Origin of the sequence: Paenarthrobacter sp. YJN-D (genome assembly GCF_015040335.1) — a bacterium.
GTDB lineage: Bacteria > Actinomycetota > Actinomycetes > Actinomycetales > Micrococcaceae > Arthrobacter > Arthrobacter nicotinovorans.
This window is the reverse complement of sequence record NZ_CP053549.1, coordinates 1-56,816: the sequence shown is the minus strand read 5'-3', so window position 1 is coordinate 56,816 and position 56,816 is coordinate 1. Positions and strand designations below refer to the sequence as shown.

Here is a 56,816-nt window from a genome sequence, read left to right as displayed (position 1 = left end):
CGCCCAGGACAACAGCGGGCATCCCGGCTTCGTAGACGGCGTTCATGTAGTTCGCGCCGATCGGGTTGTCGCTGGGTTCCAGCAGCAGCCCGGTTGCATTGTTGTCCGCTCCGGGATTCTTGATAATGAAGAGGTTGTACTCGGGCATGGCCATCAGGGTCTCAAACCCCAGCGTCTCCGTGTAGAACGTGTGAGCTGCTGCCGGGTCCTTGACGTGGATGCTGCACATTTTCAGTCTCATGGTGCCAAGGCTACGCCGGGGGTACGACAGATGACCCCTCGCGTCCACTCACGCGCTGGCGCATACTGAATCAATAGCAGCGAAGTCGCCTGGAGGTGTCCGATGCCCGCCATGATGCTCCTGTGGGGCGTTGCCCTGGTTCTTGCAACTGCGGCAACCACGTACGTCTTGCATAAGAAACTCACGCATGGACGTGGCTCGGAGCCGGACGGGCTTTTTTGGGACGTGTTCGCCGGGCTCGTGGTCATAATGCCCGCTGTTTTGGTGCCGTCAGTGCAGTGGCCGCCAGCCGGGGTCATCATGGTTTTCGTGTGCTTTGCAACCGCTGCGACCACCTTCGCCGGCGCCCGCAAAGTGGAGCGGATCCACGCAGCTGAGCCCCGCCGTCGTGCCGGGTTTGCTGACGATGCCGCCCTCCATGCCCACATCCTTGCCCAGTGGCGCCGCTACGAACTGGACCCCGCGCAGGCCATCGATTTTCCGGCCATGACGGACGTTCGGACTGCGGAAACGGCGGCACTCACCAGGGCCATGCGGGAAGCCGAGTACTGCCGGGTGACTGCCGGCACCGACTATCGCGCCGCCGTCGAGCGCCTGGCCGAAGCCCTCGCCGCCGCCGAACTCGCCGCGGGCGTTGCCGCGGCTGGTTCACCCGCGCCCAGGTGACATCCAATAGCAATCCCACCCAACAACACGGACACTGAATACCAACTCCGCACGAGACATATGCGAATCATTCTCATTTAAGATAGTGTCGGTGCGTGATTGGACACCTCCATGACCGCTGACCTCGAACGCCCAGTCAGTGGCAACCGCCCCGCCCCAGCAGCCAGCCCCGCCCGCCCACGCAGGTCAGCGCTTGAACGATTGCTGACACCCCTGCTGGTACTCGGAATCGTGGTGCTCCTGGTGGTCTCGGGCAGCACCGGGCCACTGCAAACAACGTTCCTTGAATCGCTGCAGATCATGGCCGGACACCTGATCCCTGGCCTGCCATGGATGTCCGACGGCTCACTCACCGTGTCCCAGGACCAGGCCGTGTGGAGCTTCCGGCTCCCCCGCGCGCTCCTGGCCGGCATTGCCGGAGCCAGCCTGGCGCTGGCCGGGGCCCTCCTCCAGGCGAACGTCCGCAACCCACTTGCCGAGCCCTACATCCTGGGCGTTTCAGCCGGGGCGGGAGTGGGGGCCGTTCTGGCCATCGTGGCAGGCTCGACGGCGGTTGGCGGGCTTGGCTTGAATGCGTCGGCTTTCGCGGGAGCTGCGGCCGCGACGGCCCTGGTGTACTTGCTCGCGAAACAGGACGGGGTGATTGCACCCTCCCGGCTCATCCTGGCGGGCGTGGCGTTGGGCTCACTCCTTTCCGCAATTACCAACTTCCTGACCATCACCACCGATGCCCAGAACGTCTACAGTGTGCTGTTTTTCCTGTTGGGCAGCGTTTCCGCAGCCACCTATCCGCAACTGCTGCCGCCGGGCGTGGCACTCGTGGCCATCAGCGTCTTCGCCATGCTCCGATCCCGCGCGCTCAACGCCTTCCTGGCCGGTGACGAAACAGCCACGGCCCTGGGCGTCAATGTGGAATCGCTGCGTCGGACACTCTTGCTGGCCACGGCGTTGCTGACTGCAACTACGGTTGCCGTCTGCGGCGGCATCGGATTTGTTGGCTTGGTGGTGCCGCACGCAGCGCGCATGCTGGTGGGCTCAGATCACCGCCGCATGCTGCCCGTCACCATCTTTGGCGGGGCCCTTTTCCTCATGCTCACTGACCTGCTGGCCCGCACGGTGGCGCAACCGGCCGAGATTCCCTTGGGCATCCTCACCGCTACCGTCGGAGCACCCTTCTTCCTGTGGCTCATGCGTGGCAACGGCGCCGTACGGGGTGGCATCAAGCGATGAAAGTGGAATTCCTCAACGTCAGCATCGCCCTTGGCGGCACCCCCGTGGTTCACGACGTCACTTTTACTGCACCCAGCGGCTCCGTGGTTGGCATTCTGGGCCCCAACGGATGCGGCAAATCCACACTTCTGCGTGCCCTGTACCGGGTGAACAAACCAACCTCGGGGACCGTCACCGTAGGCGGCCAGGATGTCCGCGCCCTCAACTCCCGGCAGGCTGCGCTCCGCGTGGCCGTGATGGCCCAGGAAACCAGCCAGGACTTTCCCATGACAGCCCGCGAGGTTGTGATGCTGGGCCGAGCCCCGCATCAGCGCGGATTCGGTGCCGATTCGGACCGGGACCACCACCTCGTCCACCAAGCAATGCTCGACGTCGGAGCCTCCTCCCTGACCGACCGCTACTTTGCGGGGTTGTCCGGCGGGGAAAAGCAGCGGGTCCTCCTGGCGCGGGCACTTGTTCAGGAAGCACCGGTCCTGGTCCTGGATGAACCTACCAACCACCTCGATGTCGCCTTCCAATTGGAGCTGATGCATCTGGTCACTTCGCGGGGAAGGACTGTGCTTGCGGCCCTGCATGACATGAACCTCGCGGCGGAATTCTGTGACCAGGTGGCAGTGCTGCAGTCCGGGCGGCTGCAGGCTTTCGGGCCGCCGTCAACACTGCTGGACCCTCAACTGATCCGCGGCTGCTTCGGTGTTGAATCCCGGACGTTGGAGCATCCTTTGACCGGGCGGGCGCTGATCGCCATCGCAGCGAAGACGCCGGAACAGGCGCCCCCACCCAGCCAGGACGCGGAGTTCTCCACCGCCCGCCATTGAACCTACCCATCACCCGCTACAACCAACTGGAGGAACACCCATGAAGAAATCCACCCTGCCCAAAACCACTGCAGTCCTGAGCGTGATGACACTCAGCGGAATGCTGTTGTCCGGCTGCGGTCAAGCAGTCAGCCAAACACCCGCCAAGGAAAACGCCGGTGTCGCTGCGCAGCCCGCCGGATCAATCGAGAACTGCGGCCGCACTCTGACCTTCACCTCTGTTCCCCAGCGGGTGGTGGCCATGACTCCCGGACAGTCCGAGCTCTTGGTGAAGCTGGGCGCCGCGGACAAGGTAGTGGCCGAGGCACAGACCAAAGGCAGCGAGCTGCTGCCGGAACTGAAGGAGCGCGGTAACGTGCAGCAGCTGAGCGATCAGATGCCGCCGTCGCGCGAAGTCCTGCTGGGCGCCAACCCCGATTTCGTGTACTCCCCCACAGCATATGAATTCACTGCCGAGCAGGGCTTTGCGAGCATCGAACAACTCAAAGCCGCAGGGGCTGAGTCCTACATAGCAACAGCGGGCTGCATGGAACGACGGAGCAAGGCCGAGGTCAAGGACATTCTCACGGATATCGAGAACATCGGCGCTGTAGTTGGCGCGGGTGAGCGTACGTCAGCCGTTAGGACGGAAGCAGCTGAGGTGCTGGCTTCGGTTGAGTCAAAGGTGGAAGGCAAGGAGAAGCCCACCGTGGTGGAGCTGTTTGTTGAAGGGAACTCCATTGCGGCCATCGGGGCAGGGATCGAGTACGACATGATCAAGACTGCCGGTGGCGAGAACCTCTTCAGCCCGTCCGATGAAGCCTTCGCCAAGTTCTTCTCTGCCATGATCTCCCCTGAGACGCTGGTGCAGAAGAACCCCGAGGTCATCGTATTCACCACCTTGGACAAGGCCCACGAGGACGCCACCCGCACCTTCCTTCAGGAGAAATTCCCTGAGGTAGACGCCGTGAAGAACCAGCGATTGGTGGCCATCGATTCCGCTGACGTCATGCCCGGAACCTGGGGCAACCTCCGCGCCGTAGAGCAGATCGCCAAGGGCCTCCACCCCGACGCGTTCTAAACCCTCCAAAACCCCCGCCCGAGAGGACGGGCGGGGGAAGAGGGACGCTAGCCCAGCTGCACCCGTCGGTGACATGCGGCCAGGGTTGACTCCCTGTGGGACACCGTGATCACCGTGGTGTCGCCGGCGATCGCAGCAACAGCCTCCACCAGGGCACGCTCCGAGGCAGGATCCAGGCTGGCTGTGGTTTCATCCAGCACCAGGATCCTGGGCTTGATCAGCAGGGCCCTCGCCAAGCAGAAGCGGGCACGCTCACCCCCGGACAGGCTCACCCCTTGCTCGCCGATCACGGTATCCACGCCATCCGCCCATCGTTCGCCGGTGAGCGGAAGCCCGGCCAGGTCCAAGGCTGACAGGACGTCGGCTTCAGTTGCCGCGGGGCGGGCCAAGCGCATGTTGTCCATGACAGAACCGTGGAAAACCGGGGCGTCCTGCTCCACCAAGGTGACCATGCGCCGGAACGACGCCTCGTCCACCGCCCAAGCGTCCACGGACTCCCCGCTGGGCGACACCAAGGCGATCCTCCCCGCATCCGGCACCCACAGGCGCAACATCAGCCGGGCCAGTGTGGTCTTTCCTGCACCGGAGGGGCCACTGATCCCCACATGCTCGCCGGGCGCCACCGACAGGGACGTCGAGCGCAAAGCCGGCGCGCCGTCGTCGTAGGTGAACTGCAGGTTCCGGACCTCCAGACCCAGCGGCCCCTTGGGGTTGAAGTCAACGATGGGGCCCGAAACCATTGCGGCCGAGGGCAGGCTGATGCCCTCCCCAACGCGCCGGGCACTGGCACGGTGCGGCTGGAGCTGGGTTACGGTGGCAACGCCCTCGGCCACCGGAGCCAGGAGGGTCAAAGTGCCGGCCACCAAGGCGGGCAGCCACACAGGATCCAGCCCGGGTTGTGAGATGGCAGCAAGGAAGACCGCCACCACGGTGCCCAGGACACACAACTCGCGCAAGGACGCTGCCATCGTAAGGAAAGAGTTGAGCCTGCGCTGGCCGGCATCCACTGCCAGGCTCTGGTCCTCCAGTTGGCGTTGCGCGTGCTCCCGCAGTCCGAATCCCAGGATCTCGCGGGTGCCGGCCAGCAGGTCCACGGCGAGTACCGACACCCCGGACCTGGCCTCCTGCACCCTCACACCCAGCTCGGCGCCCCGGCGCAATCCCGGCAGTGTCACCGCTACCAGCGCCACGAACCCCAGCAGCAAGGCCCCGGCCAGGCCCGGCCCCAGCGGCCACACCACAGCTACCCCGGCCACGAACAGCACTGCGGAGCCAGCCAGCTGGGCAACCGTGTGGGCGTAGAAGAACTCCAGCTTTTCAACATCGCCCATGGCCGTGGCGGCGAGTTTTCCAGTGTGCTGGTCCGGCTTGCGGGAAGGGACACCGCGCGCGAAACCGTCAAAGAGTGCCATGCGCAGCGCGGCCAGGATCCGGTACGCAATGCTGTGCGAGATATCCATCTCATGCCACGTCAGCACCGCCCTGAGCACCACGGCCACCACCCCGGCAACCCACCATTCGGCGGCTGCGGACTCCTGCCTCATCACAGCCAGCGCCACAACGTAGGAACCCACAACCGCCAGGACAATCAGCGCCAGATTGTTCAGGACGCCCACAACGGCGGTCCAGACTATCCCTGCCCACTCGCCGGACATGTGCGGAACCAGGCCCAGGAGCGGGTTGCGGGGTGTGCGTGTGGTGAGGCTCATGACGTGGCTGCTTCCTGTTGCTGTGTTTGGAGTTGGCCTTGTGCCAGGCGGAGTACGGTGTCAGCGGCAGCGAGGGCTTCGGGCCGGTGGGCGATCATGAGCACAATCCGGCGTCCGGCTTCGCGGCGAAGCCCCTCCAACACCCGCCCAGCGAGCTCGGTGTTGAGGGCGGACGTTGGCTCGTCCAGCAGGAGAACCGGCCTGTCCACCAGGAGTGCCCGTGCAATCGAAAGCCGCTGGAGCTGGCCTCCCGAGACGGATCCGCCCCCTTCGGACAGCACAGTGTCCAGGCCTTGGGGCCACTGCCATAGTTCTTCCGCCAGGCCGGCAATCTCCACGACGCGCTGGATTTCCTCCTCCGTGGCAGCAGGCGCCACCACCCGGAAGTTCTCCCGGATGGTCCCGGGAAAGAGGTAGCTGCGTTGTGAGACCACGCTGACGTCACTGGGCCTGAGTGGTTGACCGTCCAGACGAATATGTCCGTCCCCCGCTGGGAGGAACCCCAGCAGAAGGTCGAACAACGTGCTCTTCCCCGCCCCTGACACCCCCGCCAGCGCGGTGAGGCCGCCGGGCTGGATCTCCGCCGACGCATCCCGCAGAACCCAGGGGTCCGCAGCTGAGTATCGGAAGCTCACGTTGTGCAGCGTGAGACCACCGGGAGGCACGACGCCGGGACGCACCCCAGGCGCGGAAAGGGAACCAAGCGCGGAAAGGGAACCAGGCGCGAAACGCACCTGGGCTTCGCCCGCCGGCGTACGGCCACAGCGGGTGTCCGCGCCTCCCGCTGCGTCAATGCTCCCCAGAGCCGAGAGCCCCAGATACCCGGCATGCCATTGGCGTGCCAGATCCCGCACAGGCCTGAAGACTTCCGACGAGAGCATCAGCAGGAAATACGTGGTCGCCGCACTCTCCGGTCCGGGCAGTGGCCCCTGCCCCAGCGCTGCGAATGTGGCTAGCGCGGCGGCGGCCAGCATCCCTGCCTGGATCCCGAAGTCCGCCAACGCTGTGTCCACCAGGGACGTGCGCATGGTGGAGACGGTTGCCCGGTGGAGCTCCTGCGACCTCTGATGGAGCCGCGCTCTTGTCCGGGGAACGGCGTGGAGGATCTTGAGGGTCCGCATCCCTTGAAGGGCCTCCAGGAAGTCGGCGCCAAGGGCCTCGTAACTGTCCCAGTGCTGCTGTCCGCGTTTCGCCAGGGTCTTACCCCAGAGCCTCGGCGCACCAACAGCCACGGCCACGGCAGTGGCCAGCGCAAGAGCCAACAAGGGATTCAGCCCCGCGATCCAGACAAGAAGCGTTGGCACCACTACCTGCAGTTGGAAAGCGTGGGGAATGTACTGGCTGATGTAGCTGTCCACTCCGTCCACACCTTCGCTCAGGGCCAGCCGCCGGGCTCCACCACGGTCCGAGGTATCCCTGAGCCGTTCGGGCTGGAGCAGGCTGTCGGCCAACTTTCGGCGTACCTGCAACCGCACCCCGGAGCCCAAGGAACCGGCCAGCCGGGCGTGGAACTGCTGGAGTACAAGGCGCCCCAGGCCACACGCGAGAACCCCTGCAAGGTACGGAACCAGCGGCCCGTACCTGCCGCCGTCGGGGTTTCCGGGAACCCGCACCAGAACCACCAGGGCCGCCAGGGCCTGGGCCAGGAACCACGCCTGCAACCAGTAGCTCGCCGTGGTGATGCAGAGCAGGGCTGTTACCCCAGCCAGTCGGCCGCGGTGCCCGGCCGTCATTTGGAAGAGCCTCTTATTGACCAGCATGCGCGGCCCTTTCGTGGTTTGCGGTGAGTGGTTTCCGGATTGCCATTCCCAGTCCATGGAGCGTTGTCCAGCCGCTGTGGGAGCCGGTCCAGCCACCTACCGGCCGAAATTCCAGGGGCAGGTCCGCCCCCAACGCGGTATAGAGGATGTGGGCGGCCAACGTGGCGGCCCACCACATGGCGGCCGGGGTTGGCGTTCCCGGGGTCTCGAAAACCACCAGGGCATCAAGGTTTCCTATCCAGCGCTGCCCGGCACATCGATCGGCCAGCTCCGGATCGCGGAGCGGCTCCGCGGACAGGATGCGGGCGCTGCAGGACGGAGGGGTTGGCTCCGGGAAGGAAAGGAGGGAACGCTCCAGGAGGTCCTCAGCCACCCGGCCCGCGCCGGCGGCCGGGCGGGCACGCAAACGGGAGAACTCACAGCTCCTGCGGGCAGCCAGCTGCACTTGCGAAACCCCGGCGATCCGGTCATGACGGCGCTGCAGGCACCTCTCCGCAGACACCCCCAGAGACACCGTGGCCAGCGCGAACTCCGGGACAGAGCCAGGCCAACGGACCGGTGCAACAACATCCCACCGGGCGTCCACACCTTGGGCGGCGGCATGGTGAACCAGGGCCACCGCCGCATAGGCAGCGTCCGCGATCAGCAGCGGACCCGCACGGTGGTAATACTTCGCCAGGGTGCGTTGCGGCAGCACGGTGAGCACGACGACGGCGCCCCGCGCGGGTGCCTGCGGACCCCCTTGAGGTGGGGTACCGTCGTCGTGGTTCCGCAGGCGAAGCAGGTCACCGCCGGTGCCACTAAAGCCGGAGCCGTTAAACACGTATGTTCCGGGAGGCACGTCGCAGCCTTCCCCGCAGAGGACCCGCAGTTGCACCGGGTAGCACCCGCCGGCCGACGGCACTGGGCGTTTGCGCACTTTGCCGGGCAGTCCCGTGGCGGGATTGGGGTGGAAGTCCTCGCTCCACCAGATGGCCCGGAGCATGGCGGACACTGGCAGCCCATCCTGCCTCAGGTGCTCAACCGTGCCGGGTACCGGGGCGCCTTGGGGACCGGGCGGCTGCTGGGGACCGGGAACCTCGTGGCTCCAGGCGCGGGCAAATCCAGAGGGAAGGAGCACGTGGGGTACGTCCATTACATGTGGGGAGGTGGGGTGAGGGTGAAGTCCTCCGGCAGTGCCGGCGCCGTTTCACGCCACCCGCGCTTCAAGGCCGCCGTGGTGAACCTGGGGCAGCCGAGATAGGCGAAAGCGGCCGGGGCGTTGGGAACCAGTCCTCCCACCACAGCGCGGACAACACTCAGGCCGGTCACCGCGACGTCGGGGGTGGTCAGTTCGCGGGTATATACGGTATGGCCGGCCGCTTCCAACCGCCTGTAGAGCTCCGGCATGGACACGTCATCCACGGCGGCAACGTCCACCAGCCCACCCGCAGGCTGGGTGAAGCGTTCCGCGAGGACGTGTGTCCGGGGATCAAGCCATACCTGTACATGCGCACCGAGGTCGCGGACTGCACCGAATCCGGGCCCCACGTCGTCCAGGTATTGACGGTCTTCGCGGTGTTCCAGGTACAGCCCCTTGGCCATGAGCCCTGCCTCGACTGCCTGGAAAACCCAACCATCGGCATCAGTGGCACCCTGGGAGTAGATCCAGGTGTGGACAGCCTCCAGGACTGCCTTGCGTGCCGCTTCAGCGGGATCGTTCTTGCAGGAGAACCCGGCAGCGTACAGCCCAGTGTCCGGGTCGAACACCAAGGCAGCCATGCAGGGGGCGAACTCACTGGGCATTTCCACCACCCAGTACTGCAACCGGCAACCGGCCATGTCGTCCACCAAACCGGGAACACTCTCTGGCCTGATGCCGCGGGTGGGACCGTCCAAATGCCACCACAGTTCCAGGGCGTCGCGTTCGATGGTTTCCAGCACCGCCCTGTCCGTGGCATCAGCGCGGCCCTGGCCGGTGGCGATCCCCGCGTAGTTCAGATGATGGATCCGGGGAAGGTCACGGAAGCGCCGTTGCCGCCAGTTCAGGAGGGTGAGGCTCGCCGGAAGCCACACCTCAGAGCCGTCCGATTCCCGCCTGCACGCCGTCCATAGTGCTGGAGTGTCGGCGTCGAGGTTCCGGTAGGGAAATGCCGCCCCCTCCAGCTGCCAGTCCGCGAATCGCGGCAGTTGTTCAAGCCCGACGGCGGCCCGGCCTGACGCCGTCAGCTCACGGGCCGTCCCGGTGAAGTAGTGGTGGTCCGGGAGATCTGCGGGGATGAAGTTGCCGCAGTACCTTTCCATGCCTTCGGCGACGGCCGCGATCCAGGCTTGCCGGCTGTCGCCGAAGGTGGTGCCCAGTGAGACGCGGTCGGCGGGCCAGTCACCCAGCCAGCGCGCGTTCGATACCTCCGCGGTCATGGACGTGTAGGCGGGTGGGGCGTTCTCCGGGGTGAGAACAGGACGGACCCTGCGGATGATGCCGGTCTGTTCGTCCACCAAGGTGTGCATGGGAAGCAGGCCCAGGGCTTCGGCTGTTGTGGTCATGATTCTCCGTGGTTGTTCAGGTGGTGCGGCAGCGTCCCGGGGGCGGCGGGCGCCCAGCGCCATGTGTGTGGTCGGTCGCCGGGTTCCCACTGCAGGACTGGCGGCCGCGGGTTTCCAAGGGGCTCGGGCCGGGCGCCGGGTGGATCCCAGTCGTTGGCAGCACCCAGAAAGTCCTTGATCCGGGCCATCAGGCCGCCCTGTTCGCGGAGTGCTGCGGCGGCTCCGGCGCCGAGGTCGTGGCCGAGTCGGTGTCCCCATGGTCCCCAAAGGGTTTCCACCAAGGTCCGCGGTGCTGCGCTGCCCCAGGCCCTCACCAGGTCCGCAGCTTCGGCAACAAAGAAGTCCCGTTGTCCCGAAATCATCAGGAGCGGCGTGTTCAGCTGGCCATAAAGGGCGTGGAGATCGGCTGGTGAGGCGTCCCAGAGCCGCTTCCAACCAGCGGTGGACCCCGGACCATACGTGGCGTCGTCGATGAGGTTGTGAATCGTCCAGTCCATCCCGCGTTCCTCAGCCTGCCGGTATATCCTCCGGAGCTCTGCGGCGGGTAACGGGTGGCCGGACTCCTTGCCGAAACCGTGCTGGTGCCACCAGCCAATCCTGTCCTGAAGGCGCGGTGTGCCATCGGGTTCCCTGGCCGTTTCATAGAGGCCAAGCGCCGGCACCATCGCCACCACGGCCAATGGCTTGGGTCCCGCTGCCTCCGGACGCCGTATTTCCTCCGGAACCTGCGCCGCCTCCAAGACCCGGGCCGCTTCAACTGCACAGTGCGCGTCGTAGGAGGCTCCAGCCAAAATGAGGGGCCCGTTGAGCAATCCGTTGCCGGCGAGGTACTTGGCGGTTGCAGCCCCGTCAGGGCCCTCCTTGTCATAGGGATTCCATGTGCCGGCGGACCCGTAGCGCCCACGGACGTCCTGGACCACTACGTCGTACCCGGCGCGACACCATGCGTGGGCTTGATTCGCGTACTGGGTCCGTCCATAGGGTGTCCGGATCAGGACCGTCCCTTCGACTTCCCCCTCCATTGGTGTGCGGTAGTGGTCTGCGGTAAGCCGAACGCCGTCGTCAGCGGTGATGTCCAGGTGCTCCAGCGCGGTGGCGGGTCTCATCGCAGCGGAGCCCGCAAGCCTTCGCCCAGGCTCGCGGGTTCCGGGAAGGGCAGAACGGGGTGTTCACTGTTTGCCAACGTCAGGGTGTCCAGCCGCCAGAGCGTGCGCCGGTGAGCGGCAAGTGACGGTGAATTCCTTTGCCAGGCGGTGATGATGGTGAGCAGCCTGGCCGTAAGCAGGTCCATGGCCATGCCCTGGAGAGCGAAGTCCGCGGCAGCAGCGGGGGTATCCAGCCAGGCCCGCAGTTCGGCGGCGGCCGGTGAGGCCGCGAGCCTGCGCCGGAGTACCTGCCACCCTGTTGGGTCTGCCGGTTCAAGAGACAGCGGATCTACGAAGACCAGGTCGCCTTCTCCGTAGAAGCGGAGCACGGCCGCACGGCCCGGCAGTGCGTCAAAGCGGTTCCGCTCGGCGGGCATGGTTGCCAGGTGGAGGAGGAGTCCTACGGAGCCGGGCTCCCGGTCGTCACCCACCGCCAGGTCCACCCCGGCCTCGCGGAACACGGGCAGGAGTGCGGCAGCAACGGGTTCGGGGGCTACCAGCCCGATGAGCTCCCTTCCGGGGAGGGGAAGCGCGCCAGCCTGGCGGCGTTGCAGCAGTTCATCGCTGACGCCTGTCGCCAGGTGTTGGCCACCTCCTGCCGAGGGCGGGAGATGGAAGAAGGCGCCGTCACCGCTGCGGATGGTTGATCTTCCCGCGACGTCAAAGCTGTCTATTGCGGTGCCCATGGTTCCTTCCGAAAGTTGCGGGGTGGAGCTAAGGGGGCGGGTGCGCCGGCGCACCCGCCCCCTGGCTTAGCGACTAGTCGAACGGGTTCTCGACCAGTGCATTCGAGTGCGTTGCCGACAGGTGTGCCAGCTGCTCGGTCTCTTCAACTTCAACCAGAACCGTGGTCTTTTCCATGGTTGGTCTCCTTTCGGTGGTGGTGGTTGCCTCCGCTGTTGCGGCGACAACGTCACACTATAGTTAATGAGAACCATTCTCAAATTAAGTGAAAGGGAGAGCCAATGACCTCCGAAGTTTTGGTTGTAGCCGACCAAAAAGCGGGCAATGTACAGTTCCTGAATCCAGTCACCGGGGCAGTCCAGCACCGTTTGGACTCCGTGGTCTTGGCGGAGCACGCCGGGTTCCTGCCGCTGGGAGACGGACGATGCGCGTTCATTGATGACGCCGGAGGTGCCTTGGTCATTGCCGATGCATTCACCGACACCCCGCCCTGCACCATTCCCGTAGCCATTCCGGGTGAGCACCTGGCCTGCGACCCTTCGGGTCGCTTCGTTGCCGTCACCACGGGGCTTGGTGTCTCGTGGGAACCTTGGAGCGATCTCCTCACGGTTGTGGACTTGGAGTCCGACGGCGGACCCACCTCACGCCGCATCCGCACCAGGGCGGGGGAGCCTGGCGTTGTGGTGGGCGAAACGCCGGAGGGGCCCGCCGCCGTCGTCCGTCACCGTGAACCCGGCTGCATCGAATCCTTCAGCGTGGAGCGGATCCTGTCCGAGGGAGTGCACTGCCCGCCCCTGCAAGGGCTGCGGGCCGAGGCCTCGCCCGACGGTCACGGCGACGCCTTGGATCCCGTCACGGGCACCATGTTCGTGGCCACGGGCCGGGGCCTGGAACGCTTCGATGTCCGCAAGCCGCAGCCGGAGGCCCTTGACGTTATCGCTTGGGATGCACCCGGCCGCGCCTACTTCCTGCGCTTCTGCCCGCGGCGCCGTGTCCTGGTGGCTATCCTTCGCGACGGCGGCGGTGAGCCCAGAGGATGGGCCCAGTGGGCCAACACTTTGTGGGTGCACCACGTGGATACCGGGCTGACGCGGACCACGCCGCTGGGCCATGGGTTGGTCTTCCGCTTCGCACTGACTGCCAATGGCATCGCGACCGCCCGGGTCCATCCGGACGGCGACGAGCTTTCGGTGCACCACCTTGGACCATTGGAGGCAGGCCCGCCGGTGCTGCGGGGCACATGGCACCTCCCCCGCATGGACGGCGCCCCACGGCCCGGCCATGAACCCTGGGACAACGCCGAACGACGAGCCATTGCCGCTTCGCCGGCCTCGGAACTCGTCGCCGTGACCCGCGGTGGGCACGGCGAACTGCACGTCGTCGACACCTCAGCGGCCGGTAGCCCTCTGCGCACCATCAACTTGGGCAGCCCCTTGCACGACGGCGGCCACCTCGCCTGGGTCTCTGCTGTGGACACGGTGCCGGGCGACACGGTAGGACGGTGAGCAGCATCGAGGAGGCCGTTCCGGGCATGGGGCTTCGGCCGCACTTCCGTTCCCTTCTGGAACGCTGGGACTCCACACCCCGCCAAGGGCTCCCACAGTTCGCCGGCGGACAGGCTGCTTTTCTTTGGCGCGGGCCAGACGAAGCGTTTGCGTCCTTGTACCTGGCAGCCGAGGCCGGGCTTCGGGATGCTTGGAATGTTCGCCGGGCGCATCTGGAGGTGGCCGCGCCGCCCGGTGTCCGACTCCCCACACCACCGGGCACCATCGTCCGCGGATTCACCATCTCCCCTGACGGAACGCGCGTCGCAGCCTTGCTGAGCGCCTCCGCCAGTGAACTAGCGGAGCCCTGGATACTCGCTGCCGGGACCCAGCCCGTCCACATCCCAGGGCCGACGGCCTGGTACGCTGCGCCGGTTTGGGAGCCGGACGGGGGCGGGATCTGGGTCCTGACCGGCAAACCACCCTGCCAGCAGATCATCCGCTGCCCGCTCGGCTCAGGGCAGATGCAGCAGCTCCCGCTTCCGGCGGAACTTGGCAACACCGCGGGCAGCCGTCTCGCGCTGGCACGCGTCGGAGAGCACCTTCGGCTCGCGGCGAAGAACCCAAGGACCGGCACCAAAGAGTGGGAGTTGAAATCCGGGGCCTGGCATACCGTGGCTCCGGCCGCACAAGCCGGTCGTGTGGAACTGGTCTCCGACCAACACGGCACGACGGCCACGCTGGATGGCCGCCCGGCCTACCGTTTATCCCCCGCGGAATACGTGTCAGCGTTCGCCGTCCAACCCCGCGCCGATGCCACCGACCTTTGGATCCAGACGGCCTCCCCGGAACGCCCATCGGGGGTCTTCTGCGTGGATGAACCGGTGCGCTTGAGCAACAGCTCCAGGGACTCCAGCAGCCGGATAGTCCACCGGAAAGTCACCGCGGTGGCGAGCGACGGCATCGGCATCCCCGTGATCATCTCCGCACGGGCGTCAGACCTTGGTCCTGACGGCCTCCCGGTGCAGCCGCTGCCCCTGATTCTCACGTGCTACGGCGGTTTCGGCGTCACACACAGGACCGAGGCCGAACCCAGCGTTCCGGCATGGCTGGAGAGCGGCGGGGTGTACGTGGCTGCGCAACTACGCGGCGGGGGCGAGCTGGGAGAGGATTGGCACCAGGCAGGCCGTGGGAAACGGAAGATGCGGACAATCCTGGACCTCATCGACGTGGCCGGCTACCTCGTCGATACCCGGTGGACCACGCCCGCCCAGACCGTGCCTTTCGGGGCCTCGCATGGTGGCCTCGTGGTCACGGCTGCGGCGTTCCTGTCCCCCGCCTCATTCGGCGGAGTGGTGGCCGTAGCTCCATTGCTGGACACCGTGGACCTTCACCGCCATGGTTTGGGGAAGCAATGGCTGCACGAGTTTGGCGCCGATGGGGAGTGCTCTGATCACGATCGGGCGGCCTATTCCCCGGTTCACTTGCTGCGCAGACTCGGCTCCGCCGCGCTTCCGCCCCTGCTGTGCTGCCTCATGGGGCGGGACGAACGCGTGGACAACAGTGCCGCCGTCGATGTTGTTACCGGAATCCGCGAACGCGGGGACCGGGCCTGGCTACTCCACGAGGACCGCGGCGGTCACGGCCAGCGTGCAGCGCCGGACGTGCTGGACTTCTCCGCCGCCGTACTCGCGTTCGCTGCATCCATTTCCCGCGAAGTCAGGCCCGGGTCAGGACCTTGCCCTTGAAGAACCCGGGCCGCAGCCGATACATCACCAGCATCACCACAACGCCCAGCAGGATCACACCCATCCCCAGCACAAACACCAGGCCTACCCCGCCAACGGACGAGCCCGAGCCATACGCGGGATCCATCGAGTCCATGGCTGTCTTCACGAACATCACCAGCAGGATCACCCCGCCCAGCAACGGTGCCAGGAACTTGAAGAAGAATGCCCGGACACCGCTGAAGGCTGAAGCGCGGAAGAACCAAACACAGGCCAGAGCTGTAATGCCGTAATAGAAGCAGATCATCATGCCCAGGGCGGTGATGGTGTCCCACAGGGCATTCTCGGACACAGTCCGGGTGATCACGTAGAACGCGGCTGCCGCGATGGCCGCGGCGATGGTGGCAAAGCTCGGCGACTTGAACGTGGGACTGATCCGCCCAAAGCGGGGCGAAATGGCGCGGTAGTGGCCCATGGCCAGCATGGTGCGGGCCGGTGAAACGAAGGTCGACTGCAAGGACGCGGCGGAACTGCTCAGGATGGCCAAGGACATGAGGATCGCGAACGGACCCATCACCGGACCCGCCAGAACCGCGAAGATGCTGGATTGGTTCTCCGGGTTGCCGGCGCCCAGGCCGGTCTCGCCGACGCCCGCGAAGGACAAGGTAGCCAGTGCGACGGTCATGTAGATGATCACGATGACCAGCACGGTGATGGTTGCCGCGCGGCCGGGGGTCTTTTCCGGATTCTTCGTCTCCTCGTTCATGGTCAGAGTGACGTCCCAGCCCCAGTAGATGAAGATCGAGAGCGAGACACCTGCAGCGAATGACGAGAACGAATCGACGGCGAACGGGTTGAACCAGTCAGGCGAAATGGCAGTGGCATCGAAGGCCGTGCCGTTGGCTACATGCACGAACGCCGAGACCGCGAACCATCCCAGGACCAGCAACTGGAAGGCCACCAGCACGTATTGGACGCCCTTGGTGGTTTCCATGCCGCGGTACGAAATCCAACACGCCAGCGCAATGAAAACCAGCGTGGTGGCAATGTTCAGCGGCAGGATTTTGCTGAGCTCGCCCAGCTCCGGGTTGCTGAAGATCTGCCCGAGCATCAGGTAGAAGAAGTCCACGGCAACGGCCGCCAGATTGGACAGCACAATGATGGTGGCCGCGATCAGTCCCCAGCCGCCCATCCATCCGATCCACGGACCAAACGCCCGCGTTGCCCACGTGAAGGAGGTGCCGGCGTCGGGCATGGCGTTGTTCAGTTCGCGGTAGCCGAGCGCCACCAGCAGCATGGGGATGAAGCCCACAAGGAAGATGGCCGGCAGGTGCACGCCTACCTCAGACACGGTGGGCCCCAGGGCCGCGGTCAGCGTGTACGCGGGAGCAATGCAGGAAACACCGATCACGACGGCGCCAATCAGGCCCACCGATCCGGCTTTCAGTCCCTTTTCACTCAGGGTTGATTCTTTCGACTGGACCGTCTTTGGTGCAGTAGACATGGGTATTGCCTCTCAGGCGATTGCTAGGAGCTTTGGCGCGTGTAATCGCGGGGAACCACGATCATGGGAACGGGAAGGGCGCGCAGGATCCGGTTGGCGGTGCTGCCAAGGAACGTGGCACGGTGCTGGGCGAGGCGGCTGGAGCCGATCAGCAGGATTTCGCCGTCTTCCCAGTCGAGGCGGTCCACGGCTTCTTCTATGGTCCGGCCCTGCGCCACGACGATTTCGGGCTCAGGCAGCGGTGCGTCCGGGGTTGAACTTCCAACGGCGGCAAGCCGGTCGGCGGCGTGCATCCAGGCGGCGTCTGCCAGCGTCAGCGAGTTACCGCCGTCGAGCGCCAACAGGGAAACGAGCCGAAGCGGCAGGTGCCGGTCGCGTGCGGACTCGACGGCGACGTCGAGCAGTTCGTCTGCGCCGGGACGCGTCCCGAAACCACAGCTGAGCCGGGTGATGGCATCTGTCCGCTGGTAGCCGTGGGGTGCCAGCGCCACCGGGACCGGCGACGAGTGGAGCAGTGAACCCGCCACGGAACCAATGGTGAACCGCTTGAACAAGCCGCCGTTCGTGGCGCCGATGACCAATGCCGCCGCGTCCATCTCGACGGCTGCGTCAATCAGTGCCTGGGCCTCGGAATCGCCACGGCGAATGTGTCCGCGCGCTGTGATGTCCTCCGGGACCAAGGCGAGGCCCTCATCCAGCCAGCGCTGGGCTTGCTGGTTGAGGATGTCGTCGTAGCCGGCTTCGGGTGGGTACACGGCATTGAACGGGGAGTCCTCCGGGATCACCAGGACCAGGTCCAGGCTGACATCCTGGTTCCGGGCCAAGGCGACGGCAAGGTGGACGGCGTCGTGGCCCCTTGCGTTGGCGGTGTAACCAACTACGTAGCGCATGGTGGTCCCTTTCAGTTCTTAAACAGTGCAGCCGGCAGGCCGGGAAATAGTGCTCCCCCGGCCTGCCGGTGTGGTTTCACAACGATCAGACAGTCACTGATGCCAGTTTGTTGGCTTCGACGATCCGCGCGGCGGTTGCCTGGCCCATGCGGACTGCGCCGTCAACGTGCTGGTAGCCTTCGGCGGCGAGGTCGGACGAGGACCAGTAGATCGGGCCGACGTTCGCGTGCTGGTCCTTGCCGTAGCGGTGCAGGCCTCCGAGGTCGTAGCTGGAAGCGTATGCGCCACGGGTCCACTCTTCCGAGCCCCAGTCGGACTCGTAGTAAACCTCGGGGGTGAGGGCCTTGTCGCCCAGGAATCCGGCGATGGACTCCAGGATGGCCTTCTTGCGGTCTTCGGCGCTGAGCTCGAACACGGCGTCGGCCTTCTCGTCGGACACAAAGCCAACCAGGGTTCCGCGGGTGTCGCCGTAGTTGGTGTTGTCGTAGACCTCCTGCACCAGCGCACCGGCGCTGAAGCCCGTGCCGGACAGTCCGTCTTCACGCCAGAACGGCGTGTCGTACACAGCGTGGACCTTGATGACCAGGCCCAGCGACTGGTGCTGGTGCATCTGGTGCTGGCGGCGCGGGAGCGGCGGGTCGAAGGAAACGCGTGAGTACAGGTTCGGCGGAACGGCCATGATCACGTAACGGGCGTTGACGGTGGCCTGCTCGGAAACAACGGTCACGCCGTTGTCGTCCCACTTGATGGTGCGCACCGGGCTGTTAAGGACGACATCGGCACCCAGTTCTGCTGCCTGGAGCAGTGAAACCTGCTGCATGCCGCCGATGACGCGCTTGTCCAGGATGAAGTCTTCGTCCGTGAGGTGCGTGAACGAACCGGCAGAGGCGGCCATCAGGACTGCCTGCAGTGCCGAGAAGGCGTGCGCGGGCTTGGTGAGCATGCCGCCGGCGATGAAGAGGCCGATGTTGTTGCAGGCTTCTTCATCTGTGGAGTTCCGGCGGAGCCAGTGGTGGAAGGAGATGGTGTCCAGCTCGCGTGCCTTGGGGTGTGCCCAGGGCTCGGTGGGGCCGATCTCTGCTGCGAGTTCGTCCAGGATGGCGACGAGCTTGTCCATCTCGGCCTTGGTGGTTTCGTTGACCGGGAAGGTGTCACCGGTGTACTGCGTGCGCTTGCCGTCTGCGCCGATGTAGACGGATTCGCCGTCGCGGTAGCGCGGGTACATTTTCAGGCCGAGCTCGTCCAGCAGGTCCATGAGGGCCGTCTGGTCCGGCGAAACCCACTGGCCGCCGATCTCCAGCATGGCGCCGTCGATGGTGTCGGTCCAGGTGCGGCCGCCCACGCGGTCGCGTGCTTCGAGCACTGCGACGCTGAGCCCGGCCTTCTTCAGTTCACGTGCCGCCGTCAGCCCTGACGGTCCGGCGCCGACGATCACAACGTCGCGATCAAGATTCTGCATGATGTCCTCTCCGTGGCCGTCCGTTGGTGGCTGACCAATAAATGAATGGCATTCATTTATCTCCATAGTAGCGGCTGAGTGCGCGGCTGTGAAGAGCCGATGGAATAATGCTGGGGACACAGGCAGCAGAAAGGCTCCCGATGCCCGAACCCACCCCAGCCCCATCCGCCACTTCCCGGCGCCGCGCCGGCCGACCAACGGCGGCGGTTCTGGACCAGGACGGCATCACGACGGCGGCGCTCAAGCTGATCAGCAGCAAGGGTTACGACGGACTCACCATGGCGGCGTTGGCCCGCACACTGGGAGTAGCCCCCTCCGCCTTGTACAACCACGTGTCCTCCAAGGACGACGTGCTCGTCCTGCTCGAGGACCACTTGGCCGCGATGGTTGATGTGTCGGCGTTCGGGATTGAGCCCTGGGAAGAGGCCGTTCGCAAGTGGGCATGGTCCTACAGGGATGTATTCTCCGAGCACACGCCGCTTATTCCGATCATCGCCGTCCTGCCTGTCGCCAATGCTCCCAAGACCCTGGCCATGTACGAGGCCGTGACGGCCGGCTTCCGCGACGCAGGCTTCCCGGAGGAGAAAATCATCTCCGCGATTGTGGCTATCGAGGCCTTTGTCTTCGGGGCCGCTTACGACGTCACCGCACCTGAGGACATCTTCGACGCCGGCACCCTCGCCGACCAGGTCCCCAACTTCACTGCCGCCGTGGACCGGCTGGCCTTGGAACAGCATGAGCGGCCCACTGACATTGCCTTCAGCTTGGGCTTGGAGGCTTTAATTACGGGCTTTGGGGCTCTGCGGAACTAGGCCCCCGAGGATCCGAGCTTCTTAATGCCAAGTTAGTGCATTATGCTGCACTTATGGATGACAGTGCAGAGGCCTTGGCGCGCGCAATTGGCCTGCGGGTGAAACAGGAACGCAAAGGCAGGGAGTGGACCCTCGACCAGCTTGCCGCCATGGCCGGCGTTAGCCGCAGAATGCTGGTGAGCGTCGAACAAGGCGGCGTAAATCCCAGCATCGGAACCCTCCTGCGGCTCAGCGATGCCCTAGGTGTTGGCTTGCCTGCATTGGTGGAGCCGCCCACGCTGCGTTCAGCCAAACTTACCCGCAAGGGCGAAGGCGCCGTACTGTGGACCGGCCCCCTGGGCGGCAAGGGCGAGCTGGTTGCCGGGACCGAATCTCCCGACGTTGTTGAACTGTGGGACTGGTCCCTGGCTCCCGGAGAGCTCCACGAGAGCGAAGCCCACAGCTCCGGCACCCGTGAATTGCTCCAGGTGCAGGAGGGTGCCATCACGGTGAACGTCGAGGCCGGGAGCTACGAACTGAACACCGGCGATGCCCTGACCTTCCGCAGCGATGTTGCCCACTCCTATGCAAACCACGGCGGGACAACTGCCCGATTCTCCCTCGCCGTTTTTGAACCGGGCGTTGGAGCCGGACATCGGACGGAAAGCCCCAGTGCGTAATACCTTGACCCGAACCCTCACCGCCGCTCCCCCCTGGTCGATGGCCGTCGCAGCAATGATGGCCATCCAGCTCTCCAACGCCATGTCGGTCACCGTTATCGGCCAGGTCGGCCCAGCAGGGACGGCATGGCTTCGGATGTGCTTTGGAGTGGTCTTTCTCTGGGTAATCAGCCGTCCGGCCATCCGCTCGCTGCGCCGCCGCGACCTGCCGGCTTTGATCGCCCTGGGGGTCGTGACAGGTTTCATGACCACCTTCTTCCTCGCCGCCGTCGAGCGCATCCCGCTGGGAACCGCCGTCGCGATTGAATTCCTTGGCCCCCTCACGGTGGCCGGGATCATGAACAAACGCCGGAAGGCGTTGGTCTGGCCGCTCCTCGCCTTCATCGGCGTGGTGCTGCTGACTGAGCCATGGCATGGCGTCATCGACCTTGCCGGCGTGGGATTCGCTGTGGCTGCGGGTGCCTGCTGGGGCCTGTACAACGTGCTCACCCAACATGTGGGAGACCGGTTCTCCGGCATCAGCGGCCTGTCACTCACCATCCCGATTGCCGCTCTTGCCACCATGCCGGTCGGGTTGCCGCAGGTACTGGGCGGGTCACTCGACTGGTGGGTGCTGCCCCTGGCGGCCGGGATTGCCCTCATAACGCCGGTGATCGCGTTCGGCCTCGAAATGCTGGCGCTGCGGCGCATGACCCACACGGCCTTTGGAACGCTGCTTTCGATCGAGCCCGCATTCGGTGTCCTCATCGGACTGCTTGTCCTCGCCCAGCAGCCGACACTCATGCAGGTGGCAGGGATAGCCCTGGTGGTTGTTGCCGGGACAGCCGCACAGCAAGGAGGCAAGCGCACACCCAAACCCGTACTGACAACGGATGTGCCGGCATCGCCAGCAGGGTCGTGAAGAAACAAGTCTTGTAATACAAGTACTCAGCTTGTATCTTAAGTAGCAGGCAAGGATGCCCCGCCCCTTAGGAGACCCAGTGAGTACCGTAGACCTCATCCGCCACGTCAAACTGTCCACGGCGCGGTTGCCGCTCAGCGTTCCCATCAGCGACGCCAAGGTCTTCACCGGCAGACAGAAGCCGATGACGGAAGTAGTGTTCCTCTTCGCCGAGATCACCACGGAGCAGGGACACAGCGGCCTCGGTTTCAGCTACTCCAAGCGCGCCGGCGGGCCGGCCCAGTACGCCCACGCCAAGGAGGTCGCGGAGGGCATCATTGGCGAGGACCCCAACGACATCGGCAAGATCTACACCAAGCTCCTCTGGGCCGGCGCTTCGGTGGGAAGGTCAGGCGTGGCGACGCAGGCTCTCGCCGCGATAGACATTGCCCTCTACGACCTCAAGGCCAAGCGCGCCGGACTCCCGCTGGCCAAGCTGCTGGGGTCCTACCGTGATTCCGTCCAGACCTACAACACCTCCGGCGGCTTCCTCAACGCCACCCTGGCAGAGGTCAAGGAACGCGCCACGCAGTCCATCGACGACGGCATCGGCGGCATCAAGATCAAGGTGGGCCTGCCCGACTCCAAAGAAGACCTCCGCCGCGTGGCGGGAGTCCGCGAACACATTGGCTGGGACGTTCCGCTCATGGTCGACGCGAACCAACAGTGGGACCGGGCAACGGCGCTGCGGATGGGCCGCCAACTGGAGGAATTCAACCTCATCTGGATCGAAGAACCACTCGATGCCTATGACTTCGAGGGCCACGCCCACCTCGCACAGCTCCTGGACACGCCTATCGCCACCGGTGAGATGCTTGCCTCTGTCGCCGAGCACAAGGGCCTCATCAACGCCAACGGCTGCGACATCATCCAGCCGGACGCGCCGCGCGTCGGAGGCATCACCCAGTTCCTGCGCCTGGCGGCACTGGCCAATGAAAGAGGTCTTGGCCTGGCACCGCACTTTGCCATGGAGATCCACCTCCACCTGGCCGCCGCCTACCCGCGCGAGCCGTGGGTGGAACACTTCGATTGGCTGGACCCGCTGTTCGAGGAGCGGCTGGAGACGAAGAACGGTCGCATGATCGTCCCGGACCGTCCCGGACTCGGCGTCACGTTGAGCGAACAGGCCCGTGCGTGGACCACCGAAACCGTGGAGTTCGGCGCGTAATCTGGAACGCATGAGCCGAAACCTGACTGCGGATCTCGCCGCCGACCTCCGCAACCGCATTGTCGACGGCGTCATCCAACCGGGCGAGAAGCTCCCCAGCGAGAACACCCTCATCAGCGAATTCGGGGTGAGCCGAACCGTGGTCCGCTCCGCATTGACGCGGCTGCAGGCCGAGGGCCTTGTGGAAACCGAACGTGGGCGGGGCAGCTTTGCCCTGACTCCGCCCGCCGAAGGCCCGACCCAGGCACCGGGAACCCGGCCTGTGTCCAGCATGGAAGAACGGCTGCAGATGCTCGACTTCCGGATCGGCGTCGAAGCAGAGGCAGCTGCGCTTGCTGCCCGGAACCACAGCGAACGACAACTCAAGGCCGTCCACGGTGCCTTGGAACAATTCACTGCGAACGTTTCGCATCCGGCGCACGCCATGAAAGCTGATTTCGAGTTCCATCGTGCTGTGGCTGCCGCTTCAGGCAATCCCTTTTATACAGACTGCATCGCCGCCCTCGGCCAGACCATGATCACTATGCCCCGCCCACGCCTCGTCGCCGGGGATGACCGGGAAACCCGCGAACGCTTCGATCAAGTGGTCCACGAGCATTCCTCTATCTACGCAGCAATCGCGGACGGCGATCCCGTGGCTGCCGCGGCAGCCATGCGCCTTCACCTCAGCAACTCACGACGCCGGCTGGCAGGTTCCGCCCGCAACTAGCCTCACGCGGGGCTGACCACAAAACAAAAGAGCCCCGGTCCTAAGACCGGGGCTCTTTCGATTGCGTGCGCGAGGGGGGATTTGAACCCCCACACCCTTTCGGATACTGGCACCTGAAGCCAGCGCGTCTGCCGTTCCGCCACTCGCGCGCAACTTCTTTTTCCGGACTTCGCTGGTCTCCCAGCTTCGTTTCCTTCAAAAGCAGCGAGATCAAGCATAACGGACATCCGGAGCAAAACACCAATCAAGCTGGGAGGCACCCTCCGGAAAGGCGGTGGACGGCCTGGAAACCGCAGAACTTCAAGGGATTTTCAACCCCTGCGAGCCCCGCCAGCAAGGGCCGCCGTCGAACTTTTCCGTGGCGCAGGGCGTTGTGGATTAAGGTCATTCCCAGTCAGTCCCAGTAGTATCGGGAAGAGGAAGGGCCGTGGGGCGCGCACTTTGGTGTGTGCACAGTCGGACCAATTGCAGGACTATCGGACAGGCACAGCAGGTGCCGCGGCAAGGAAAGGAGAAGGAACATGGGTTTGCTGGACAAAGTCGAGCGCGGCATTGAAAAGGCCGTCCGCAACGTCTTCTCCACGGGGTCGCGGGCACGGGTTGAGCCAGTGGAGATCGCGAGCAAGCTGAGGCGGGAACTGGACAATCAGTCCATCACCATCGCCGCCGGACGCACGCTTGCTCCCAACGTTTTTGATGTCCTGCTCAGCGATGAGGACTTCGCCCGGGCCCAGGAATGGGGAACGCCCCTCGCTGAGGAGCTGTGCGACGTCGTTATCCAACACGTTCGCAGCCAGGGTTATACGCTCCAAGGCGCGGTCAGGATCTCGTTCCGTCGCAATGACGAGGAACGGGCCGGCCACTTCGAGATCGCTTCCCGGACCGAAAAGTCCTCCGGCGACGCAGCTCCCGCTCCGCAGCCTCCGCGGGCCAACGTTCCCGCAGCCCCCGCACGGCAGCCAATTCGCCTCCAGCCTGTCCTGGACATCAGCGGTCAGCGATACTCCCTCAATGCAGCCAGCGTGGTGCTCGGCCGCTCTTCTGAAGCCGACATCCTGGTGGACGACACCGGGGTTTCACGGAAGCATCTTGAGGTACGCACCGAGAACGGGAGCACGTGGGCTGTTGACCTCGGCTCCACGAATGGCAGTTACGTCAACGGACATAAGGTAAACGGCAGCGTGGAGCTCACAGACGGCTCAACCATCACGATGGGACGTACCAAGATTATTTTCCGCCTCCTCCCCCAGACCCCGGGTGGCCACGCGTGAACGATGTCAGCGAACTGACCATTACAGCGCTTCGTTTCGGCTTCCTCCTGTTGCTGTGGGTCCTGATCTTCAGCATTGTGTCCACCATGCGCCGCGACTTCCAGATCGGACGCAAGGCAGTGACCGGTGTTCCTACGGCACGTGAAGTCCGCAAGCATCCTGAACTGGCTGCCACACCACCGCCGGCCATCCAGCATGCCCGCAACCTGGTGGTCACCGAGGGTCCCCTCAAGGGCACCACGGTTCCCCTGGCGGCCAGCCCCATCCTGCTTGGACGCGCGCAGGAAGCCACCCTGGTCCTGGAGGATGACTACGCCTCCGGCCGGCATGCGCGTCTGTTCCCGCAGGGCAGCCGATGGTTCATTGAGGACCTCGGCTCTACGAACGGCACCTACCTGGCCGATCAGCAGCTCACTCGTGCGTTGCCGGTGGAGCTCGGTGTCCCCGTGAGAATCGGCAAGACGGTCATTGAATTGAGGCCATAGTCCATGGCCTCTTCTGAGACCCCCGAGGACAAGGAAAAGCCTGCGGAGCGCCCGCTGATCATGCGCTACGCGGCCCGTTCCGACGTCGGCCGGATCCGCTCCAAGAATGACGACTCCGCTTATGTGGGCCGCCATCTCGCTGTGGTCGCCGACGGCATGGGCGGGCACGCGGGCGGCGATGTCGCCTCCGCTTCGACGGTCCTGGACATGATCCACCTGGATCATGACGACTACCCTGAAGGCGCCGACACCGTCCTGGCGGACGAGATCCAAACCGCCAATTCACTGCTCTCAGAGCTCGTCCACCAGAATCCCAAGCTGTCAGGCATGGGTACGACGGTCACGGCGTTGCTCCTTGAGGACCGCAAGCTCCACTTCGCGCATATTGGCGATTCCCGCGCTTACCGCCTGCGCAACAAGAAGTTCGAGCAGATCAGCGTGGACCACACGTTCGTCCAGCGCCTGATCGATGAGGGACGCCTCCGTCCGGAGGAAGCCGAGACCCATCCCCATAAAAACGTCCTGATGCGCGTGCTTGGCGACGTTGACGCGAGCCCTGAGCTGGACTTGGACGTCCTGGACGTCGAACCCGGCGAACGCTGGCTGCTGTGCTCTGATGGCCTGAACTACGTAGCAGGGCACGTCGTGGAGCGCATGGTCCGCGAGACCAAGGACCTTCGCGAATGCGCCGAGATCCTCGTAGACCTCACGCTCGAAGCGGGCGCCCCGGACAACGTCACGGTTGTCATGTTGGAAATCGTCGAGGAGACGGTCGACGACGTCAACACGGCCGCCGTCGACGTCGTACCGGCCGCTGCGCTTGCCGCCGTCGATGAGCCTGAAGCGGTGACGGCCACCAAGTCCCCCGATGAGGTGCCGTCCGGAGATGCGGCCAAGGGCGCCTCGAAGTCGGAAGCTGACCGGAAGCCGGACGCAGGATCGGCTTCCGACGACGGCACGAGGACGAAGGAATCGGACGAGGCGGACGAAACGTCCGGGACTTCTGATTCCTCCACCGAACCGCCGGCGACCACCGATCCCCACCTCGGTGAGCATCTGTCAGCCGAAGTCCTGCGCGAGGAACTGGCCAGCCGCCCCCATGAGCTCGTTGGCGCCGCGGCAACGGCTGCTGAAACAGGCTCCATTCCTACCGTTGCCGGCCGCACGGTGGCCCGTCGCGCTGCCACAGTCCTGACGCACAAAGCAGAGCAGGACCGCGCGGAGGCCGAAGATCCGCCAAGGCGTCGCATCCGTTGGTTGATGCCCGCCGTCGCCGCATTCCTGGTTCTGGGCGTCGTGGTCGGCCTGTGGCTTGGCTACGCCTGGACCCAGACACGCTATTACGTGGGTGAATACGATCAGCGTGTTGCCATCTTCAACGGCATCTCACAAAGGCTCGGCCCAATTCAGCTTTCCCGGCTGGAAGCCGTAACCGATGTCAGGGTGGATTCCTTGCCTGAATATGGCCAGCAGAGCGTTCGCCAGACCGTTCCTGCCGGGGACCTCGACGACGCCCAGCTCATCGTGGAAAACCTGAAACAGTACGGCAGCGCCTCGGCCAATTGCCCCAGCCCGACTCCAACCGGCACGGCGACTCCCACGCCGTCGCCGTCGGCTACGGCCACAGTGCCGGTACCCAGCACGGCAGCCGTTGCCAGCCCCACGCCATCTCCCGTTCCGACTCCCTGTGAGGGGGCAAAATGATCCAGACTGAAACCGCCCCCAAGCCCCGCCGGAACGTCGAGCTTCTGCTCATCGTGCTGGCACTTGCCGTTGGAATCGGCGCCAGCGCACTGGTCAGCCTCAACTCGGATCTGGGACTGGACAGCGACTTCTGGTTCCAATCGAGCCTGCTCGCCGTAGCCGCCTTTGCATTCCACGTGGTGCTCCGTCTCCGCGCTAAATATGCCGATCCGGTAATACTTCCCATCGTGGTGGCCCTGAATGGATTGGGCCTGGCCCTGATCCACCGCATGGACGGCCCTGGCGACGACACCGGCAACAACCAGCTCCGGTGGACGCTGATTGCCATGGCCGTTTCCATCGCCGTGATCTGGTTCCTCAAGGACCACCGCATCCTACGCCGCTTCACCTACATCTCGTTGGCGGCCAGTGCATTGCTGCTGATTCTTCCTCTGGTGCCCGGCATCTCCGCCGGTGAGGTGCTCGGTGCCAGCGTCTGGATCCGCATCGGCCCCATGACTTTCCAGCCTGGTGAAATCGCCAAGATCACCCTGGCCATATTCTTCGCGGGTTATCTGTCGTCCAACCGGGACCTCATCCTCCTGGCCGGCCGGAAGATCGGTCCCATGCAGTTCCCCCGCTTCAAGGACCTGGGCCCGATGATCACCGCCTGGCTGGTGAGCATCGGCGTCCTGGTCTTCCAGCGCGACCTCGGATCGTCCGTCCTCTTCTTCGGCCTCTTTATCGTGATGATCTACGTGGCCACCAGCCGTATCTCCTGGGTCGTTATTGGCCTGGCCCTGATCCTCGGCGGCGGTTTCATCGCATCGAAGATCTTCTCCCACGTCGCGTTCAGGATCGACAGCTGGATCAACGCCTTCACCCCGGAGGTCTTCGGCAGGTCTCCCGGCGGTAGTGGACAGATCGTCCAGGGCCTGTTCGGCATGGCCGACGGCGGCCTGGTGGGAACAGGACTGGGACAGGGCCGCCCGGACCTGGTTCCGTTCGCAAACAGCGACATGATCGTGGCGCTCATCGGCGAAGAACTGGGCCTGATCGGCCTTTTCGCCGTGGTGATGCTCTATTTGCTGCTCTTCACCCGCGGTTTCCGCGCAGCCCTGGGAACGCGCGACGCCTTCGGAAAGCTCCTGGCGTGCGGCTTGTCGTTCGCGATCGCACTGCAGTGCTTCGTGGTCATCGGCGGCGTCACCCGGCTCATCCCGTTGACCGGCCTGACCACCCCGTTCCTGGCCGCCGGAGGTTCATCCCTGCTGGCCAACTGGATCATCGTCGGGCTGCTGCTCATGATCTCCAATACGGCCCGCGGACCGGTTGACACCACACCCATGGTCAACAAACCCCCGACCACCAGCTCCCACGGGACAGTCAAGACTCCAACAGGCCAGACACCAAGCGCACCAACTGAGGCGGTGAAGCATCAATGAACCAAGCGATTCGCAGCTCGTGGATGGCCGCCGTCGCCATGTTCGCGTTGATTTTCGGCGCCATCAGCTACGTCCAGGTCATTGGCGCGGACGACCTCAACGCGAATACCTGGAACCAGCGCGCCATCCTCGCCACGTTCTGCAACGAACGCGGTGCCATCATCGTTGGCGGGAAACCGGTGGCAGAGTCCGTCCCCGGAACCGAGTCCTGCGCCTTCCAGCGTTCGTACCCCCAGCCGGAGCTTTATGCGGGCGTCACCGGCTTCTTCTCGAGGGGCTTCGGATCCACCGGGCTGGAGCAGTCGATGGGGGAAACCCTGGCGGGTAACTCGGACCAGTTGTTCCTGGACCGCATCAGCCAGATGTTCCTGGGCAAGGAACCCAAGGGCGCTTCTGTGGAGCTGACCCTTGATCCAGCCATCCAGAAGCTGGCCTACGACCTCATTCCGGACGGCCAGCGGGGTTCCATCGTGGTCACCAACCCGAAGACGGGAGCCATCCTGGCGATGGTCTCCAAGCCGTCCTACGACCCCAACCTGATTGCCACCCACGACACTGCCGCTGCAGAGGCGAACATGGCCCAGCTGAACCAGATCCCGGGTATCAACCTGAACCAGAACGTCAGCGGTCCCACCGGAAACCTGCTCTCTCCCGGCTCGGTTTTCAAGCTCATTGACACGGCCGCGGCGTTGAACTCGGGCAAGTACAACAAGGACAGTGAACTGCCGAACCCGAGCAGCCTCCCGCTTCCCGGTTCCAATGCCAGCCTTCCCAACTATGCCGGGGGCAACTGCAACGTCCGGGAGACGGCGTCGTTCGCCTTTGCCCTGGAGCAGTCCTGCAACACGCCGTTCGCGAGCATTGCCCTGGACCTCGGCCAGGACGCCATTCGTGAGCAGGCCGAGAAATTCGGTTTCGGTGAATCCTTCGGAGATCAGCTCAAGCTCCAGCAGGCCAAGAGCGTCTTCCCCAGGGACCTGGACCAGGCACAGCTCGCCCAGTCGTCCGTGGGCCAGCGCGACGTCAAAGCTACTCCACTGCAGATCAACATGATGACGGCAGCCATCGCAAACGGCGGCGTGCAGATGAAGCCGAACCTGGTGCAGACGGTACGTGCTCCTGACCTGCGCGTCATTAGCGAAACAAAGCCTGAAGCACTCCGCACCAGCACCACGCAGCCGATCGCCGGCCAGATCACCGAATGGATGACCAGCGCAGTGGACAACGGCATTGCCAAGGGCGCAGCCGTTCCCGGCATCAAGGTGGCCGGCAAGACCGGCACGGCGGAACTCGGTGATTCAGGTTTGAACAACTCATGGTTTACCGGGTTCGCCCCGGCAAACGACCCGCAAGTAGCCGTCACCATTGTCATGGAACGTGTGGACGTGCTCAGCGGTGCCCAGCTAACCAGTCCGAACGCAAAGAAGATTTTTGAGGCGGTGTTGAATAAGTGAGGCCTACTTCGGGAATCACACTCGGCGGCAGGTTCCAGCTGACCAGTCGCATTGCGATTGGCGGCATGGGCGAGGTCTGGAAGGCCAAGGACCAGATCCTTGGCCGGATCGTGGCCATCAAGGTGCTCAAGGAGGAATACACGGGTGACCCCGGCTTCCTGCAGCGCTTCCGTGCCGAAGCGCGCCACACCGCCCTCCTCAACCACGTGGGCATCGCCAACGTGTTCGATTACGGCGAGGAAGCCGGCTCGGCATACCTGGTGATGGAGCTCGTGCCGGGCCACCCCCTGAGCGGCATCCTGGAGCGCGAACAGGTGCTGTCCCCGGACATGACGCTCTCCATCATTGCCCAGACGGCCCGGGCCCTTGCCGTGGCTCACGCGCAAGGCCTGGTTCACCGCGATATCAAGCCCGGCAACCTGCTCATCACACCGGACAACCGGGTCAAGGTCACCGACTTCGGCATCGCCCGCCTGGCGGACCAGGTTCCGCTGACGCAGACCGGCCAGGTCATGGGCACCGCCCAGTACCTGGCACCTGAGCAGGCAACCGGCCAGACAGCCACCGGGTCCTCGGATATCTACTCCCTGGGCGTCATCGGCTACGAATGCCTCACAGGTCACCGTCCGTTCTCCGGGGAATCGCAGATCGCCATCGCCTTGGCGCAGGTCAATGACGCACCGCCGCCCCTGCCGGAGACGCTGCCTACGCCCGTGCGTGCCCTCTTGATGTCCATGCTTGCCAAGGACCCCAAGAACCGGCCGGCCAACGCCATCAAGCTTGCCGAAGCAGCTGAAGCCATCCGTAACGGCGACATCGCCACGGCTCATGCCGCCGTGCCGGGAATGCTGTTGTTCGAAGACTCAACCGGCCCCATCACGGCGCCGGTCGACACCGCAACGGCACCCACCGGCGTCGTCGCCTCACCTTACGGCAAGGAGCAATCCTCGACGGCGACCTCCGCACTTCCGGTGCTGGGCGCCGGCGCCGCCGGAGCTGCTGTGGGAGCCGCTGCGGCATCCGCGGACAACCCACTGACACGAGCCAACGCCCTCGAGGCGGAACGGCAACTGAACGACGACGAAGAGGTCATCTACAGCGATGACGAACGCTACGACGATCAGGAACCGGAACGCAAGAAGCGCAGCCCCTGGACGTGGCCCCTTGTTGCGTTGATCCTCCTGGTCTTGTTCGCGCTGGTCGGTTTCCTGATTTCCCAGTCGGGATTCTTCTCGCCCACCCCTTCGCCGAGCCAGTCCACTTCCGCGAGCCCGAGCCGTTCTGCCAGCCCGTCGTCCTCATCGACGTCGTCCTCGCCGACTCCGACGCCTACGGAAACCTCTGAAGCACCGTCGCCCACCCAGTCGACGCCGCAGAAGATCAACATCATCCCGGAGGAATTCCAGGGACAGCCGTTCGAGACGGTCAGTGCCAAGCTGCGTTCCCTCGGCCTCGGCGTCAACGGCCAGGAGGTCTTCGATCCGGCAACACCCGGGACGGTTCTCAGCCTCAACCCCACAGGTCCTGTTGACCCGGGGACCACCATCACGGTGACCTACTCAAAGGGACCCGAAATGGTTGCGGTCCCGAACATCGGTCAGGGAGTCTCCGAAACCCAGGTCCAGGGCGCCCTGCAGGGGGCAGGGCTTAAGTACGTGAGGGGCGAGGACGTCAACGGAAGCATCAGCCAGGGCCCGAACACGTTCGTGCGTTCCTCGCCTGCCGCCGGCACCGAGGTACCCGCAGGGTCCACGGTGACCTACTACCTGTCCAAGGAGCTCATCCCTACGGATCCCGTCACTCCCAGCGGCAACCCCAAGCCGTCCAGCTCTGCGTCCCCCACAGGCCGCTAAGCCACCATGTCTACGCCACGTCCCGGCCCCGCGCATCGAGAGGAGAGCACACCTGTGTCTTCACAGCGCATCCTCAATGGACGCTACGAACTCGGTGAGTTGATCGGTCGTGGCGGCATGGCTGACGTCTACAAGGGAACAGATACCCTCCTGGGCCGAACCATCGCCGTAAAGGTCCTGCGTGCCGACCTTGCCCGCGATCCCCAGTTCCAGGCCCGTTTCAAGCGTGAAGCCCAAGCCGTCGCGGCGCTTAACCACCCCTCCATCGTGGCTATTTTCGATACCGGAGAATATTCCGTTCCAGGTGGGCCCGGAGAGGATGTCCGCGTTCCGTACATCGTCATGGAGTTCGTCTCGGGCCGCACCCTGAGGGACATGATCAAGGCGAAGGAACTGGGCGTAGAGGACTCCGTCGGCTACACGCTGGGTGTCCTCTCAGCCCTGGAGTACAGCCACCGGGCAGGGATCGTGCACCGGGACATCAAGCCGGCCAATGTCATGGTGTGTGCGGATACCGGCGACGTCAAAGTCATGGATTTCGGAATCGCCCGGGCCATGGCAGATGCCGCGGCCACCATGACCCAAACACAGGCAGTCGTTGGCACCGCGCAGTACCTTTCCCCGGAACAAGCCCGGGGCGAAACCGTGGACGCCCGCAGCGACCTCTACTCGGCTGGATGCCTCCTGTACGAACTGCTGACCAGCAGGCCGCCGTTCGTTGGTGACAGCCCGGTGTCCGTCGCCTACCAGCACGTCCGGGAAACCCCGGAACTGCCCAGCACCCACAACCCGGATATCACAGAGGCGCTGGATTCCGTTTTGGTCAAGGCACTGCAGAAAAACCGTACTGACCGCTTCCAGGACGCAGCGGCCTTCCGTCGGGCCCTCCGGGCAGCCAGCAATGGCATTCCCGTGCCTGCACTCCCGGCAAGCGAAGCCCCCACAGATCCCAACGACCTCGTGGAACAGGAAGATCCCGCCACGCAGCTCCTGAGCACTACCGCCGTGGGGCTTTTGGACGTGGACCAGTTCAAGGACGAGACCTTGGACCACGAGCACGAGGAACCCCTTCCTTTGGGCCTCCCAGCGGAACGTGAGCGGCCCGCCCAGCAGAAGTCCCGGCGTCGAGCGTGGATCTCCACCCTGGTGATCTTCACTATCCTGGTACTGGCCGGCGGCGGGTTCTGGCTCTACAACCTCATGAACGCCAAGCCGGCCGAACCTGCACAGATCGAGGTTCCGGTGGTGGCCAACATGTCGGAATCCCAAGCGATCCAGAAGCTCTACTCGCTCAAGCTGGTACCGAAATCCGTACGCGAGCCAAGCGATACTGTGGCCAAGGACATGGCCATTGGCACCTCGCCCGCAGCGGGCGCAAAGGTGCCCCAGGACGGCGAAGTGATCCTCAAGGTCTCCAGCGGTCCGAGTTCGGTGACCATACCGGCGGATATCGTGGGCCGCACGGAAGCAAACGCGACCGACGCCCTGCGGGAACTTGGTATCACGGGCACCATCACCAGTGTCCGGACGCACAGCCCGACGGTACCCATGGGCCAGGTGATCAGCACAGCCCCGGCGCCGGGCGGACCCATAGCTACGTCCTCAAAGGTGGAACTGCAGATCTCATCGGGCAAGGTCCTGATGCCGCAACTCATTGGCCTGCCTGTGGCGGAGGCCGAAGCGGCGCTGAAGGCCAACGGCTTGACCATGCAGGTAGTGGAACAGGAAAACTCGCAGGTGGATCCGGGCAAGGTCACGGCACAAAGCGAGGTATTCAACAGCGAGGTAGATCAGGGCAAGTTGGTCACCGTTACTGTTGCGAAGGCTCCCGCGCCTGTCCCGACCCCGACCCCCACTCCAACACCCACAACGGACACGCCGACGCCGAAGCCTACGCCGACGACGACCAAGAAATAGCCTGCTGCCGGGGCGGATCCGCCGTCCCGCCGGGTAAGTCTTTACCGGCAGTTATTGCTTAATGAGCGGGCTCAGCTTGGAGGCACGTTCGGCGGCACCGGCCATGCCCAGGGATTCGAGCCAGTTCCCCAACATCTGGTACCCGCCCTCGGTGAGCACTGATTCCGGGTGGAACTGGACACCGCACAGGGGAGCGGTCCTGTGTTGAAGACCCATCACTACACCGTTCGTCGTCTCCGCTGTGACCTCCAGGACGTCCGGTATGGAGGCACGAACCGCCGCCAGTGAGTGGTACCGCGTTGCCGTGACGGGCGAGGGCAGGCCGACGAAGACGCTTTTGCCTTCATGCCGCACGGGCGATGTCTTGCCATGCATGAGTTCCGGCGCGTGGGTCACCACTCCGCCGTAGGCCTCAGCGAGGGCCTGGTGTCCCAAGCAGACACCGAACATGGGTTTGGAGGCCTCACCGCACCACTTGATCAGCTCAATGCACACGCCGGCTTCTGCAGGGGTCCCGGGTCCGGGGGAAACCAATACGCCGTCCCGCGTTGCGGCCAGTTCGATGGCTTCGGCAAGCGTGACGTCGTCGTTACGGACGACCGTTGTTTCCGCACCCAGTTCCTGAAGGTAGCCCACCAGTGTGTAGACGAAGCTGTCGTAGTTATCTATTACCAAAATCTTTGTTGTGCTCATGGCTGCTGCACTAAACCAATCGTTGAGTCAGTCAATGTGGTGAATTGGGAAAACCAGGGGAAGAGGAACTCGACCATCAAGACAAGGGCCACACCCACCAGTACCAGTGAGGTCAGGATCCGTACCCACAGCGGACCGGGCAAGTTCCGGAAAATCCATGCGTACATCTGCTACCCCTTTCCGTGGGCGCGGGCTACTTGGGCGGCTATTTCCGACGGCGGCCCTGCCGAGGCAGGTTGCCAACCATCCAGCACTGAGTACGCGATGATGCGTTCCTGTGCACCAAAGCGGGGATTGCAGCTGGTCATGGTGAGGAAACTTTCCGTGGGGGTTGCCCCCGGTTGGGTAGGCACGGGCATCAGCACGTCGGTACGGTCCGGCAGGACAATCTGATTGTTGCGGAACACGTAGGTGTAGTAGCCATCCGCGGTTTGGACGTAGATCTTGTCACCGGGAACCAACGTGTGGATGTTGTCCAGGACCGCACCGTGTGTTTGCCTGTGGCCGGCCACCGCAAAATTGCCGGGAGCTCCAGGCATGCTGGTGGTTCCGTAGTGGCCCAATCCCAAGGTGTCCAGGACGTCCGAGCCCGTGCCTTCAATGATGGGGCGGGTGTAGTCCTGGCCGAAGCGGGGGATGTACATGATCCCGATGGTTCCGCCGTTGCCGGGCGCCTTGCCCACCACGGGAGGGCCATAGTCCACCGGACCCACCGGCGCCGCCGGAGCTACCGGGCCGGTGAATTCCTGGGCGAAGCTCTTCACCGCTTCCGTTTGCTTGGCATCGGCTTCCACGTTTGTCCACCACAATTCCCAGCCAACGAACAGCAGCAGGACTATCCCGGCTGTGATGAGGAGTTCGCCGAAGATCTGGCTGATTTTACGGATAACATCCGAGGCCTGTCGACGCTTTCGGGGCCGCCGTTCCTGCCCCGGGCTGGCGGACGGCACGGCTGATGCCGCCGTCGTCTGCTGGTGCGCCACAGGGTCTCCTCATATAGGGCGCGGGCGTCGCGGGCGTATCCCGAGTTGCGGCTAGACTTGACAGCTAGAACCAACCCGGAACGCCGTGTGGCCGTTAACCGCTGGAAATTTCCTTCCTGCAGGATATCAAGGCCCGCAGGGACGGGTATCAACCGAACAGTCCAGGAGGATCCGTGCCCGAGTCCAAGCCCCGCAAGCGGCCTGCCCGCCAGGCCCCACAGACTTCGGCCACGCAGCAGTACAAGCCCAACCCGGTTTGGTACAAGGCCGTCATGTTTGGATTGATGATCCTCGGCCTCCTGTGGATCATCACCTTCTACATCACTGAAGGGCAGTTCCCGGTCCGCGACTGGGCTTCCTGGAACATCGTGGCCGGCTTCGGCATTGCAATTGTCGGGTTCCTCATGACCACGCGCTGGCGCTCCTAGGAATTCCGGACCTCACATTCCAGTGCTTGCTGGCGTCTACAGGATATGAGCAACCGGCACACCACGTTGGACTCCCCGTTGGGTCAGTTGACGCTGACAGCCCGCGGGGAGTTTTTGACGGGCATATTTTACGAAGGCCACTGTCATATGCCTCCGCCCGACTATTTCGGAGAGCCCACCACCATCGAGGACCCGGTGTTCTCCCGCACCCGGAGCGAGCTCTCCGAATACCTGGCCGGTCACCGCACCGAATTCAACGTGCCGTTCGAGGCACGCGGAAATCCCTTCCAGGAGAAGGTCTGGGCACGCCTCGAGACCATTCCTTTCGGGGAAACGGTCAGCTACGGGGAATTGGCCCAGGAACTGGGGGATCCCCACCTGGCGCAGGCAGTTGGTTCGGCTGTCGGCCGTAATCCCATCAGCATCATCATCCCCTGCCACCGGGTAGTGGGCCGGAAGGGGCAACTGACCGGCTATGCAGGCGGGCTTCGCAACAAGCGCTTCCTCCTGGAACTGGAAGAACCGGATTCCGTAAGAGAGGGCAAGCTCTTCTGATGGAAGACGGACAGGCGGCCAGCAAGAAACCGTTCGAAGCAGTTGTTCGGGAACGCGGGGCTACGGTGCTTCGTGTTTGCCGTGCAATTCTCGGCGTCCACGATGCCGACGACGCATGGTCGGACACGTTCCTGGCGGCTCTCCAGGCCTATCCCGATCTTCCCGTGGGGGCCAACGTGGAAGCCTGGCTGGTGACCATCGCTCACCGGAAGTGCATTGACCATCTGCGGGCCGGTGCGCGCCGGGCATTACCTGTGGAACAACCGCCGGAACAACCAACCCGCCTGGGCCTTCCGGGCGAACGGGACACCGAGCTTCTCGACGCCGTCGCCAAGTTGCCCTCGAAGCAGCGCCAGGCCGTGGCGTACCACTACCTCGCCGGGCTGCCTTACAAAGAGATCGGCGCCCTTCTGGGCAGTTCCCCGGAGGCCGCACGCCGGGCCGGAGCAGATGGCGTGAAGGCGCTCCGGGCAGCCGTCCACACCCCCGTTCCGCTGGTCCATTCATCGTCGAAAGGTGAAGTGCAATGACCCTCGACCCCAGCCCCGGGCACACCGAGGTGTTGTCACTCCTGGAACCACTGGACGTTGCCCTTGGGCCCGCCCTCGCGGACCTCCATGCCCGCCTGGCCCTCGACGCACAACTGACCCACACCCTGGACATCGCCTACCGAACCGTCGATTCACCGGTGGGGAAGCTCCTCTTGGCAGCCACGGACCGCGGAATCATCCGGGTAGCCTTCGAATTGGAAAACCATGACTCCGTCCTGCAGTTGCTGGCGGACACGGTCAGCCCGCGCATTCTGGAAGCGCCCACGCGCCTCGACGACGCTGCCCGGGAACTCGAAGAGTATTTCGCCGGTACACGCCGCGACTTCGACCTCATCCTCGATTTCCGGTTATCCCGCGGTTTCCGGCTCAACGTCCTCCGTCACCTGCCCCGGATTCCTTACGGCAACACGGCGAGTTATGCACAGGTGGCCCAGGCGGCCGGCAGCCCCAACGCCGTCCGTGCCGTGGGCACCGCCTGTGCCACCAACCCGCTTCCCGTGATCGTTCCCTGCCATCGGGTGGTCAAATCCGACGGCAGCTTCGGTGGCTACCTTGGAGGTCCTGAAGCCAAACGCGCGTTGCTCACGCTGGAGGCCGCGGCGTGAGCGACGACGCCCTGTTCCCGCTGGAGCTGGTTCAACCGGAAAACCACGACGCCGGTCCACGCCTGGTGCGGCCGGGTGCGGTTCACGTCCCCGGTTGGCTGACCCTGGAACAGCAACGATGGATCGTCGGGCGTTTTGGTGAATGGACCCAGGGGCCCGTTCCCTTGCGGGCTGCAACTCTGCCGGGAGGGCATCAGATGTCCGTCCGCACGGTTTGCCTGGGATGGCATTGGCAGCCGTACCGCTATTCACGGACGGCGACCGACGTGAACGGCCAACCCGTCCTCGATTTTCCTGAGTGGATGGTCCGCCTGGGGAAGCAGGCCGTTGCTGCCGCGTATTCCCCGGACCTTGGAGTCGATGAATCCTTGATTGGCCTGTCCCGGGACTACGCACCGGATGCCGCCCTGGTGAATTACTACGGCAATGGAGCCGCCATGGGCATGCACCAGGACAAGGACGAGCATTCCAACGCTCCGGTGGTGTCCCTCAGCATCGGAGACACGTGTATCTTCCGTTTCGGCAACACCGAGTCACGGACCAAGCCCTACACCGATCTGGAACTCCGTTCGGGCGATCTGTTCGTATTCGGCGGGCCCTCTCGGTTCGCCTATCACGGCATCCCCAAGGTCCTTCCGGATACGGCTCCTGAGGGCTGCGGCCTCGATCGTGGACGGATCAATATCACCATGCGTGTCACGGGTCTGTCGTAAGACCGGACCCGTGGAAACCGGCTCCGCGCTACCCGGCTGTCGACGTGACAGCTGTTAATGTCACAGGTGCCGGGAAGAATATCCCCGGCAGTTAAATGCATGTCGGCCGCTGGGCCGGCATGGTTGCGGAGGAGTGCGCATGAACCCGGATAACGGCACCATCATCGGACCGGACGGCTTGGCTCGTCCCTCATGGGCTGCCTCGGACCCGCTCATGCAGGCCTACTACGATCACGAGTGGGGCATGCCCGTGCGCGATGAACAGGGCATGTACGAACGCATCAGCCTCGAGGCGTTCCAGGCCGGCCTCTCCTGGGCCACCATCCTCCGGAAGCGCGAGGCCTTCAGAGAGGCGTTCCTAGACTTCCACCCGGAAAGCGTGGCCGCCTTCACGGAATCCGACGTGGAGCGCCTGATGCTCGACGCCGGGATAGTCCGGAACCGGCTGAAGATCCACGCCGCGATCACGAACGCCAAAGCCACCATTGCCTTGCGTGAGGAGGGCGGGCTGGTGGAATTCGTGTGGTCCTTCCAGCCGGACAGCACACCCGCTCCCCGCACATTGGCGGAAATCCCCACAACTTCGCCGGAGTCAATCGCCCTCTCCAAGGCCCTGAGGAAGAAGGGTTTCGCTTTCGTGGGACCCACCACCATGTACGCCCTGATGGAAGCAGTGGGCATCATCGATACCCATTTGGTGGACAGCCACCGGCGCGGCACGTCTGGAGTGTGGACCTAGGGGAAGCGTCCACGTTCGCTGTGGGCGGCTGAGCCGCTGTCCACAGAAGTGCGTAACTTTATCCACAAGGGTGGATAACTTCTGTGGACATCCACGTACTTAGGTCCAAAATCAGTGCCACACCGCGTGTGAAGGGGCCAAACGGCCCATGTTGCGACTTATGCCCACTGTGCATCGAGCTGTGGATAGTGGCCCAAGCTTCACCGAAAGTTCAACGTCGCAGGATTGCCTGGTTCGTCTTGGCGGAATAATCCGGCCACTACCTTGAGGCACCGGAGGCCCCGGTCGACTCTCGCCTCGCATCTTCCGAGTCCGTGCCGGTTACCCACTTAACAACAACCCCCTACCCACAAGTTATCCACAGATGGGGAAAACATGTGAGTTTCAGCGGAGGGATCGCTGTCGTGCCGGGCCTCAGCGGCCCTACGCCGGACTGAACTACACGTGTGTAAGTTATTAACATTGTTGATAAGCCTGTTGATAGCCGCTTCCACGCAGCGGAATTAACAGGCTTATCCACAGGCATCCCAAATTGGCCTTGTTTGTCCACAAATTCCGGGCTTGTGGGGACATAGTTATCCACAGGTGTGGAGAAATCCATGCCTTTCGGGGGATATCTAGCGCTTCAGGGGCTGCAACGAGGGCTTAACACGATAACTACACGTGTGTAAGTTACTCACAGTGTGGATAACGCTTGTGGATAACACGGGTGCCGCAGGGTGGGACGCCCTGGCCTGTGGGCTTAGCGTGGGTTCCATGAAGACCAACCTCAAGAAACTGATACCTGCCTACAGTGCGACCAAGGGACGGTTTTCCCTGCTTACCGTCCCGCCCATGCAGTACCTGATGATCGATGGCAAGGGTGACCCCAACACTGCCCAGGCGTACAAGGACGCGTTGTCGACCCTTTATCCGGTCGCCTACAAACTGAAGTTCCTCAGCAAGGGCGAGCTCGCGCGTGATTATGGTGTCATGCCGCTGGAGGCCCTGTGGTGGGCCGAAGACATGGATTCCTTCACCAGCGCCCGGGACAAATCACTCTGGTCGTGGACGTTGATGAACATGGTTCCCGAGTGGCTTACACAGGAACACATGGAGGCAGCGTGCAGGTCGGTCGCCGACAAGGGAGCGGCTCCTGCCGTAGATGCACTCCGTCTGGAATCGTTGGAAGAGGGTTTGAGCGTGCAGACACTTCACGTTGGCCCCTACGACGACGAAGGCCCCGTACTGGATGAGATGCACAACAGGTTCATACCGGAGCATTCACTGGCCATGGCGGGGAGGCACCATGAGATCTACCTCGGTGATCCCCGGCGTACTGCCCCGGACAGGCTCAGGACAATCCTGAGGCAGCCAGTCGTGCGCACGGCGGACTGAAGGTCGGAAAAGCAGCGAGCGTGGGGGCCAGTCCAAGCATCGGGCAGCCCGCTAGCCGGCAGTAATGCGGAACCAGGTCACCACGGCCAGCAAGCCGGCCACGAGGACCAGGCCGCCGGCTTGGAGCAGGGCCTGGTTCTTGCCCCGGGGCGCGTAGGCGATGGCTGCTGCGGCCAGGCCACCGGTAATCAGCCCGCCCAGGTGGGCCTGCCAGGCAATGTTGGGGACAAAGAATCCGATAGCGCCGTTGATGGCGATCAGGATCCACAGTTGCCGGGTGTCGCCGCCGCGGTGCCGTTGAACCACCAGCATGGCCCCGAAGAGGCCGAAGATGGCACCGGAGGCACCGACGACGCCGGACAGAGGGTAGTCAGGGGTCAGCAGGAGATAGCCAATCGAGCCACCGACAGCAGACAAGAGATAGACAGCCAGGAAGCGGATCCGCCCGAGCAGTGGCTCGAGGGCTTGTCCGAAGATCCACAGCGTGTACATGTTCAGGACTATGTGGAGCAGGAATCCCTGGGAGTGCAGGAACGCTGCGGTCAACATCCGCCAGGGTTCCGTGGCCGCAAAAGCATTCGCGAACGCGAAGTCCTGGAAAATCAGGTCGCCGGGGACAATCCACTGAAGGATGTACACCAGCACGCAAAGCCCGATGATCGTGAACGTCACCAAAGGACGGCCAACAGCCAGGGCCCCGCCATACGGGGACCGGTACGCCGGCGTCGTACGTTTTTGTTCGTTGACGCAGTCAACGCATTGGAACCCGACGGCGGCCGTCCGCTGGCACTCGGGGCACGCGGGGCGCCCGCAGCGCTGGCACCGCACATAGGAGGGCCTGTCCGGGTGCCGCGGGCACACCGGAATATCAGCGGACGGCTCTGCCGACGGGATTCCGTAACTCATGGATTCAGCTCAGTGAATGACTAGAGCTGTTCGATGTCGATGCTGTTGATGACGACGTCCTCAACAGGGCGGTCGCCCATGCCGGTGCGGACAGCCTCAATGGCGTCGACAACCTTGCGGGATTCCTCATCCGTGACTTCACCGAAGATGCTGTGCTTGCCGAACAGCCAGTCGGTGTTGACCGTGGTGATGAAGAACTGTGACCCGTTGGTGCCCTTGCCCATCTGGATGCCGGCGTTTGCCATGGCCAGCTTGTACGGAGCGTTGAAGGTCAGTTCCGGGTGGATCTCGTCATCGAACTGGTAGCCGGGGCCACCGACGCCGCGGCCCAGGGGATCGCCGCCCTGGATCATGAAATCCTTGATGATCCGGTGGAAGATCGTGCCGTTGTACAGGGGAGTTCCGGTCTTGTCCTCGCCCGTCTCGGGGTGGTTCCAGGACTTTTCGCCGGTAGCCAGGCCAATGAAGTTGGCTACGGTCTTGGGCGCGTGGTTGCCGAAGAGGTCAACCTTGATGTCGCCGAGGGTAGTGTGGATCGTTGCTTTTGCAGTTGCAATGGTCATAGGGCCATTCTTCCATGCAGGGTCAACGCCGTTGCAGTTGTAAAGCCGGTTCCGCGCTCGGTGAAATCCGGGTCGAATCCGGCAGATGAATAGCCGGTGTTCCCCAAGCGACGTAGGCTAGCAACAAACGAGCACGTGTATCGGGAGGTAGTTGTGAAGAAAACAGACCGTATTGCCCGCGAACTCGAACAATCCGTTGCGGTTGGTGTGGATAACGCACGCGACTGGGCTGCGCCCCGTGTGGAAGCAGCCGTCAATTGGGCTGTTCCGCGCATCCAGCACGGCATTGACACCGCTTCCCCCAGGATCCAAGAGGGGCTGAAGTCCGCCGCGCACAACCTTGCCGACGGCGTGGCAGTTGTTACGCCGCGGATCCAGGATGGACTTGCGCACCTCGCGCCGAAGATCCACGACGTCGTAGAGGACGCAACGCCCAAGATCCAGGAGACGCTCAACAAGGCCACTCCGGCTCTGGGTATTGCGCGGGACAAAGTCGTGGACGAGTACCTGCCCAAGCTCTCTGAGCAGTTGGGCCAGGCCTCTGTAGCCGTTCACCACGTCCTGGAGAACGCCCCCGCACAGGTTGACGCGGTTGCGCAGAAGCTTGTTGATTCAGGAGTGGTGCACAGCGTCCAGGAGCAGGCACACGCTACCGGCAAGCAGATCAAGGCCGTGGCTGACGAGGCCACCAAGGCCGTCTCCACGAAGTTGGGCAAGGAACCGAAGCCCAAGAAACGTGGATGGCTGATCTTCACCGTCATTGCCGCAGCTGCGGCCGCCGGTGTTGCCGCCTGGAAGGCTTCCAAGCCGGTTGAGGATCCGTGGAAGACGCCTTCTCCGGTCACCCCCACGCCGGCTCCGGTTCCGGCCGCCCCGGCACCGGCTCCCGCGGACACCGCAGCATCGGCAACGGCTGCGGAAGCTGCCAAGCCGGGTGCAACGGACATCACCCCGGAAGATGCAGCAGCCGAGGCCGAGCAGGCCACCAAGGACGCCTTCAAGAACGTCGAGGACTCCACCGCCAAGGTGGCAACCGACGCCAAGACGGCCGTGAAGAACCTCGCGGCCAGCTTGAACAAGGACACCGAAGGCACCGGGGCTGACGCCAAGGGTACAAACAGCTAAGTGCTTTTCAGATAGGCACCGCTTCAATACTGGAGGGACTTCGGCAGCAGCCGGGGTCCCTCCAGTGTTTGCCGGCTTGTAACCAAAGCCTCCGGCTGGGGCGAGGATGCGGGTGTTAGATTTGGAGAGATGTCAGCCGATAGCCCCTTGACGGGTGCCCTCCAGGATGCCCCGGAACCCCCCGGGGTCTCCATCGTCATCCCGGCGTATAACGAAGAAAGCGTCATCCGCCAGTGCCTCATCGCTGCCATCTACCAGTCTGTCCCTGCTGACGAGATCATCGTGGTGGACAACATGTCCACGGACCGGACAGCAAGGATTGTGCGGCAGATGCAGCAGGAATACCCCGAGAGCCCCATCATTCTCCTGCGGCAGGACGCAACGCAGGGTCTCATCCCCACACGCAACCACGGCCTGAACAGCGCTACGGGGGACGTCGTGGGCCGCATCGATGCCGACTCTGTCCTGGAACCGGATTGGGTTGAGCAGGTCCAGAAGGCGTTCACTGACAAGTCCGTGGCCGCTGCCACGGGGCCGGTGGTGTACTACGACATGCCCATGCGCCGGTTCGGGCTCAAGGCCGATGACAAGATGCGCCAACTCATGCTGCGCCTGGCCAAGCACCAATACCACTTCCTGTTCGGCTCCAACATGGCCCTTCGCCGGACTGCCTGGGAAACCATCCGCGACGAGGCATGCCTCGATGAGAAGGATGAGATGCACGAGGACATCGACCTCTCGCTGCACCTTTTTGAGCACGACCTCAAAGTCCAGTACGTGCCCCAGATGGTCTCGGGCATGTCCGCGCGCAGGCTGGAAGACTCACCGAGGGACTACCGCTACTACGTCCAACGCTTTGACCGGACCTATAAGGCACATAACGTCAAAAAGATGGCCCTGAAAGCCCCCATGGTGGTGTTCTTCTCCGTGTATTTCCCCGCCAAATTGCTGCGGGCCATCCACACAGCCAATTCGGCTCAGGGCGTCCGCCGCGGCGGTCTGTAACGCCTGTAAGCCGTCGACGTACGACGCCGGCACTTCAGTCAGTGCCTAGTTCGGCTTCCCGCCGGTCAGCTTCCGGGCGCTCCGTTCCCGGGCGCTTGCGCCTCTGTCCGGCCACCACAACGGCCAGGCCGGCGAGTATAAGTCCCAATCCGGCGTAGATACCGGGCGGCAATGTTTCGTTGAGGAAGATGGCTGCCAGAATGGCGGCCCCTGGGATCTCCAGCAGGATGATCATGGATACCAGCAGGGGACTCATCGTTGCCAGCAAGTGATTGAAGGCCGTATGGCCCACCAACTGCGCACAAACGGTGATGGCGATGATGCCCAGCCAGCCGCCGGCGTCGAATCCTGACAACGGCTGCCCACTGACCAGCGCCATCAATGCCACGAGGGCCGCGCACATGCCGTAACAGAGCGTGGTGTAGGTTCCCGTTGCCATGGACTGCCGGGCTTTGCCGCCCGCCAGGGTGTAGAGACCTGCCAGGGCCCCGCCAGCGACAGCCAGGAGATCTCCGAGCAGTGCTTCGGGGGAAGAACCCATATCGAATCCCGTGATCGCCACAACGCCCACGAAGGCGATGCCAAGGCCGGCCAGGACAGGCCAGCGGTGGCGGGTACCACGGAACATCTGGAAGACCGCGATCCACGCTGACTGCAGGCAGACCAGAGCAGTCGCCGCCGCAACGGACGTCAACTGGAGTGCGGTGATGAAGCACGCGAAGTGGAATGCCAATGCGACGGCGGCCACCGTCGACCAGCCGAACTCACGCCGGGTGATCCTGCCGAACGCTCTCGGCTCCCGGATAGCTACAGGCGCCGCCATCACCACAGCCCCGATGGCGTTCCGCCAGAAGGCGATGGCCAGTGCAGTCACCGAGGTAGCGCCCAAGGTCCCGGCAATCAGTGGTCCGGAGGAGGCAACACCCAGGACTCCCAGGGCGGCGATGAGAAGGTTCACAGACCAACCCTAGTGTGCCGGAGTTCCCTGTCCATTCGAGCTGCCGGCAAGAGCATATTCCGGATCCTGGTGTTAAACGCGAAAGTCCCGGTCATTCCTGACCGGGACTTTCCTTATGGTGGAGGCACGGGGACTCGAACCCCGAACCCCCTGCTTGCAAAGCAGGTGCGCTACCAATTGCGCCATGCCCCCATAAGAAGCAACCCGTCAATCATACCCCATCTCCGGACTGGCTTTTACCAGTTCAGAACCGGGATCCTCGGCTAATCAACCGTATCGGTTGACTTGCTCCAGACATCTTTCCGGGCTTCGGATTCCTGGTTCTTTTTATAAACCAGGACACCTGCGATTGCCGCTGCCACAACTATCAGCAACTTCTTCACAAGTACCTCATTCCGGCTCAGTTTTACCTGAACCTGTTTTGGTTCCGTGGGCGTACCAGGACTTGAACCTGGGACCTCTTCGTTATCAGCGAAGCGCTCTAACCGCCTGAGCTATACGCCCCGATGCCTCATCGGGCCGAGATATGACTGTACAGCACTTCCCGGCCCGATCTCAAATCGAGGCAATTTCGCGGAGGATTTCCGCCGAAAACGGCGAAATTCCGCGGATTTCTTCTAGTCGTCCGTCAGGGTGACGCCGACGCCGCCAACCAATGTTGCAGAAATGTTATACAGCACAGCCGACAGCATGGACAGCGCCGTCAGCAGAACAACATTCACCACGGCGATGATGGTGGCGAACGAGGCAACCTGGCCCAGCGAGGCAATCTTCTTCAGCTCGAAACCGCCACCTTCAGAACCTGCGAGAGTGCCCAGGAGGCTGTCCACCTGGTTGAAGATTCCCGTAAGGTCCAGCACAGTCCACAGAACGATTGCAGCCACGACAGTGACAATGCCCAGCGCTACGGACAGCAGGAACGCCATCTTGAGCACCGACCACGGGTCCACCTTGCTGACCAGGAGGCGTGCACGGCGCACCTTCGCCTTGGGAGCGGGCTTTACCAAGCCGGGGGCACCCTGGGCCGGACGCTGGCCCGGGGCCCCAGCAGGCCGCTGGCCGGGCTGGGCCGGACGCTGCCCGGGGGCACCCGCAGGACGCTGTCCTGCCGGGGCAGGTCGTTGTCCGGCTTGAGCGGGACGCTGTCCGGGGGCACCGGCAGGTCGCGGAGCGGAGTTGGCACCCGTCGCCGGTCGTGCGCCTGTGGCTCCTGAACCGGTGGCTCCTGCTCCGGGTCGTTGCTGGGGCCGTGCAGGCGTTCCTGCCTGTGCATTGCCCGAGGGCTGCCGGAGTCCGCCGGGGACACCTGTGCTCGGCTTGGGATATGAGTCGGAATTACTCACTCGTTACCTCCGGTATTGTCTTCGTTCAGCTCCGCGCCCGATTCACTTTCCGGGTCTGCGTCGTTTTCCGTTGCGGGCGTTGCGGTCACCGCAGCGGCGCCGTCCTCTGCAGCCAACGTTACGTCATCGTCGGCTCCGTCTTCGGATTCCTCGCCTTCCAAACCGCGTTCGCTGTTGCGGGCAACTTCAATAATGCGGTCATTCTTGTCCGGTTTGGCAAAGATGACGCCCATGGTGTCGCGGCCCTTGGCGGGAACGCCGGTCACGGCTGAGCGGACCACCTTGCCGCCCTCCATGACCACCAGGACTTCGTCTTCTTCCTGGACGATCAAAGCGCCTACAAGGTCGCCACGGTCCTCGGCCAGCTTGGCTACCTTGATACCCAAACCGCCGCGGCCCTGGAGCCGGTACTCATCCACGGCAGTCCGCTTGGCATAACCGCCTTCGGTCACGATGAACACGAACGAGCCATCTTGAACCACGTCCGCGGCCAGCAGTTCGTCGTCCTCACGGAACTTCATACCCGTAACACCTGAAGTGGCACGGCCCATGGGCCGCAGGGCGTCATCCGTGGCTGTGAAGCGGATGGACTGGCCCTTGCGTGAGACAAGCAGGAGATCGTCTGTTTCACTGACCAGCTGAGCTGAAACCAGTTCGTCACCATCGCGCAGGTTAATGGCGATGACGCCGGCGGTGCGGTTGGTGTCGTAGTCTTCCAGCCGCGTCTTCTTGACCAAGCCGTTCTTGGTGGCCAGAACCAGGTACGGAGCCTGCTGGTAATCCCTCAGGTCCAGGACCTGGGCGATGTGCTCGTCCGGCTGGAAGGCCAGAAGGTTGGCAACGTGCTGACCCTTGGCGTCGCGACCGGCTTCGGCAAGTTCGTAGGCCTTCGCGCGGTAAACACGGCCCAAGTTGGTGAAGAACAACAGCCAGTGGTGGGTGGTGGTGACGAAGAAGTGCTCAACCACGTCGTCGCCACGCAGCTGGGCACCCTTGATGCCCTTGCCGCCGCGCTGCTGCGAACGGTAGTTGTCACTGCGGGTGCGCTTGACGTAGCCGCCGCGGGTGATGGTGACAACCATTTCCTCTTCAGGAATCAGGTCTTCCATGGACATGTCGCCGTCGAAGCCCATGAGGATGTGCGTCCGCCGGTCGTCACCATGCTTGGCAACGATTTCAGCGAGTTCCTCGCTGATGATCTGGCGCTGGCGTTCTTCGGAAGCCAGGATCGAGTTGTATTCCTCGATCATCGCTTCGAGCTCGGAGTGCCGGTCCTGGATCTTCTGGCGCTCCAGGGCGGCAAGTCGGCGCAACTGCATGTCGAGGATGGCCCGGGCCTGGAGTTCGTCGATCTCCAACAGCTCCATCAGGCCTTCGCGGGCTGCTTCCGTGGTGTTGGACGCACGGATCAACGCGATGACTTCATCCAGCATGTCCAGTGCCTTGAGGAGTGCGCGCAGGATGTGCGCTTCTTCCTCGGCCTTGCGCAGGCGGTAACGGGTGCGGCGCGCAATGACGTCCATCTGGTGGGCAACCCAGTGCCGGATGAAGGCATCCAGGCTCAAGGTGCGCGGCACGCCGTCGACAATTGCCAGCATGTTCGCCGAGAAGTTGTCCTGCAGCTGCGTGTGCTTGTAGAGGTTGTTCAGGACCACCTTGGCCACGGCGTCGCGCTTGAGGACGATCACCAAGCGCTGGCCGGTGCGGCCGGAGGTCTCATCGCGGAGGTCGGCAATGCCCTGGATCTTGCCATCCTTGACCAGCTCGGCGATCTTGATCGCCAGGTTGTCCGGGTTGGCCTGGTACGGGAGCTCGGTGACTACCAGGCAGGTACGGCCCTGGAGCTCTTCAACGTTGACCACCGCGCGCATCGTGATGGAGCCGCGGCCAGTGCGGTAAGCGTCCTCGATACCCTTGTGGCCCAGGATGGTGGCCCCTGTGGGGAAGTCGGGTCCCTTGATACGCAGCAACAGGGCTTCAAGCAACTCTTCGCGCGTGGCGGTGGGGTTTTCCAGTGCCCACTGGACGCCCTCGGCAACTTCACGGAGGTTGTGCGGCGGGATATTGGTTGCCATGCCGACGGCGATGCCTGAGGAGCCATTGACCAGCAGGTTCGGGAAACGGGCCGGCAGGATGGTCGGTTCCTGGTTCTTGCCGTCGTAGTTGTCCTGGAAATCGACGGTTTCCTCGTCGATGTCCCTGACCATCTCCATGGCCAGCTGCGCCATTTTGGTTTCCGTGTAACGCGGTGCAGCAGCGCCGTCGTTGCCGGGCGAGCCGAAGTTACCCTGGCCCAGCGCCAGCGGGTAGCGCATGGTCCAGTCCTGGATCAGGCGCACCAGGGCATCGTAGATCGCCATGTCACCGTGAGGGTGGTAGGTACCCATGACGTCACCCACGACGCGGGCGCACTTGTTGAAGGAGCGGTCGGGGCGGTAGCCGCCGTCGAACATTGCGTACAAAACGCGGCGGTGAACTGGCTTGAGTCCGTCGCGGACGTCCGGGAGGGCGCGGCCGACGATCACGGCCATGGCGTAGTCCAGGTAGGACCGCTGCATCTCTGTCTGCAGGTCCACCTGCTCCACGCGGTCGGTCAGCACATCACCCTCAAGAACAACTTCCTCGGCGTCGTTCGATTCAGCCGGGACTTCGGGAGTTTCGTCACTCATAATCTAAGGTTTCCGTTTCAGGTATATGTCGGTTCTGGAATATTCAGGTGCCCTGCTGGGCCCTTAGATATCGAGGAACCTGACGTCCTTGGCGTTCTGCTGGATGAAGTTACGGCGTGATTCAACGTCCTCGCCCATCAACACGGAGAAGGTCTGGTCGGCTGCCAATGCGTCGTCCATGGTTACCTGCAGCAACGTGCGGCGACCCGGATCCATGGTGGTATCCCACAGCTCGGTGTAGTCCATTTCACCGAGGCCCTTGTAGCGCTGGATGCCGTTGTCCTTGGGGAGGCGCTTGTTCATGGCGGCACCCTTGCGGATGGTCTCGTCGCGCTCACGATCGCTGTAGACGTAGTCGTGCGCGGCATTGGACCACTTGATCCGGTACAGCGGCGGCTGGGCCAGGTACACATAACCGTTCTCGATGAGCGGGCGCATGTAGCGGAACAGCAACGTCATCAACAGGGTGGTGATGTGCTGGCCGTCAACGTCAGCATCGGCCATCAACACGATCTTGTGGTAGCGGAGCTTGGAGATGTCGAAGTCTTCGCCGATTCCCGTGCCGAATGCGGTGATCATGGACTGGACTTCAGCGTTACCCAAAGCTTTGTCCAGGCGTGCGCGCTCCACATTCAGGATCTTGCCACGCAGCGGCAGGATCGCCTGGGTTTCGGGGTTGCGCCCACGCTTGGCCGAACCGCCGGCCGAGTCACCCTCAACGAGGTAGACCTCGCAGCGCGAAGGATCCTTCGACGAGCAGTCAGAGAGCTTACCGGGCATACCGAAGGACTCAAGCGGGCTCTTTCGGCGGGCATTGTCGCGCGCCTTCCGGGCGGCCATGCGGGCCTGGGCGGCTGAAATGGCCTTGCGGATAACGTCGCGGGCCGGGCCCGGGTTCCGTTCCAGCCAGTCACCCAGCTGGTCAGTAACCACGCGCTGGACAAAGCCCTTGACCTCGGAGTTGCCCAGCTTGGTCTTGGTCTGGCCTTCGAACTGCGGTTCAGCAAGCTTTACCGAAATCACCGCAGTCAGGCCTTCGCGGATGTCATCACCGGTAAGGTTGTCTTCCTTTTCCTTGATGATGCTCTTCTCGCGCGCATAGCGGTTGATCAGCGATGTCATCGCGGCACGGAAGCCTTCTTCGTGCGTTCCGCCCTCGTGGGTGTTGATCGTGTTCGCGTACGTGTGGACACTTTCCGAATAAGCGGTGGTCCACTGCATGGCAACCTCGACGGCGATGTGCCGCTCTGTGTCCTCGGTTTCGAAAGCGATGACGTCCTCGTGGACGATCTCGACCTTCTTGTTCGAGTTGAGGTGCTTGACGTAGTCCAGCAAGCCGTCCGGGTACTCGTAGACAACCGTGCGGTGCTCGGCTGCAACTTCGCCTTCGGTGGCTACTGCGTCCAGGTCAAGGTCGTCATCGCCATCGCGGTTGACCGGACGCTCGTCAGTCAACGTGATCCGCAGGCCCTTGTTGAGGAAGGCCATCTGCTGGAAACGTGCGCGAAGAGTCTCGAAGTCGAACTCAGTGGATTCGAAGATCGTTCCGTCCGGGTAGAACGTCTGGGACGTTCCGGTACGCTCGGTTTCTTCTCCCTTGACGAGTTCGCCCTGGGGCTTGCCGCCGTCGGCGAAGGTCATCCGCCAAACGTGGCCCTGGCGGCGCACTTCCGTGTCCACACGACGGGAAAGGGCGTTCACAACCGAAATGCCGACACCGTGCAGACCACCCGAAACCGCGTACCCACCACCGCCGAACTTGCCGCCAGCGTGCAGGATGGTCATGACTACTTCAACCGTGGGCTTACCCTCGGTGGGGTGGATATCCACGGGAATGCCGCGGCCATCATCGACCACCTGCACACCGCCGTCAGCGCGGAGCGTTACTTCGATATGGCTGCAGTAACCGGCCAGGGCCTCGTCAACAGAGTTGTCCACCACTTCATAGACCAAGTGGTGCAGGCCGCGGGGACCGGTTGAACCGATGTACATACCGGGGCGTTTGCGCACGGCTTCGAGGCCTTCCAGCACGGTGATGTCGCTGGCACCGTACTCCTTGGGGGCCTCCGCAGGCGTATCAGGCGTGGGAACAGTCTCCTCTTGGGGCTCTACTGCCAAGGTCTCTGCATTGTCGTTAGCCACAGGCGCTTTCGACTCCTCTGTACTCGATGTCGGCCGTTCCCGCAGCTGCCCGCGGCGAACCGCGGCCGCCAACGGGCACGTGACTGATTGCGCCGATTACTCCGACGACGGGGGTTCCCAACTGCCACAGGAGTGGATTCGGGATCCGACGACGTTTCACCGGCGCTCAGTGATCTACGCCAATTCTATCGTGGAAACCCGTGAATCCTTGCAAATACGGGGGCAGCCCAGAGCTGAATATGCCGATGGGAGGCCGCTGGCCCTATCTGCAATGGCCCTGCGGAGGTCCCGATGGGTGCCTATACGACCCGGGGGCGTTGAAACGCCCTGCACGCCGTTCAGCCGTAGGTATCCCGGGGGCCGCGGCCGTTGACACTGCGCCCGCCTTTTCGCCAACTTGGAGCTGATGGCCCCAGTACCTGGATGCTGGTGACCACCCCTTCACCCAGCTCATTCCGGAACATCTCCAGGAGGCTGGTACTGAGCAACCGCAACTGCGTGGCCCATGCCGTTGAGTCACAGCGGACATGCAGCGTGGTGTCGGTGAAACTCTCCGGGGTGCAGTGGGCGGAGATGTCCGACCCAACCAACGCTTCCCATTCGGCCATGACGGAACCGACGGCAACAGGAGAAGTCCAACCCCGTTCCGCCACAAGCCTTCCCACAACATTGCCCAAGCCCAAGGGGTCGCGGCCGCTGCCATGAAACTGCGCAAAACCCCGGGTATCCCGCAGACCCTTGCGTTTGGGAGCAGATCCGGGCCTGGGGGCACGCAGCCTTACTTCACCACGGGCCGCGGCTGCTTCACGCATGCGGTTCAGCGCCGCCTGGGCAGCATCAATTTCGTCCGGATCCCGGCCCGGTTGCAGTCCTTCGGGACTATCCTTCGCCATCGATGCCTCCCGGAACAACGGTTACGCGCCGTCCGGCCAGCTCCTCAGGGATATCGGCATCGACGGCAGCAGTCACCAGAACCTGTTCGGCGCCGGCCACTATTGCAGCCAGTTTACGCCGCCTCTGCACGTCCAATTCGGCAAAAACATCGTCCAGAATCAGGATCGGCGCAGTTCCACCAGTCCGGGCATCGTCCAACATGACGTAGTAGGAAGCGAGGCGCAAGGACAGGCACATGGACCACGTTTCGCCGTGGGAGGCATAGCCCTTGGCTGGAGCCTGTCCCAGAACGAGTTCCAACTCGTCGCGGTGCGGGCCAACAAGCGAGATGCCCCGCTCAAGTTCCTTTTTCCGCGAGGCTGCGAAGGCCTGGACATAGCGTTCGGTGAGTTCGTCGACGGACAGCAGCCTGAGGTCCTCAACCGACGGCGAAGGTTCCGTTCTGTAGTCGGCCGGACCGCCGTCGTCGTCCAGGATGTCCTGGATGGTGGAGCGGTACACCGCCCCGGCGTCCTTGGAACCATCCGTGAGTTGGGCGTAGGCGCTGTTCAGGTGCGGACGCAACCGCTCCACCAACTCCAGCCGGGCGTGCAGCAGTTCGGCCCCGGCCTTGGCCATGTGTTGGTCCCACACATCCAGGGTTGCTTCATGACCCGCAGTGAATTTGCCTGCACGGGCCGATTTCAACAGGGCGTTCCGCTGTTTCAGGACGCGGTCGTAGTCACTGCGGGTGGCAGCATGGCGGGGTACCAAGCTGACCAGCAGTTCATCGAGGAAGCGCCGGCGGTTGGAGGGGTCCCCCTTCACCAGTGCCAGGTCCTCGGGCGCGAACAGCACCGTGTGGCAAATGCCCAGGATGTCCCGTGCGCGCACCGGGTTTCCCCGGTTGATGCGTCCCCGGTTGGCGCGCCCGGCATTGATTTCAAGCTCGATGACCGTCGCTTGCTCACCACGGACCAAACGGGCCCGGATCAATGCGCGTTCTGAACCAAAACGAAGCAATGGCGCGTCTGTGCTGACACGGTGCGAGCTCAGGGTAGCCAAATAGCCGATGGCTTCCATGAGGTTTGTCTTGCCGATGCCGTTGGAACCCACCAGCACGGTGACACCGGGACCCAGTTTCAGGTCTACCTGTGCGTAGCTGCGGAAATCAGTCAGCGAAAGATGTTCGAGGTACACGCCGTTTGCAGGACTCCTGCGGCCTAGTTGGCCGGACGGGTGGCGTGTCCGCCGAACTGGTGACGCAGGGCGGAAACCATTTTCATGGCCGGTGAGTTGTCTTCGCGCGAAGCAAAGCGTGCAAAGAGCGCAGCCGTGATGGCGGGTGCCGGAACAGCATTGGCGATGGCTTCTTCCACGGTCCAGCGGCCCTCGCCGGAATCTTCGACGTAGTCGTCAATGGAGGCCAGCCCCGGATCTTCGTCGAGTGCCTTCACCATGAGGTCCAGGAGCCAGGACCGGACAACCGTTCCCTTTTGCCATGCGCGGAATGTTCCGGGAAGGTCCTTGACGATGTCCTTTGCGGCGAGGAGTTCATATCCCTCGGCATAGGCCTGCATCAAGCCGTACTCGATACCGTTGTGCACCATCTTGGCGTAGTGGCCGGCGCCAACGCCGCCAACGTGGACGAAGCTGTCGGCCCGATCGCCTTCAGGACGAAGAGCGTCGAAGACCGGCATGGCAAGTTCGATGTCTTCGTCAGCTCCACCAGCCATGAGGCCGTAACCGTTCTGGAGACCCCAGACGCCGCCGGAAACACCGCAGTCAGCGAAGCGGATGCCCTTTTCGGCCAGCGCGGCCGCGTGCTTCTGGTCTTCGGTGAAACGTGAATTTCCGCCGTCGATCACCATATCGCCGGGGCTCAGTTTCCCGCCGAGTTCCGTTACGACCGCGTCAGTGATCTCGCCTGAGGGAACCATGACCCACACGAGCCGCGGAGTAGGAAGGGCGGCAATGAGCTCGTCGACCGAAGCGGCATCGGTGACCTCGGGATTCCGGTCGAAGCCTGTGACCTCGATGCCGCCTTTCCGCATGCGTTCCCGCATGTTGAAACCCATTTTTCCAAGGCCGATCAATCCGATGTGCACAGTGCGAACTCTTTTCTGCGAAAGCGGGGCGGGTTTTGCCGATTAGTTGGGAAGGCGGACCGGCATCACGAGGTAGCGGTAGTCGTCCTGGTCTTCGCCGTCGGCCTCAGCCTGGGCCGTGATCATGGCCGGCTTGGGAGCGGTGGTGAAGGAGAAGCGAACGTACTTGGTCTCGATGACGCTCAAACCTTCAACGAGGTAGTGCGGGTTGAAGGCCACGGTGATGTCATCGCCGGACAACTGTGCTTCGAGCTCTTCGGAAGCCTGCGCGTCTTCGCCGGTGCCGGCGTCGAGGTTCAGCAGGCCCTGCGTGAAGGCGAGGCGGACGGGAGTGTTGCGCTCTGCAACGAGGGAAACGCGACGTACAGCCTCCACCAATTCCTGGGTCTGGACTGTTGCGTGGATCGGGGTAGAGTCCGGGAAAAGTGAGCGGATCTTCGGGTAATCGCCGTCCACCAGGAGCGAAGTCGTGGTACGGCCGCCGCTCTCGAAACCAATAAGCCGGCTGTCGTCGTCCGCGAGGGCCAGGTTGATGTCACCGCTGCCGCCCAAGGTTTTGGCGACTTCGTTCAGGGTCTTGGACTTCACGAGTGCGCTGGTTGAGATGCCGGGAGTTACTGGCTTCCACGGCACTTCCCGCATGGCCAACCGGTAGCGGTCCGTAGCCAGGAGCGTGATGAGGTCATCCTCGATCTCCATGCGGACGCCGGTCAGGATCGGCAAGGTGTCGTCCTTGCTCGCAGCGATGATGACCTGGGACACGGCTTGGGCGAAAGCGTCGCCGGGCAAGGTGCCGCTGATGGCGGGAAGCGCAGGAAGGGCCGGGTACTCGGACTCAGGCATTGTGGCCAGGTGGAAGCTGCTTCGACGGCAGGTAAGAGTGACTTTGCTTCCGTCTGTTTCAACCTCGACCGGAGCCGAGGGGAGGCTGCGGCAGATGTCTGCCAGGAGGCGTCCGGAAACCAGGATGGTGCCCTCGACGGCGATATCGGCGGGGATTTCCAGGCGCGCCGATGTTTCGTAGTCGAAGCTCGAGAGGCTTACGGTTCCCGCCTCAGCTTTGAGGAGGAGGCCGGAAAGCACAGGAACGGGCGGCCGCGGAGACAACGACCGCGCGGTCCACGTAACGGCTTCTGCCAGGACGTCGCGGTCGACTCTGAACTTCACGGAGGGGTGCCGCCTTTCATTGCTGCTGCCATGTAGTAGCCGCGGATTCCTGCTTGGAAACCGCTAAATCTTCGCAGTCCGGCATCGGAACCTGCATGGTCCGCACTCAGCGAACTACAAACAAGACCCAAGGATGGGAGCGCTGCTGACAGCTTAGCCGGAAGATCCGCGATTAACCCATCCCCGATTGCTCCGACCCGTCCTATGTGGACAGCCGCAGGCTGGCCGTGGCCCGGAACTTGGCATGTCCTTCGGAGGGTCGGGTGGGTGGCAGAACGAGATTGTTATTTGAGGGATTTCAATTTTTTGGGATTCGTAGTGTTAATAACTGCTGTGGAAACTGTGGATAACCCCATCCTGCGGCGCAGATCCGGGGTTAAGCCCTGTTCATGGACTGTGCGTTAACTGGGTTTTAAACAGGGTGTGGATGGGGACAACTCCAAAGCCGGTTTTTAACGATCCACAGACGGCTTAAGGGTTTTAAGCCCATTAACCGCGCTTGTCCCCTTAAGTATCCACAGGCTTATCCACATGTGCCTGTTAATAAGGTATGTAGTGGCGGACGCGATGTGGATTTCAGGAGTCGCGTTGCTGCTGTTTGATGCGGTTGGTGAGCTCTGTGACCTGGTTGTAGATCACACGACGCTCGGCCATGAGCTCGCGGATCTTGCGGTCGGCGTGGATGACCGTGGTGTGGTCACGTCCGCCGAGCTCCTGCCCGATCTTGGGAAGCGACATATCCGTCAGTTCGCGGCAGAGGTACATCGCGATCTGGCGTGCGGTCACCAGGGTGCGGGTACGGGACTTGCTGCAGAGCTCTTCCATGCTGAGCTTGAAGTAGTCAGCAGTCTGGTCAAGGATCTGCTTCGCCGTGATCTCCTGGGCGCCGTCGTCGGTAATCAGGTCCTTGAGCACCATCTCTGCGAGGGCGACATCCACCGGTTGGCGGTTCAGGCTGGCGAAAGCCGTGACGCGGATCAGTGCGCCTTCAAGTTCGCGGATGTTGCTGGAGATCTTGGACGCGATGTACTCCAAGGCGTCATCGGGGGCCGAGAGGCCTTCGCTCAATCCCTTTTTGCGGAGGATGGCGATACGCGTTTCGAGTTCCGGCGGCTGGATGTCCGTCAGAAGGCCCCACTCGAAGCGGGAAGTCATGCGGTCTTCGAAGCCGGCCAGCATCTTGGGTGGCTGGTCCGAGGTGATGACAACCTGCTTGTTGGCGTTGTGCAGCGCGTTGAACGTGTGGAAGAACTCTTCCTGCGTCCGGTCCTTGCCTGCCAGGAACTGGATGTCATCGATCAGGAGGACATCCACGTTGCGGTACGTGGTCTTGAAGCTGGTGCCCTCGTCATCACGGATGGAGTTGATGAAGTCGTTCGTGAATTCTTCCGAGTTCACGTAGCGGACCCGGATGCCGCTGTAGAGCCTGCGTGCGTAGTGCCCGATCGCGTGCAGCAGGTGCGTCTTGCCAAGGCCCGAGTCGCCGTAGATGAAGAGCGGGTTGTACGCCTTTGCCGGCGCTTCTGCGACAGCGACGGCGGCCGCATGGGCAAACCGGTTCGAGGAACCGATCACGAAAGTGTCGAAGATGTACTTAGGATTCAGGCGGCCGAACTCATGTGAGGTGCTCGGCGGGGTTGGCTGCGGCTTCGGCTCGGCGAAGTCAGGAACGGCGGAAAGCTCGACGGCGGGTTCCGGCTCGGCATGGACGGGTACCAGATCGGTGTCGACATCGATGGCACAGCGGATGTCGTCGGAGAAGACATTGCGCAAGGCGTCATCCAGAGCATCCTTGACCTGTGTCTGGAGGACTTCGCGGGTTAGCTCATTGGGCACGGCCACCAGCAAGGTTGAACCGATAAGGCCTTGGGCCTGGGCGAGAATGACGAAACCACGCTGACGGGGTGTGACCCGGTCGTCCTGTTCCAGGAGGGTTAGCACCCTGCGCCAGGAACTTCCGACAGTGTTGGCGTGGTTGGCTTCGTCTACTGTCATCAATCAGTTCCTAAATACT

At 63.5% G+C, this 56,816-nt stretch carries 51 protein-coding genes, 3 tRNA genes and 1 pseudogene (1 of these 55 running past the window's edge); 27 read left to right on the top strand and 28 right to left on the bottom strand.

Going from position 1 to position 56,816, the window contains the following annotated elements; genetic code table 11:
- Positions 1–241: the 5' portion of a VOC family protein gene (locus HMI60_RS00265; RefSeq protein ID WP_079582030.1), read on the bottom strand. The gene continues 140 nt to the left of window position 1, outside the view; 241 of the gene's 381 nt are visible here — the first part of the coding sequence; the start codon lies at positions 239–241; its stop codon lies beyond the left edge, outside the window.
- A 102-nt stretch (positions 242–343) separates the two neighbouring features.
- Between HMI60_RS00265 and HMI60_RS00260 the strand changes: the two genes are divergently transcribed.
- From HMI60_RS00260 to HMI60_RS00245, 4 genes are all read left to right on the top strand, one after another.
- Complete coding sequence (locus HMI60_RS00260) at positions 344–907, top strand: hypothetical protein (protein WP_193590325.1); 564 nt, start codon at positions 344–346, stop codon at positions 905–907.
- Positions 908–1,018: 111 nt separating this feature from the next.
- Positions 1,019–2,137, top strand: coding sequence for an iron ABC transporter permease (locus tag HMI60_RS00255; RefSeq protein WP_193590324.1), 1,119 nt, complete (start codon positions 1,019–1,021; stop codon positions 2,135–2,137).
- On the top strand, positions 2,134–2,955 hold the full coding sequence (locus HMI60_RS00250; RefSeq protein WP_193590323.1) for an ABC transporter ATP-binding protein: 822 nt from the start codon (positions 2,134–2,136) through the stop codon (positions 2,953–2,955). Before HMI60_RS00255 ends, HMI60_RS00250 begins: the two co-directional genes overlap by 4 nt.
- A 40-nt stretch (positions 2,956–2,995) precedes the next feature.
- Complete coding sequence (locus HMI60_RS00245; protein WP_193590322.1) at positions 2,996–4,015, top strand: ABC transporter substrate-binding protein; 1,020 nt, start codon at positions 2,996–2,998, stop codon at positions 4,013–4,015.
- 47 nt (positions 4,016–4,062) lie between these two features.
- On the opposite strand, the gene HMI60_RS00240 is transcribed toward HMI60_RS00245, so the two are convergent.
- The 7 genes from HMI60_RS00240 to amiA all read right to left on the bottom strand — a co-directional run bounded on the left by HMI60_RS00240 (position 4,063) and on the right by amiA (position 12,016).
- On the bottom strand, positions 4,063–5,724 hold the full coding sequence (locus tag HMI60_RS00240) for an amino acid ABC transporter ATP-binding/permease protein (protein WP_193590321.1): 1,662 nt from the start codon (positions 5,722–5,724) through the stop codon (positions 4,063–4,065).
- Positions 5,721–7,484 (bottom strand): ATP-binding cassette domain-containing protein, encoded by a 1,764-nt coding sequence (locus HMI60_RS00235; RefSeq protein ID WP_193590320.1) that lies wholly within the window; start codon positions 7,482–7,484, stop codon positions 5,721–5,723. The genes HMI60_RS00240 and HMI60_RS00235 overlap by 4 nt, the downstream gene beginning before the upstream one ends.
- Positions 7,471–8,619: a hypothetical protein gene (locus tag HMI60_RS00230; protein ID WP_193590319.1), complete on the bottom strand. Its 1,149-nt coding sequence runs from the start codon at positions 8,617–8,619 to the stop codon at positions 7,471–7,473. Before HMI60_RS00230 ends, HMI60_RS00235 begins: the two co-directional genes overlap by 14 nt.
- The gene (locus HMI60_RS00225; protein WP_193590318.1) at positions 8,619–10,010 is read right to left on the bottom strand and encodes a YcaO-like family protein; all 1,392 of its coding nucleotides are present in this window, start codon (positions 10,008–10,010) and stop codon (positions 8,619–8,621) included. The genes HMI60_RS00230 and HMI60_RS00225 overlap by 1 nt, the downstream gene beginning before the upstream one ends.
- The gene (locus HMI60_RS00220) at positions 10,007–11,116 is read right to left on the bottom strand and encodes a CocE/NonD family hydrolase (RefSeq protein WP_193590317.1); all 1,110 of its coding nucleotides are present in this window, start codon (positions 11,114–11,116) and stop codon (positions 10,007–10,009) included. The genes HMI60_RS00225 and HMI60_RS00220 overlap by 4 nt, the downstream gene beginning before the upstream one ends.
- The gene (locus tag HMI60_RS00215; RefSeq protein WP_193590316.1) at positions 11,113–11,841 is read right to left on the bottom strand and encodes a hypothetical protein; all 729 of its coding nucleotides are present in this window, start codon (positions 11,839–11,841) and stop codon (positions 11,113–11,115) included. Before HMI60_RS00215 ends, HMI60_RS00220 begins: the two co-directional genes overlap by 4 nt.
- 73 nt (positions 11,842–11,914) lie before the next feature.
- Positions 11,915–12,016 carry a streptamidine family RiPP gene (amiA, locus tag HMI60_RS21135; protein WP_242703463.1) on the bottom strand — a complete coding sequence of 34 codons (102 nt, stop codon included), beginning with the start codon at positions 12,014–12,016 and terminating at the stop codon, positions 11,915–11,917.
- 104 nt (positions 12,017–12,120) lie between these two features.
- Here amiA and HMI60_RS00210 point away from each other — a divergent pair, with 104 nt between their 5' ends.
- Positions 12,121–13,344: a hypothetical protein gene (locus HMI60_RS00210; protein WP_193590315.1), complete on the top strand. Its 1,224-nt coding sequence runs from the start codon at positions 12,121–12,123 to the stop codon at positions 13,342–13,344.
- A complete protein-coding gene (locus HMI60_RS00205; RefSeq protein WP_193590314.1) occupies positions 13,341–15,071 on the top strand; it encodes a prolyl oligopeptidase family serine peptidase in 1,731 nt (576 codons plus the stop codon). The genes HMI60_RS00210 and HMI60_RS00205 overlap by 4 nt, the downstream gene beginning before the upstream one ends.
- On the opposite strand, the gene HMI60_RS00200 is transcribed toward HMI60_RS00205, so the two are convergent.
- From HMI60_RS00200 to HMI60_RS00190, 3 genes are all read right to left on the bottom strand, one after another.
- Entirely contained in the window at positions 15,043–16,554 is a 1,512-nt protein-coding gene (locus tag HMI60_RS00200; RefSeq protein WP_064722324.1) for an APC family permease, read from the bottom strand. The two genes, HMI60_RS00205 and HMI60_RS00200, sit on opposite strands and share 29 nt — an antisense overlap.
- A 23-nt stretch (positions 16,555–16,577) precedes the next feature.
- A complete protein-coding gene (locus HMI60_RS00195; RefSeq protein WP_110504808.1) occupies positions 16,578–17,444 on the bottom strand; it encodes a universal stress protein in 867 nt (288 codons plus the stop codon).
- An 85-nt stretch (positions 17,445–17,529) separates the two neighbouring features.
- A complete protein-coding gene (locus HMI60_RS00190; RefSeq protein WP_018778445.1) occupies positions 17,530–18,903 on the bottom strand; it encodes an NAD(P)/FAD-dependent oxidoreductase in 1,374 nt (457 codons plus the stop codon).
- 107 nt (positions 18,904–19,010) lie between these two features.
- On the opposite strand from HMI60_RS00190, the gene HMI60_RS00185 reads away from it, so the two are divergent.
- The 5 genes from HMI60_RS00185 to HMI60_RS00165 all read left to right on the top strand — a co-directional run bounded on the left by HMI60_RS00185 (position 19,011) and on the right by HMI60_RS00165 (position 23,191).
- Positions 19,011–19,715, top strand: a complete 705-nt coding sequence (locus HMI60_RS00185) for a TetR/AcrR family transcriptional regulator (RefSeq protein WP_018778446.1) — start codon at positions 19,011–19,013, stop codon at positions 19,713–19,715.
- Between the two features lie 53 nt (positions 19,716–19,768).
- Positions 19,769–20,374, top strand: coding sequence for a helix-turn-helix domain-containing protein (locus HMI60_RS00180; protein ID WP_018778447.1), 606 nt, complete (start codon positions 19,769–19,771; stop codon positions 20,372–20,374).
- Between the two features lie 40 nt (positions 20,375–20,414).
- Positions 20,415–21,275, top strand: coding sequence for a DMT family transporter (locus HMI60_RS00175; protein ID WP_064722429.1), 861 nt, complete (start codon positions 20,415–20,417; stop codon positions 21,273–21,275).
- A gap of 79 nt (positions 21,276–21,354) precedes the next feature.
- A complete protein-coding gene (locus tag HMI60_RS00170; RefSeq protein ID WP_193590313.1) occupies positions 21,355–22,482 on the top strand; it encodes a mandelate racemase/muconate lactonizing enzyme family protein in 1,128 nt (375 codons plus the stop codon).
- Between the two features lie 10 nt (positions 22,483–22,492).
- Positions 22,493–23,191 carry a FadR/GntR family transcriptional regulator gene (locus tag HMI60_RS00165; protein ID WP_110504807.1) on the top strand — a complete coding sequence of 233 codons (699 nt, stop codon included), beginning with the start codon at positions 22,493–22,495 and terminating at the stop codon, positions 23,189–23,191.
- Between the two features lie 66 nt (positions 23,192–23,257).
- On the opposite strand, the gene HMI60_RS00160 is transcribed toward HMI60_RS00165, so the two are convergent.
- Positions 23,258–23,340: transfer RNA gene (locus HMI60_RS00160), tRNA-Leu, on the bottom strand.
- 372 nt (positions 23,341–23,712) lie between these two features.
- Between HMI60_RS00160 and HMI60_RS00155 the strand changes: the two genes are divergently transcribed.
- From HMI60_RS00155 to pknB, 7 genes are read left to right on the top strand one after another with little or no spacing between them, the layout of a single operon-like run.
- The gene (locus HMI60_RS00155; protein WP_018778451.1) at positions 23,713–24,462 is read left to right on the top strand and encodes a DUF3662 and FHA domain-containing protein; all 750 of its coding nucleotides are present in this window, start codon (positions 23,713–23,715) and stop codon (positions 24,460–24,462) included.
- Positions 24,459–24,947, top strand: a complete 489-nt coding sequence (locus HMI60_RS00150) for an FHA domain-containing protein (protein ID WP_018778452.1) — start codon at positions 24,459–24,461, stop codon at positions 24,945–24,947. The genes HMI60_RS00155 and HMI60_RS00150 overlap by 4 nt, the downstream gene beginning before the upstream one ends.
- A 3-nt stretch (positions 24,948–24,950) precedes the next feature.
- Entirely contained in the window at positions 24,951–26,651 is a 1,701-nt protein-coding gene (locus HMI60_RS00145) for a PP2C family serine/threonine-protein phosphatase (RefSeq protein ID WP_193590312.1), read from the top strand.
- Positions 26,648–28,075, top strand: coding sequence for an FtsW/RodA/SpoVE family cell cycle protein (locus HMI60_RS00140; protein ID WP_018778454.1), 1,428 nt, complete (start codon positions 26,648–26,650; stop codon positions 28,073–28,075). Before HMI60_RS00145 ends, HMI60_RS00140 begins: the two co-directional genes overlap by 4 nt.
- Positions 28,072–29,529, top strand: a complete 1,458-nt coding sequence (locus tag HMI60_RS00135; RefSeq protein WP_193590311.1) for a penicillin-binding transpeptidase domain-containing protein — start codon at positions 28,072–28,074, stop codon at positions 29,527–29,529. Before HMI60_RS00140 ends, HMI60_RS00135 begins: the two co-directional genes overlap by 4 nt.
- Positions 29,526–31,382 (top strand): protein kinase, encoded by a 1,857-nt coding sequence (locus tag HMI60_RS00130; protein ID WP_018778456.1) that lies wholly within the window; start codon positions 29,526–29,528, stop codon positions 31,380–31,382. Before HMI60_RS00135 ends, HMI60_RS00130 begins: the two co-directional genes overlap by 4 nt.
- 6 nt (positions 31,383–31,388) lie before the next feature.
- On the top strand, positions 31,389–33,299 hold the full coding sequence (pknB, locus tag HMI60_RS00125; RefSeq protein WP_193590310.1) for a Stk1 family PASTA domain-containing Ser/Thr kinase: 1,911 nt from the start codon (positions 31,389–31,391) through the stop codon (positions 33,297–33,299).
- Between the two features lie 51 nt (positions 33,300–33,350).
- Here pknB and HMI60_RS00120 read toward each other — a convergent pair whose 3' ends face one another.
- Both HMI60_RS00120 and HMI60_RS00115 read right to left on the bottom strand, forming a co-directional pair.
- On the bottom strand, positions 33,351–33,992 hold the full coding sequence (locus HMI60_RS00120; protein WP_018778458.1) for an aminodeoxychorismate/anthranilate synthase component II: 642 nt from the start codon (positions 33,990–33,992) through the stop codon (positions 33,351–33,353).
- Positions 33,993–34,162: 170 nt separating this feature from the next.
- Positions 34,163–34,975, bottom strand: coding sequence for a class E sortase (locus HMI60_RS00115; protein WP_370584074.1), 813 nt, complete (start codon positions 34,973–34,975; stop codon positions 34,163–34,165).
- Between the two features lie 173 nt (positions 34,976–35,148).
- Between HMI60_RS00115 and HMI60_RS00110 the strand changes: the two genes are divergently transcribed.
- The 7 genes from HMI60_RS00110 to HMI60_RS00080 all read left to right on the top strand — a co-directional run bounded on the left by HMI60_RS00110 (position 35,149) and on the right by HMI60_RS00080 (position 39,943).
- Complete coding sequence (locus tag HMI60_RS00110) at positions 35,149–35,403, top strand: cell division protein CrgA (RefSeq protein ID WP_018778460.1); 255 nt, start codon at positions 35,149–35,151, stop codon at positions 35,401–35,403.
- A gap of 45 nt (positions 35,404–35,448) precedes the next feature.
- Complete coding sequence (locus HMI60_RS00105; protein ID WP_193590309.1) at positions 35,449–35,958, top strand: methylated-DNA--[protein]-cysteine S-methyltransferase; 510 nt, start codon at positions 35,449–35,451, stop codon at positions 35,956–35,958.
- Entirely contained in the window at positions 35,958–36,488 is a 531-nt protein-coding gene (locus tag HMI60_RS00100; RefSeq protein WP_018778462.1) for an RNA polymerase sigma factor, read from the top strand. The genes HMI60_RS00105 and HMI60_RS00100 overlap by 1 nt, the downstream gene beginning before the upstream one ends.
- Positions 36,485–37,114, top strand: coding sequence for a methylated-DNA--[protein]-cysteine S-methyltransferase (locus tag HMI60_RS00095; RefSeq protein ID WP_018778463.1), 630 nt, complete (start codon positions 36,485–36,487; stop codon positions 37,112–37,114). Before HMI60_RS00100 ends, HMI60_RS00095 begins: the two co-directional genes overlap by 4 nt.
- The gene (locus HMI60_RS00090; RefSeq protein WP_193590308.1) at positions 37,111–37,827 is read left to right on the top strand and encodes an alpha-ketoglutarate-dependent dioxygenase AlkB; all 717 of its coding nucleotides are present in this window, start codon (positions 37,111–37,113) and stop codon (positions 37,825–37,827) included. The genes HMI60_RS00095 and HMI60_RS00090 overlap by 4 nt, the downstream gene beginning before the upstream one ends.
- Positions 37,828–37,966: 139 nt before the next feature.
- Positions 37,967–38,566, top strand: a complete 600-nt coding sequence (locus HMI60_RS00085) for a DNA-3-methyladenine glycosylase I (protein ID WP_110504803.1) — start codon at positions 37,967–37,969, stop codon at positions 38,564–38,566.
- Between the two features lie 756 nt (positions 38,567–39,322).
- Positions 39,323–39,943 carry a GyrI-like domain-containing protein gene (locus HMI60_RS00080; protein ID WP_193590307.1) on the top strand — a complete coding sequence of 207 codons (621 nt, stop codon included), beginning with the start codon at positions 39,323–39,325 and terminating at the stop codon, positions 39,941–39,943.
- A gap of 51 nt (positions 39,944–39,994) precedes the next feature.
- Here HMI60_RS00080 and HMI60_RS00075 read toward each other — a convergent pair whose 3' ends face one another.
- Both HMI60_RS00075 and HMI60_RS00070 read right to left on the bottom strand, forming a co-directional pair.
- Positions 39,995–40,849: a rhomboid family intramembrane serine protease gene (locus tag HMI60_RS00075; RefSeq protein ID WP_055976705.1), complete on the bottom strand. Its 855-nt coding sequence runs from the start codon at positions 40,847–40,849 to the stop codon at positions 39,995–39,997.
- Positions 40,850–40,869: 20 nt separating this feature from the next.
- Entirely contained in the window at positions 40,870–41,412 is a 543-nt protein-coding gene (locus tag HMI60_RS00070) for a peptidylprolyl isomerase (protein ID WP_018778468.1), read from the bottom strand.
- Positions 41,413–41,565: 153 nt separating this feature from the next.
- On the opposite strand from HMI60_RS00070, the gene HMI60_RS00065 reads away from it, so the two are divergent.
- Together HMI60_RS00065 and HMI60_RS00060 are read left to right on the top strand one after the other, a co-directional pair.
- Positions 41,566–42,537: a hypothetical protein gene (locus HMI60_RS00065; protein ID WP_193590306.1), complete on the top strand. Its 972-nt coding sequence runs from the start codon at positions 41,566–41,568 to the stop codon at positions 42,535–42,537.
- Positions 42,538–42,666: 129 nt separating this feature from the next.
- The gene (locus HMI60_RS00060; RefSeq protein WP_018778470.1) at positions 42,667–43,542 is read left to right on the top strand and encodes a glycosyltransferase family 2 protein; all 876 of its coding nucleotides are present in this window, start codon (positions 42,667–42,669) and stop codon (positions 43,540–43,542) included.
- Positions 43,543–43,576: 34 nt separating this feature from the next.
- Here HMI60_RS00060 and HMI60_RS00055 read toward each other — a convergent pair whose 3' ends face one another.
- The 12 genes and pseudogenes from HMI60_RS00055 to dnaA all read right to left on the bottom strand — a co-directional run bounded on the left by HMI60_RS00055 (position 43,577) and on the right by dnaA (position 56,797).
- On the bottom strand, positions 43,577–44,500 hold the full coding sequence (locus HMI60_RS00055; RefSeq protein WP_110504801.1) for a DMT family transporter: 924 nt from the start codon (positions 44,498–44,500) through the stop codon (positions 43,577–43,579).
- Between the two features lie 116 nt (positions 44,501–44,616).
- Positions 44,617–44,692: transfer RNA gene (locus HMI60_RS00050), tRNA-Ala, on the bottom strand.
- Positions 44,693–44,763: 71 nt separating this feature from the next.
- The gene (locus HMI60_RS20950; RefSeq protein ID WP_018778473.1) at positions 44,764–44,883 is read right to left on the bottom strand and encodes a DLW-39 family protein; all 120 of its coding nucleotides are present in this window, start codon (positions 44,881–44,883) and stop codon (positions 44,764–44,766) included.
- A 47-nt stretch (positions 44,884–44,930) separates the two neighbouring features.
- Positions 44,931–45,004, bottom strand: a tRNA-Ile gene (locus HMI60_RS00045).
- Between the two features lie 113 nt (positions 45,005–45,117).
- Complete coding sequence (locus tag HMI60_RS00040; RefSeq protein ID WP_026267271.1) at positions 45,118–45,843, bottom strand: DUF3566 domain-containing protein; 726 nt, start codon at positions 45,841–45,843, stop codon at positions 45,118–45,120.
- A complete protein-coding gene (gyrA, locus tag HMI60_RS00035) occupies positions 45,840–48,512 on the bottom strand; it encodes a DNA gyrase subunit A (protein WP_079582045.1) in 2,673 nt (890 codons plus the stop codon). The genes HMI60_RS00040 and gyrA overlap by 4 nt, the downstream gene beginning before the upstream one ends.
- A 63-nt stretch (positions 48,513–48,575) precedes the next feature.
- Complete coding sequence (gene gyrB / locus HMI60_RS00030; protein ID WP_193590305.1) at positions 48,576–50,654, bottom strand: DNA topoisomerase (ATP-hydrolyzing) subunit B; 2,079 nt, start codon at positions 50,652–50,654, stop codon at positions 48,576–48,578.
- Positions 50,655–50,992: 338 nt separating this feature from the next.
- Complete coding sequence (locus HMI60_RS00025) at positions 50,993–51,547, bottom strand: DUF721 domain-containing protein (protein WP_193590304.1); 555 nt, start codon at positions 51,545–51,547, stop codon at positions 50,993–50,995.
- The gene (recF, locus tag HMI60_RS00020; RefSeq protein ID WP_079582046.1) at positions 51,534–52,727 is read right to left on the bottom strand and encodes a DNA replication/repair protein RecF; all 1,194 of its coding nucleotides are present in this window, start codon (positions 52,725–52,727) and stop codon (positions 51,534–51,536) included. Before recF ends, HMI60_RS00025 begins: the two co-directional genes overlap by 14 nt.
- 23 nt (positions 52,728–52,750) lie before the next feature.
- Positions 52,751–53,662: pseudogene (gnd, locus tag HMI60_RS00015) on the bottom strand (phosphogluconate dehydrogenase (NAD(+)-dependent, decarboxylating)); the annotation flags it as partial.
- Positions 53,663–53,677: 15 nt separating this feature from the next.
- Positions 53,678–54,802 (bottom strand): DNA polymerase III subunit beta, encoded by a 1,125-nt coding sequence (gene dnaN / locus HMI60_RS00010; RefSeq protein ID WP_018778481.1) that lies wholly within the window; start codon positions 54,800–54,802, stop codon positions 53,678–53,680.
- Positions 54,803–55,378: 576 nt separating this feature from the next.
- Positions 55,379–56,797, bottom strand: a complete 1,419-nt coding sequence (gene dnaA, locus HMI60_RS00005) for a chromosomal replication initiator protein DnaA (protein WP_018778482.1) — start codon at positions 56,795–56,797, stop codon at positions 55,379–55,381.
- Between the last annotated feature and the right edge of the window lie 19 nt (positions 56,798–56,816).

Excerpts from the sequence above, each read along its gene's own strand:
- HMI60_RS00260 (WP_193590325.1), top strand. The coding sequence starts at position 344 with ATGCCCGCCATGATGCTCCTGTGGGGCGTTGCCCTGGTTCTTGCAACT.
- HMI60_RS00255 (WP_193590324.1), top strand. The coding sequence starts at position 1,019 with ATGACCGCTGACCTCGAACGCCCAGTCAGTGGCAACCGCCCCGCCCCA.
- HMI60_RS00250 (WP_193590323.1), top strand. The coding sequence starts at position 2,134 with ATGAAAGTGGAATTCCTCAACGTCAGCATCGCCCTTGGCGGCACCCCC.
- HMI60_RS00245 (WP_193590322.1), top strand. The coding sequence starts at position 2,996 with ATGAAGAAATCCACCCTGCCCAAAACCACTGCAGTCCTGAGCGTGATG.
- HMI60_RS00240 (WP_193590321.1), bottom strand. The coding sequence starts at position 5,724 with ATGAGCCTCACCACACGCACACCCCGCAACCCGCTCCTGGGCCTGGTT.
- HMI60_RS00235 (WP_193590320.1), bottom strand. The coding sequence starts at position 7,484 with ATGCTGGTCAATAAGAGGCTCTTCCAAATGACGGCCGGGCACCGCGGC.
- HMI60_RS00230 (WP_193590319.1), bottom strand. The coding sequence starts at position 8,619 with ATGGACGTACCCCACGTGCTCCTTCCCTCTGGATTTGCCCGCGCCTGG.
- HMI60_RS00225 (WP_193590318.1), bottom strand. The coding sequence starts at position 10,010 with ATGACCACAACAGCCGAAGCCCTGGGCCTGCTTCCCATGCACACCTTG.
- HMI60_RS00220 (WP_193590317.1), bottom strand. The coding sequence starts at position 11,116 with ATGAGACCCGCCACCGCGCTGGAGCACCTGGACATCACCGCTGACGAC.
- HMI60_RS00215 (WP_193590316.1), bottom strand. The coding sequence starts at position 11,841 with ATGGGCACCGCAATAGACAGCTTTGACGTCGCGGGAAGATCAACCATC.
- amiA (WP_242703463.1), bottom strand. The coding sequence starts at position 12,016 with ATGGAAAAGACCACGGTTCTGGTTGAAGTTGAAGAGACCGAGCAGCTG.
- HMI60_RS00210 (WP_193590315.1), top strand. The coding sequence starts at position 12,121 with ATGACCTCCGAAGTTTTGGTTGTAGCCGACCAAAAAGCGGGCAATGTA.
- HMI60_RS00200 (WP_064722324.1), bottom strand. The coding sequence starts at position 16,554 with ATGTCTACTGCACCAAAGACGGTCCAGTCGAAAGAATCAACCCTGAGT.
- HMI60_RS00195 (WP_110504808.1), bottom strand. The coding sequence starts at position 17,444 with ATGCGCTACGTAGTTGGTTACACCGCCAACGCAAGGGGCCACGACGCC.
- HMI60_RS00190 (WP_018778445.1), bottom strand. The coding sequence starts at position 18,903 with ATGCAGAATCTTGATCGCGACGTTGTGATCGTCGGCGCCGGACCGTCA.
- HMI60_RS00185 (WP_018778446.1), top strand. The coding sequence starts at position 19,011 with ATGCTGGGGACACAGGCAGCAGAAAGGCTCCCGATGCCCGAACCCACC.
- HMI60_RS00180 (WP_018778447.1), top strand. The coding sequence starts at position 19,769 with ATGGATGACAGTGCAGAGGCCTTGGCGCGCGCAATTGGCCTGCGGGTG.
- HMI60_RS00175 (WP_064722429.1), top strand. The coding sequence starts at position 20,415 with ATGGCCGTCGCAGCAATGATGGCCATCCAGCTCTCCAACGCCATGTCG.
- HMI60_RS00165 (WP_110504807.1), top strand. The coding sequence starts at position 22,493 with ATGAGCCGAAACCTGACTGCGGATCTCGCCGCCGACCTCCGCAACCGC.
- HMI60_RS00155 (WP_018778451.1), top strand. The coding sequence starts at position 23,713 with ATGGGTTTGCTGGACAAAGTCGAGCGCGGCATTGAAAAGGCCGTCCGC.
- HMI60_RS00145 (WP_193590312.1), top strand. The coding sequence starts at position 24,951 with ATGGCCTCTTCTGAGACCCCCGAGGACAAGGAAAAGCCTGCGGAGCGC.
- HMI60_RS00140 (WP_018778454.1), top strand. The coding sequence starts at position 26,648 with ATGATCCAGACTGAAACCGCCCCCAAGCCCCGCCGGAACGTCGAGCTT.
- HMI60_RS00135 (WP_193590311.1), top strand. The coding sequence starts at position 28,072 with ATGAACCAAGCGATTCGCAGCTCGTGGATGGCCGCCGTCGCCATGTTC.
- pknB (WP_193590310.1), top strand. The coding sequence starts at position 31,389 with ATGTCTACGCCACGTCCCGGCCCCGCGCATCGAGAGGAGAGCACACCT.
- HMI60_RS00120 (WP_018778458.1), bottom strand. The coding sequence starts at position 33,992 with ATGAGCACAACAAAGATTTTGGTAATAGATAACTACGACAGCTTCGTC.
- HMI60_RS00105 (WP_193590309.1), top strand. The coding sequence starts at position 35,449 with ATGAGCAACCGGCACACCACGTTGGACTCCCCGTTGGGTCAGTTGACG.
- HMI60_RS00100 (WP_018778462.1), top strand. The coding sequence starts at position 35,958 with ATGGAAGACGGACAGGCGGCCAGCAAGAAACCGTTCGAAGCAGTTGTT.
- HMI60_RS00095 (WP_018778463.1), top strand. The coding sequence starts at position 36,485 with ATGACCCTCGACCCCAGCCCCGGGCACACCGAGGTGTTGTCACTCCTG.
- HMI60_RS00085 (WP_110504803.1), top strand. The coding sequence starts at position 37,967 with ATGAACCCGGATAACGGCACCATCATCGGACCGGACGGCTTGGCTCGT.
- HMI60_RS00080 (WP_193590307.1), top strand. The coding sequence starts at position 39,323 with ATGAAGACCAACCTCAAGAAACTGATACCTGCCTACAGTGCGACCAAG.
- HMI60_RS00075 (WP_055976705.1), bottom strand. The coding sequence starts at position 40,849 with ATGAGTTACGGAATCCCGTCGGCAGAGCCGTCCGCTGATATTCCGGTG.
- HMI60_RS00070 (WP_018778468.1), bottom strand. The coding sequence starts at position 41,412 with ATGACCATTGCAACTGCAAAAGCAACGATCCACACTACCCTCGGCGAC.
- HMI60_RS00060 (WP_018778470.1), top strand. The coding sequence starts at position 42,667 with ATGTCAGCCGATAGCCCCTTGACGGGTGCCCTCCAGGATGCCCCGGAA.
- gyrA (WP_079582045.1), bottom strand. The coding sequence starts at position 48,512 with ATGAGTGACGAAACTCCCGAAGTCCCGGCTGAATCGAACGACGCCGAG.
- HMI60_RS00025 (WP_193590304.1), bottom strand. The coding sequence starts at position 51,547 with ATGGCGAAGGATAGTCCCGAAGGACTGCAACCGGGCCGGGATCCGGAC.
- dnaA (WP_018778482.1), bottom strand. The coding sequence starts at position 56,797 with ATGACAGTAGACGAAGCCAACCACGCCAACACTGTCGGAAGTTCCTGG.